Genomic DNA, 54,742 nt, shown 5'->3' on the forward strand with positions numbered 1-54,742 from the left:
ATAATAAAAACACCCCAAAAGTTAGATTTTTTTCTGTCTAACTTTTGGGGTGCAGTTCAGGGCCTACCAATCTTTTTTTGCAAAAGAAAACCAGCTTTTGGCTGGCTTTCTTATTTTGTAGGAATAGAAATTTCAATCAATTTATCTGAATAAAGCGTCTTGATATTAGCTTCATCGATATTATCTTTATCGATTTTGCGTTTCATGAAGAAATCTTGGATGGTTTCGATTTCTGGTTCACGAATAGCGCGGTGTTTGTTGGAAATGAGGATTTCATAGTGAAGCGGAGCTTGAGTGAAAATCACATCTGTGTTCCCAGCTGAATAGACCTCAACAAGCGTTGCGTCAGTGCTTTCTAATTGGCTTTTAACAAGTTGCGAGTGTGAATTAGTCGTGTTGATAAGCTTCATAATAGTTCCTCCGATTTTCTAACTCTATTATAGCACTTTTTGGATAAAATCGTGTATTTTAGCCAATTCCATGCTGGATTTTCCAAGCTTCAATTCCCCATTTGTGGCTACCACGTTTGAGTTTTTCTATTGCCTGGTCAATAGGAAACCAAGCAATATGATTAAAGTCTTCTAAAGGTTTTTGTACTTCTTGGAAAGAAGTGGCTTCGTAGAGATAAGCTGGATTGTAGTAGTAGGTGTCACGGTGGCGAGAGTAGAAATACTCATCAGCTTGTCCGTAATAGGTCCCGATTTCAGCAGTAAAACCGAGTTCTTCGATGAGTTCTCTCTTCAGTGCTTCTTGATGGTCTTCGCCCTCTTCAATCTCTCCACCTGGCAAGAACCAAGCCCCATTGGGAGCTTGAACTAAAACGATTTGTTTTTTATCAGGATCAGGAATAACTGCGTACACACCATAGCGGTGCTGGTAGGTCACATTTTCTTTTTTTTCACCAAAAGTTGGGTTGGCCATTGAACTATCCTCATTCTTTAGTATCTTTATTATTATCATAATGGACGAGGGGCAAGCTGTCAAGAATTTACAGTTATTTTAGTAAAAAAAGGTGCAGAAATTGCTAGACTTTCTGCACCTGTTAGATCGTTTTATTCTTCTTTTTCAGAAGCAATCTCTTCTATTTTTTCAGTCTTTTTAGCAGATTTGATTTGTATCTTACCATTGCTTGTCATTATGGCCTTGAGATCTTTCTCACTTGGATTTCCAAGGTAGTAGTCAGTGATTGCGTCCTCGATATAGTCTTGAATGGTACGGCGGAGTGGGCGTGCTCCCATTTTTGGATCATATCCCAAGTCAACCAATTTTTCCTTGACCTTGTCTGTCACATATAGGTGGATGTTATTGCTTGCTAGACGGTCATTGACATCTGCTAACATAAGGTCGACGATTTGGAGAAGGTTGTCCTTGCTGAGAGCTTTGAACTCGATGATGCCGTCAAAACGGTTCATAAATTCTGGGCTAAAGAAGTTGCCGAGTTCTCCGAGGACAGAGTTGGTCCGACCTTCGCGAGCGGCTCCAAAACCAACGCTAGCTTCAGCCTTGCCAGTCCCAGCATTTGAAGTCATGATAATGATAGCATCCTTGAAGCTAACAGTGCGTCCTTGTCCGTCTGTCAAACGACCATCGTCCAAGACTTGAAGGAACATGTGCATGACATCAGGATGAGCTTTTTCGACTTCATCGAGAAGGATGAGAGAGTAGGGATTGCGACGCACTTTTTCTGTTAGTTGCCCAGCTTCATCATAGCCAACATAACCTGGAGGGGCTCCGACCAATTTAGCCACACTGTGTTTTTCCATGTATTCACTCATATCAAAGCGAATCATGCTGTCAGCAGAACCAAAGAGTTCAATGGCTAGTTGTTTGGACAGTTCTGTCTTACCGACACCAGTTGGTCCGACAAAGAGGAAGCTTCCGATTGGACGGTTGAGAGTTCCAAGTCCAACACGATTACGACGGATGGCTTTGGCAATCTTATCGACAGCCTCGTCTTGTCCGATAACATGGGACTTGAGGTCTTCTGCTAGATGGATGAGTTGAGACTGTTCTTTTTCTTTTAGTTCACCAACAGGGATATTGGTTTTCTGCTCGATGATGTGTTCAATGGTTTTCTCGCTGATGATTGGAGTATCCTGATCGGTCACCTTTTTCTTCTGCATTTCCTTGTACTTGGCAATCTGATCACGGAAGTAGGCAGCTTTTTCAAAGTCTTCCTCTCGTGTAGCTTGAGCCTTGAGCTTCTCAGCCTCAATTAAACGCTGGTCGATCACTTTGGGATCCACAAAGTTTAGGGTCAGATTCATCTTTGAACCGGCTTCGTCCAAAAGGTCAATAGCCTTGTCAGGTAGGAAGCGGTCCTGAATGTAGCGATTGGATAGATTTGCAGCAGCTTCTATAGCCGCATCAGTATACTTGACGTGATGGTAGTCTTCGTATTTCTTTTGAACCCCTTTGAGGATGATAATGGTTTCTTCGACAGTTGGTTCATCTACCTTGACAGGCTGCATACGGCGCTCGAGAGCAGCATCTTTTTCAATGATGCGGTATTCATTGAGAGTGGTAGCACCAACCAATTGCAATTCACCACGGGCAAGGGCAGGTTTGAGGATATTTCCTGCATCCATATTGCCATCACCAGCAGATCCTGCGCCGACAATTTCATGGATTTCATCGATAAAGAGAATGATATCCTCACGATTGCGTATCTCTTCCATGAGCTTTTGCATACGCTCTTCAAATTGACCTCGGATACCTGTTCCTTGAACTAGGCTGACCACATCCAAACGGATGACTTGCTTGCCTTGGAGTTTATGGGGAACATCACCATCAACGATTTTTTGAGCCAGACCTTCAACAACGGCTGTTTTACCAACACCTGGTTCACCGATAAGGACAGGATTGTTCTTGGTTCGACGGTTGAGGATTTCGATAACACGGATTATTTCTTCGTCTCGACCGATAACAGGGTCAATATCTCCTCGACGGGCAATCTCAGTAACATTGATCCCATACTCTTCTAGGAGACCTTTCTCTTGACTTGGAGGTGGTGTTTGAGCTGGTCCGCGATTTTGGGAACCAAAACCACCATTGCCACCATATCCACCACCTGACTGGGTTGGAGGAACATTATTATTTGAAGAGGGTCTAAAGTTATTCAGATCATTAAAGAAGTCTCCAAATGGATCAAAATCACGATTGTTTAAATCTGTAATGCCTTTGAATAAGCTATTGTTAGGATCTGTTTTGATAATTTTATAGCAATTTTGACAGAGATCAATTTGTTTTTGCTGTCCATTGAGATTGGTATAAAGATGAATTGTTGAGTCGTTAATTTTACAGTTTTGACAGAGCATACATCTACCTCATTTCATTCTTACCCTTGGCCTGATAAAAGGTCAAAAATAGTCAAAGTTTTTATATTCTCATTATAGCATGATTAAGGTGTAAAGCAAGTAAAAAGATTGGGCTAGGGAGATTTCGAGAGAAAGTTCTCTACGAAAATCTCGGTTGCTGATGGTAAGAAAAAATCCTATTTGCAGGGACAAAAAGGATTCTCGTTCATCAGTCAGGTTTCCCCGCTGTTATTCTATTAGTAAAGGAGTTCGTAGATCTCCATTGCAATCAAGTCAATGCTATCAAAGGTATAGGTTTCACGTGCTTCAACATCGCGAAGGGTGAAGAGTGATCCATTTTCTTCGTCATAGCTGTAAGCAACTTCTGCAACAACAACTCCTTCACGTTCAAAATTACGTTTTAGATTTCCGCCATCTTTTGTCATAGCTTCTAGGCGGTTGATGATTCTAACCAAATGTGATTCCATTATGATTCTCCTCCATTTCTTATCGTTACTATTTTACCATAAACCACGGGGACTTGACTAGAAAAAACTAAGATTTCTCGCTATTTCTCTTTTGCATAAAATTATTGGTGAAAACCAGTGAAAAAAGATTGAATTTTAATTCAATTCATGTTATAATCATACAATCTGATATTTAGAAAGCTGAGTTTATATGAATTTTTCTTTTTTACCAAAGTATTTACCGTATTTTAACTATGGTGCTCTGATTACCGTATTGATTTCCATCCTTGTTGTCTGCTTAGGTACCATTATAGGTGTGTTGCTGGCCTTTGCTCAGCGATCACGCTTTAAACCGCTCGTTTGGTTTGCAAATGTGTATGTTTGGATCTTCCGTGGAACTCCGATGATGGTTCAGATTATGATTGCCTTTGCTCTTATGCATATCAATGCTCCGACTATCCAAGTGGGAATTTTAGGAGTTGATCTTTCTCGTTTGATTCCTGGTATTCTGATTATTTCTATGAACAGTGGAGCTTACGTTTCAGAAACTGTTCGTGCGGGGATCAATGCGGTTCCTAAAGGGCAGTTAGAGGCCGCATATTCTCTCGGTATTCGTCCGAAAAATGCCATGCGTTATGTCATTTTGCCACAAGCTATCAAAAATATTCTTCCAGCTCTGGGAAATGAATTTATCACCATTATCAAGGATAGTTCCCTCTTGTCTGCGATTGGGGTGATGGAGTTGTGGAATGGTGCAACGACAGTAGCAACAACAACTTATTTACCATTGACTCCACTTTTATTTGCAGCCTTTTACTATTTGATTATGACCTCTGTTTTGACAGTGGCGTTGAAAGCATTTGAAAAACATATTGGACAAGGAGATAAGAAATAATGACAGAAACCTTGATTAAAATTGAAGAACTACATAAATCTTTTGGGAAAAATGAAGTTTTAAAAGGCATCAATCTTGAGATTAAACGTGGAGAAGTTGTGGTCATTATCGGTCCGTCAGGCAGCGGGAAATCAACTCTCCTTCGTTCGATGAATCTCCTTGAAGAAGCAAGTAAAGGTAAGGTTATCTTTGAAGGAGTTGATATCACTGATAAGAAAAATGACCTTTTTGCCATGCGTGAAAAGATGGGTATGGTATTCCAACAATTCAACCTCTTTCCTAATATGACAGTGATGGAAAATATCACTTTATCACCAATTAAAACCAAAGGTGAAAGCAAGGAAGTTGCGGAGAAAAGAGCACAGGAACTGTTAGAAAAAGTTGGCTTGCCAGATAAGGCGACGGCTTATCCTCAGAGTTTATCAGGTGGTCAGCAACAACGGATTGCCATTGCACGTGGACTGGCTATGGAACCAGATGTTTTGCTTTTTGATGAGCCGACTTCAGCCCTAGATCCTGAGATGGTTGGAGAAGTTCTAGCTGTTATGCAAGACCTTGCCAAGTCAGGGATGACTATGGTGATTGTGACTCATGAAATGGGCTTTGTGCGTGAGGTAGCAGACCGTGTCATCTTTATGGCGGATGGAGTTGTTGTCGAAGATGGGACACCAGAGGAGATTTTCGATCAAACAAAAGAACAACGAACCAAGGAATTTTTGAGTAAGGTTTTGTAATACCTCATTTTTAGAAGAAATGGAGTAGGCATCATGGCTTCCAGTAAAGAATATTTAGATTTTATTCTCGAACAGCTATCAGAGCTAGAGGAGATGAGTTATCGTCCAATGATGGGAGAGTATATCCTTTATTATCGTGGGAAGATTATTGGGGGAATCTATGATAATCGTTTGTTACTGAAGCCTGTGAAGCTGGTCATGGATCAACTGGGACAGACTAGGCTTGAACGTCCTTATGAAGGAGCTAAGGAGATGATTTTACTAGAAGAACTTGAAGATAAGTCATTTCTAGCGAGACTAATCAAGGAGATGTATGAAGTCTTACCGGCTCCAAAAGTTAAAAAGAAAGCATAACAGATTTACCTAATATCAATAGGAACTAAAAGCTCGACAAGAGCTTTTTCTTATAGTTTCAAACTATAAGGTCTATTAGTCAGGAAGTGTTAGAATGGCAAGTTATTTTTTGATATAATAGAGGATATTTGATAGAAAAGAGAAGAGATATGGCACAGATTATCGATGGGAAGGCTCTTGCAGCTAAGTTACAAGGACAGTTGGCTGAAAAGACGGCTAAACTAAAAGAAGAAACAGGTCTAGTTCCAGGATTGGTAGTGATTTTGGTGGGAGACAATCCTGCCAGCCAAGTCTACGTTCGCAACAAGGAACGGTCAGCTCTTGCTGCAGGATTCCGTAGTGAAGTAGTGCGAGTTCCAGAGACCATTACCCAAGCGGAATTGTTAGACTTGATTGCCAAATACAATCAAGATCCAGCTTGGCATGGGATTTTGGTTCAATTACCTTTGCCAAAACATATTGACGAAGAGGCAGTTTTATTAGCCATTGACCCCGAAAAAGACGTGGATGGTTTCCATCCCCTAAACATGGGTCGCCTCTGGTCTGGTCATCCAGTTATGATTCCTTCAACACCTGCAGGAATTATGGAGATGTTTCATGAATATGGGATTGATCTAGAAGGTAAAAATGCGGTTGTTATCGGTCGTTCAAATATCGTTGGGAAACCAATGGCTCAGCTTCTTTTAGCCAAGAATGCGACTGTGACTTTGACTCACTCACGCACCCATCATCTTGCCAAGGTGGCTGCTAAGGCAGATATTCTAGTGGTTGCCATCGGTCGCGCTAAGTTTGTGACTGCTGACTTTGTCAAACCAGGAGCGGTTGTCATTGACGTTGGGATGAACCGAGATGAAAATGGCAAGCTTTGTGGAGATGTTGATTATGATGCTGTTGCACCACTTGCCAGCCACATCACACCTGTACCGGGTGGAGTTGGCCCTATGACGATTACCATGCTAATGGAGCAAACCTATCAGGCAGCGCTTCGAACACTAAACAAGGACTAGGAAGATGAAATTCGTATTTGACCTGGATGGAACGCTATCTTTTGACTATATGACTATAGATGAAGAGATTCAGCAGGTTCTTTTAAAGGCTGAAGATTATGGGCATGAGGTTGTCTTTGCCTCAGCTCGCTCTTATCGGGATTGCTTGGGTTTATTAGGTTCCGAACTCAGTCAGCGCCTGGTCATAGGTTTGAATGGAGGCGTAGCCTATTACTTGGGGAAGACTATCTTCGAAAGGAATCTTGATGCTAAAGTTTATCAGGCGCTAATAGATTATTGCCAGACCTATAATCTCCCTTTCTTTGTGGACGATCGCTTTGACTATAGTGGTCAAATTGTGGAGAAGATTCCATTTATTTCCAGTGTGGATCCCCTAAAGGTAGCTCGTCATCAGAAACTCGAGGACTTAGGGACTCCGATTAAGGTAGTCGTTTATATGGGTGACCACGAGGAATTGCTTGATGATTTGCTTGGTCAGTTAGAAAGACTAGGACAGGCTCATCTCTCCTATCATGCGCATGAAAAGTGCCTCTATGTTAATCCCTTGGATACTCATAAGGCGACAACTGTTGAAAAACTATGTGGGGAGAACTTCATAGCTTTTGGAAATGACCAAAACGATATTGAACTATTTAAAACGTCTCTCTATTCTGTCCAGATAGGAGATTTTGCTGGCCTTACTCCATATGCAGATGACACGTTAGAGCAAAAAGGAGAACCTTCTCCAGCAGTGGCAGCTAAAATCTTACAGACTTTTGCGGAATTTAAGGGAAAATAGTGTAGAAGGAGGTCCGAGCCTCCTTTTGTAGTATAATGGAGTGAGGTGATTAGATGATTTTAAAAATTTATAATGGAGAATATAGTTTACAATGGGATGGAATATACTACTTAGCACTATTTGATTATCCAAATATTCAAGAGTGGGAATTAGAAAAAATTGCTAAATTTATAGCTTACGAAAAACTTCATAAACGTCAAACAAGTATCGAGTGTGCTGATTCTTGTTTAAAAAAAGAGATTTTAGATTACATCTGTCAGCATCCCTTTCTTCCACCATTTACCCCTACAGATAAAAGAGTAGCTTCGACTTATGACCTACATAAGAGGTTAGTGACTTCAGACTACTGTAGTCATACTACGACTATAGATGCAGCGATTTCTATTTTTAAAACAGGTCAGCTCTTATCTGCTGTGAAAGCCTTTAGGCGAGATGCTGAGGAGTTGGTTTTGGATAGTCGAAATGCTGCATCTGATCCGAAAGATTATTTTGACTATGTCATGTTAGGATGGTCAAATACAAGTTCTGGTTATCGATTGGCGATGGAGCGTTTATTAGGTCGAGCTCCCTCAGAGAAAGAATTACAAGATAAGTTTATTCCTGGAGTAAGTTTTCATTTTATCTATACAGATTTGATTAAAGTTCCTGGTTATATTTTTGATGGTTACCATGTTGCAAAAATTAAGGACATGCTTAATTTATTAAGTGAGTTGTATATTTGCATTATTCCAACTCATAATAAGTGCCAATTTGAAAATATTATTCCAACTAAAATACAAGATAGGGTGCATTATCTTGACTATGCTGGAGAAGACTTAGAAGAGTGGACTAAGAAAGTCTATCAAGTTGTTTTAAAACAATCAGATAAAGGATAGTTGAGGAAAAAACGATGAAAGTGATTGATCAAACTTTATTAGAAAAAGTCATTATTGAACGTTGTCGTCACAGTCATAAGGGAGATTACGGTCGTCTGCTCTTGCTGGGAGGGACCTATCCTTATGGGGGAGCTATCATCATGTCAGCCATTGCAGCTGTCAAAAGTGGGGCAGGGTTGGTGACTGTTGGCACGGATAAGGAGAATATTCCGGCTCTGCACAGCCATTTACCTGAGGCCATGGCTTTTTCTCTTCAAGACCAGCAATTGTTAAAAGAACAGTTGGAAAAGGCTGAAGTTGTCTTGTTAGGTCCGGGCTTGCGAGAGGATGCATTTGGAGAAAAACTCGTAAAACGGGTTTTTGATGAGCTCAGAAATGACCAGATTTTGATTGCAGATGGCGGTGCTTTGGGCATCTTAGCAAAAGGCCAGTTACCATTCCCTTTCAGTCAGCTCATCCTAACTCCCCACCAAAAGGAATGGGAAAGACTGTCTGGTATAGTTCTTGACCATCAAAATACAGAGACGACTGCTAGGGCTCTTTCAGCTTTTCCTCAAGAAACGATTCTTATCGAGAAAGGTCCAGCGACTCGTATCTGGCAAGTCGGTCAGTCTGAATATTATCAATTAGAAGTCGGAGGCCCCTATCAAGCAACTGGTGGGATGGGAGATACTCTAGCTGGGATGATTGCTGGTTTTGCAGGTCAGTTTCACCAAGTCAGTCTCTATGAGAGAGTGGTGGTAGCGACTCACCTTCATTCAGCTATCGCGCAAGAACTAGCTCAAGAAAATTACCTTGTCTTGCCTACCGAAATTAGTAAAACTCTTCCGAAAACAATGAAAAAGATATCTCAAAAAGGCAGCTAATACCTTGGTTGTCTTTTTATGTTGATGTAGGTTTGTTGATAAGGTTTTCAAATACCTCAGAACCAGCAATCAACTGCTGAACTTACGAGGAATTCTCACTTTTAAGGTCTTGATTTTTACTCAAACTCAAAAGGAAAGTGAGATTGTTATCAAAGTTGAGGGGTGTCAAATCATGCTTTTTTTGATATAATTTTTAATGATGAATGCAAGAAATGATCGGTATGTGGTCGTTGATTTAGAGGCGACCAGCACCGGAAGCAAGGCAAAAATTATTCAAGTAGGCATTGTGGTGATTGAGAATGGTGAAATCATCGATCAGTATGCGACTGATGTCAATCCCCACGAACCCTTGGATTCTCATATCAAAGAATTAACAGGTCTGACCGATCAGCGTTTGGCTGCAGCGCCAGAGTTTTCTCAGGTGGCTGGAAAAATTTTTGAATTGGTTAAGGACGGTATTTTTGTTGCGCACAATGTACAGTTTGATGCCAACCTTCTTGCAGAATTCCTCTTTTTTGAAGGATATGAATTGCGCACACCGCGGGTGGATACTGTTGAGCTTGCTCAAGTTCTGTATCCTCAGTTTGAAAAGTATAACTTAGGTATCCTTTGTCAAGAGTTGGGCATTGAGCTGGAACATGCCCATACTGCCCTGTCAGATGCTCAGGCAACAGCTGAACTCTTGCTTTACATGCATCAAAAACTATTTGAGTTACCAAAAGGGCTTTTAGAAAGCTTGTTAAACCTTGCAGACAACCTTCTCTATGAAAGTTATCTGGTGATTGAGGAGGTCTATCAGCAACAATCGCTCTTATCTTCGCCAGACCTGATGGAGCTTCATGGGCTTTTCCTCAAAAAGGAAAGCAAAGGCTTAGTCCCACGAAAGTTATCCAAAGATTTTGCTAAAAATATTTCTTTATTGGGGCTGGAGGAGCGTCCGCAACAGTTGGAATTTGCGGAGAAGGTTGAGCACTTATTGGAAGAACACCAGACTTCCTTCATTCAAGCTCAAACAGGACTAGGCAAGACTTATGGTTATCTCCTCCCAGCTTTGAACTTGGAGAGTCAAGCAGGTGTCCTAGTGAGTGTTCCGACCAAAATTCTTCAAAATCAAATCATACAAGAAGAAGGTCAGCGCTTAAAAGAGGTCTTCCATCTGGAAATTCATAGTCTCAAGGGGCCTCAAAATTATTTAAAACTGGATGCCTTTCACCGAGTTCTCCATCGACCGGAGTCCAATCGCCTTTTCACACGCTTTAAAATGCAACTGCTCATCTGGCTAACAGAGACAGAGACTGGCGACTTGGACGAAATCGGGCAACTTTATCGCTATCAGCACTTTCTGCCTGAACTAGTCCACGATGGTAAGCTTTCAAAGAAAAGCCTATTTGCTACAGAGGATTTTTGGAAACGAGGGCAGGAAAAGGCCAAGACCAGTCGTGTTCTCTTGACCAATCATGCCTATCTGATCACTCGTTTGGAAGACAATCCAGAGTTTGTCGACAACCGTTTGCTGATCTTGGATGAAGCTCAAAAAATGCTGCTAGCTCTCGAAAATCTAGCCCAGCAGGTTTATCGTCTTGAGGAACTTGTAACCCAGCTTGATAAGTCCTTGGAGACAGAGGAAGATTTGGTTCAGAAACGCTTGCTTGAGAGTATCGGCTTTGAATGTCGTTACTTGATGGAGCACTATCAGTCAGATCTGAAGAATGGAAAGTGGTTGGATTCTCTCGAACACTTGCGCCAGCATTTTTCGGAGCTAGCTCTCCCAGAGTATAGAGAGCTTGCAAACTTTTTCACCTCGGACCGTGAATTTTGGCTTGCTACAGCAGAGAAATCTAGCAAGGATGTCTTGATTTGTTCAAGCAAAAAAGGTCGCTTTATACTAGCAGACTTATTGCCAGAAGATTGTAGGCTCCTAGGAGTATCAGCTACTCTTGAAATCAGCAATCGAGTTTCCCTAGCAGATTTATTGGGCTTTCCAGATGCTCCGCTTTTTAGGCTTGATGTAGCAAAACAGGAGCAACAAGAAGTCTATCTAATTGATGACTTTCCTCTCGTTACCGAAGTTTCGCCTTTTGACTATGCGAGTGAAGTAGCTTCTGTCATTCGAAGGTTACAAGCCTTTCAAGAACCCTTATTGGTTTTGTTTACCTCAAAAGAGATGTTGCTGATAGTTTCAGATTTGCTAGACCAACCGCATCTAGCTCAGTATAAAAATGGAGAACCAAGCCAACTGAAAAAACGTTTTGAAAAAGGCGAACGTCAGATATTGCTTGGAACAGGTAGTTTCTGGGAAGGAGTTGATTTTTCAACCCATCCATTTGTACTTCAAGTGATTCCGAGATTGCCTTTCCAAAATCCCCAAGAACCGTTAACCAAAAAATTAAACCAAGAACTACGTCGTGAAGGAAAAAATCCCTTCTATGATTATCAATTGCCGATGGCTATTATTCGGCTAAAACAAGCATTAGGTCGAACTGTTAGACGGCCTGACCAAGGTTCGGTTGCTGTAATCTTAGACAGTCGTGTCGTCAGCAAGCGCTATGGCAAACAAATTTCCCAAACCTTGTCAAAAGAAAGAAAGGTTCGGGTCCTTGCTAGAGAACAGCTAGAGTCTGCAGTAGCAGATTTTCTACAATCTCGTCGCAATAGAATGAAAGAAAAATCCAAGAAAGAGAAAAGGTAAAAAATATGAAACGTTCCTTCGACTCTCGAGTCGACTATAGTCTTCTTCTACCAGTATTTTGTCTACTGGTGATTGGAGTAGTGGCTATTTATATAGCAGTTAGCCATGACTATCCAAATAATGTATTACCAATTCTAGGCCAGCAAATCGCTTGGATTGCCTTGGGTCTTGTCATTGGATTTGTGGTCATGTTCTTTAATACCGAGTTTTTATGGAAGGTGACTCCCTATCTTTATGGTCTAGGGCTAGCTTTGATGGTCCTACCTCTTGTTTTTTACAATCCGAGTTTGGTAGCTTCTACGGGTGCTAAAAACTGGGTGTCAATTGGAGGGACAACACTTTTTCAACCATCTGAGTTCATGAAGATTTCCTACATCTTGATTTTAGCTCGAGTCATTGTGCAATTCACTCAAAAGCACAAGGAGTGGCGCCGAACCATCCCTTTGGATTTCCTGCTGATTATTTGGATGATTGGCTTTACTATCCCAGTGCTGGTCCTTTTAGCCCTACAAAGTGACTTGGGGACTGCCTTGGTCTTTGTAGCTATTTTTGCAGGTATGGTTCTCCTTTCAGGGGTTTCGTGGAAGATTATCATTCCAGTTTTTGTTACAGGAGTAACTGCAGTAGCAGGCTTTCTAGTAATTTTTATCAGTAAAGATGGACGTGCTTTCTTGCACCAGATTGGGATGCCGACCTACCAGATTAACCGTATTTTGGCTTGGCTCAATCCCTTTGACTTCGCGCAAACAACAACTTACCAACAGGCTCAGGGCCAGATTGCTATTGGAAGTGGTGGCTTGTTTGGACAAGGTTTCAATGTTTCCAATCTCCTCATTCCAGTACGTGAGAGTGATATGATTTTCACCGTAATTGCGGAAGATTTTGGCTTCATAGGATCAGTCTTTGTCATTGCATTGTACTTACTTCTTATTTATCGGATGTTGAAGATTACGCTCAGATCAAATAACCAGTTCTATACCTATATTTCGACTGGCTTTATCATGATGCTGCTCTTCCATATCTTTGAAAATATTGGCGCAGTGACTGGCTTACTTCCTCTGACCGGGATACCTTTACCTTTCATCTCTCAAGGGGGGTCCGCAATTATTAGTAACCTTATCGGAGTTGGTCTCCTCTTATCTATGAGTTACCAGACCAATCTAGCTGAAGAAAAGAGTGGGAAAATTCCATTCAAACGAAAAAAAGTCATCCTAAAACAAATCAAATAAGAGGAGGTCACTATGGCAAAAGTAGCAGTTATCTTAGCAAATGGCTTTGAAGAAATCGAAGCCTTGACAGTAGTCGATGTCTTGCGTCGAGCAAACATTTCCTGTGATATGGTAGGATTTGAGGAACAGGTGACAGGATCACATGACATTCAGGTAACAGCCAATCGTGTTTTTGATGGTGATTTATCCGACTATGACTTGCTCGTTCTGCCAGGTGGCATGCCTGGATCAGCAAATCTACGGGATAATCAAGCCCTTATTTCAGAGATTCAAGCCTTTAATCAAGAGGGAAAGAAGATTTCGGCTATCTGCGCAGCCCCAATCGCCCTCCATCAAGCGGGTGTTTTAAAAGACAAGCACTTTACCTGTTATGACGGTGTTCAGGAGCAAATTACTGACGGGATTTACCAAAAGCAAACAGTGGTTGTGGATGGCAATCTAACAACTAGCCGAGGACCGTCAACTGCCCTTGCCTTTGCCTATGAGTTGGTAGAGCAGTTGGGAGGAGATGCTGAAAGTTTACGAGTCGGCATGCTCTATCGAGATGTCTTTGGAAATCAACAGTAAAACGAGAGGCGAACTCTCGTTTTTTACTTGGAAAAATCTAGGAAATCATCGCTTTTTTCATAAAAAAATGGTATAATGAAGGGTATGAAATATCACGACTACATATGGGATTTAGGTGGTACCCTATTGGATAATTATGAGACTTCTACAGCAGCCTTTGTAGAAACCTTGGCCCAATATGGAATTGAGCAAGAACACGACCGTGTTTACGAAGCCTTGAAGGTTTCGACAGCTTTTGCCATTGAGAAGTTTGCCCCAGATATCGAGGATTTTTTAGAGAACTACAAAGAAAATGAAGCGCGCGAGCTAGAACATCCAGTTTTGTTTGAGGGAATTCCAGACTTACTTAAAGACATCTCTGACAAGGGTGGTCGTCATTTCTTGGTTTCTCATCGAAATGACCAAGTGCTAGAACTTCTTGCCAAGACCCAGATAGCCAACTACTTCACCGAAGTAGTGACTGCCAGTTCAGGTTTCAAACGAAAACCAGATCCTGAGTCCATGATTTATTTACGTGATAAGTATCATATTACATCTGGTTTGGTCATTGGTGACAGAAATATTGATGTAGAAGCAGGTAAAGCTGCAGGCCTAGATGCCTATCTTTTTGACAAAGTTGCAACATTGAGACCAGCAATAGACATGTAAGAAAAGGAAAAAAATGACAGAAGAAATCAAAAACCAACAGGCACAGGATTATGATGCCAGTCAAATTCAAGTTTTAGAAGGTCTGGAAGCCGTTCGTATGCGTCCAGGTATGTATATCGGATCGACTGCTAAAGAGGGGCTTCACCACCTAGTCTGGGAAATTGTTGATAACTCTATTGACGAGGCCTTGGCTGGATTTGCGAGTCATATCCAAGTCTTTATCGAACCTGATGATTCCATTACCGTTGTGGATGACGGTCGTGGAATTCCTGTTGATATTCAAGAAAAGACGGGACGTCCTGCTGTTGAGACAGTCTTTACGGTTCTTCACGCTGGAGGAAAATTCGGCGGTGGCGGATATAAGGTATCAGGTGGACTCCACGGAGTAGGTTCATCAGTAGTAAACGCTCTTTCAACGCAACTAGATGTTCATGTTCACAAAAACGGCAAAATTCATTACCAAGAATACCGTCGTGGTCATGTTGTTGCTGATCTTGAGGTCGTTGGAGATACAGATAAAACAGGAACAACAGTTCACTTTACACCAGACCCAGAGATTTTTACAGAAACAACGACTTTTGACTTTGAAAAATTAAACAAACGTGTTCAAGAATTAGCCTTTTTGAACCGAGGACTTCGAATTTCAATTACAGACAAGCGTGAAGGTCTCGAACAAACCAAGCATTATCACTATGAAGGTGGAATTGCTAGCTACGTTGAGTATATCAACGAAAATAAGGATGTTATCTTTGACAAACCAATCTATACAGATGGTGAAATGGATGATATCACAGTTGAAGTAGCCATGCAGTACACAACGAGTTACCACGAAAACGTCATGAGTTTCGCCAATAATATTCATACCCATGAAGGTGGAACACATGAGCAAGGTTTCCGTACGGCTCTGACTCGTGTTATCAACGATTATGCCCGCAAGAATAAACTGCTAAAAGACAATGAAGATAACCTAACAGGTGAGGATGTCCGTGAAGGATTGACAGCTGTTATCTCTGTCAAGCATCCAAACCCTCAGTTTGAAGGACAAACTAAGACCAAACTGGGAAATAGCGAAGTGGTTAAGATTACCAATCGCCTCTTCAGCGATGCCTTTTCTGATTTCCTCATGGAGAATCCACAGATCGCCAAGCGCATCGTGGAAAAAGGAATTTTGGCTGCCAAGGCTCGTGTAGCTGCTAAGCGTGCGCGTGAAGTCACTCGCAAGAAATCTGGCTTGGAAATTTCTAATCTTCCAGGGAAATTAGCAGACTGTTCTTCAAATAACCCTGCTGAAACCGAACTCTTCATCGTTGAGGGAGACTCAGCTGGTGGATCAGCTAAATCTGGTCGTAACCGTGAATTCCAAGCTATCTTGCCAATTCGTGGTAAGATCTTGAACGTTGAAAAAGCCAGCATGGATAAAATTCTTGCCAACGAAGAAATTCGAAGCCTTTTCACAGCCATGGGAACAGGATTTGGTGCAGAATTTGATGTCACTAAGGCTCGTTACCAAAAACTCGTTTTGATGACCGATGCCGATGTTGATGGAGCCCACATTCGAACCCTCTTACTGACTCTGATTTACCGCTACATGAAGCCAATTCTAGAAGCTGGATATGTCTACATTGCCCAACCGCCAATTTACGGAGTAAAAGTTGGAAGTGAGATTAAAGAATACATCCAGCCAGGTGCGGATCAAGAAATTAAACTCCAAGAAGCCTTAGCACGTCATAGTGAAGGGCGTTCAAAACCAACCATCCAACGTTATAAAGGTTTAGGAGAAATGGATGACCACCAATTGTGGGAAACAACCATGGATCCAGAACATCGCTTGATGGCGCGTGTTTCGGTAGATGATGCTGCCGAAGCAGATAAGATCTTTGATATGTTGATGGGGGATCGAGTAGAACCTCGTCGCGAATTTATTGAAGAAAACGCTGTTTATAGTACACTTGACGTCTAAAAATTGTGGGAAATAGTTCCCTTGGTTTAAAAAATATGATATAATCATTACGATTGTTTCTAGTATAAAAGGAGTTTGATATGTCTAATGGACAACTAATTTATCTAATGGTTGCGATTGCAGTCATTTTGATCCTAGCTTATGTAGCAGTTATCTTTTTACGTAAGCGTAATGTAAGTAGATTGACGGCCCTCGAAGAAAGAAAAGAAGAACTCTACAACCTTCCTGTAAATGATGAGGTTGAAGCGGTTAAAAACATGCATTTGATTGGTCAAAGTCAGGTAACCTTCCGTGAATGGAATCAAAAATGGGTTGATTTATCTCTGAACTCATTTGCAGACATCGAAAATCACCTCTTTGAAGCTGAAAACTACAATAATTCTTTCCGTTTCTTTAAAGCAGCTCACAAGATTGATCAAATTGAAAGCCAGATTAGTTTGATTGAAGAAGATATTGTAGCTATTCGCAATGCCCTTTCTGAACTCGAAAAGCAAGAGTCTAAGAACAGTGGTCGCGTCCTACATGCTCTGGACTTGTTTGAAACCCTTCAACATACGGTTGCAGAGGACTCAGAGAAGTATGGGAAAGCTCTTCCTGAAATTGAGAAACAATTGGAAAATATCCAGTCAGAGTTTTCTCAATTTGTAACCTTGAACTCTTCAGGTGACCCAGTTGAAGCAGCAGGAATTCTAGACAATACTGAAAATCATATTCTCGCTTTGACACATATCGTTGATCGTGTTCCATCTCTCGTGAAGACTTTGTCAACAGAACTTCCAGAACAATTGGAAGATTTGGAGGAAGGCTACCGTAAACTCTTAGATGCTAATTATCACTTCACTGAAACGGACATCGAGTCACGCTTCCAACTTTTACATGAATCCTTGAAAAATAATCAAGAAAACATCCGCCAGTTGGAGTTGGATAATGCTGAGTATGAAAATAATCGCATTCAGGAAGAAATCAATTCTCTTTATGATATCTTCACTCGCGAAATTGCAGCTCAAAAAATAGTTGAAAGTCTTCTTTCAACATTGCCAACTTACCTCAATCACCTGAAAGAAAACAACCAAGTTCTTGTTCAAGATCTTGAACGTTTGAACAAAGCCTACCTTCTTCCAGAAAGTGATGGAAACCATGTTCGCCGTCTTCAAGCAGAATTGGCAGCACTTGATACAGCTATCTTAGAGGTAACAGAGGACCAAGGCGAGCCAACTCAAGCCTTCTCTGTACTTGAAGAACAGTTGGAAATGCTGCAAAGCAACCTCAAAGATATTGAAGATGAGCAAATCTCTGTGAGCGAACGGCTTGCCCAAATCGAAAAAGTTGACCTCAATGCTCGTCAAAAAGCAAATGTTTATGTGAATCGTTTGCATACCATTAAACGATACATGGAGAAGAGAAACTTGCCAGGTATTCCTCAAAGTTTCTTGAAACTCTTCTTTACTGCAAGCCACAACACAGAGGATTTGATGGCAGAGTTAGAGCAACCACAAGTGAATATTGAATCCGTTAAACGAATTCTTGAAGTCGCAACCAATGATATGGAAGCACTTGAAACAGAAACCTACGATATTGTTCAATATGCAACTTTGACTGAGCAACTCTTACAATACTCAAACCGTTACCGTTCATTTGATGAACGTATCCAAGAGGCTTTCAATGAGGCGCTTGAAATTTTTGAGAAAGACTTTGACTATAAAACATCATTTGAAAAGATTTCGCAAGCCTTGGAAGTTGCAGAACCAGGAGTTACAAACCGTTTTGTGACCTCATATGAAAAAACACGTGAAACGATTCGTTTCTAAATGAAAAGCTTAGATATTTTTAAGCTTTTTTATTTTTCTAAAAAGAAGTCAGAATTCTTGTTTATCATTGAAATAATAGTCTTGATTTGTTATGATGGAAATATGAAAAAAAATAGAGCAAAACGTGTGTCTCACGATAAAAAGAGAAGTATACTTCTTGCTTTTGTAGGGATTTTAGGAATCACTATGATTCTCTTAGGGTGTGCCATTGGTTACAAGCTGCTACAAAAGCAATCTTATGAACAAAAAATTGAAACGCTAAAAAGCGAAAAGGACCAACAATTCAATTCAGGTAGTCAGAGAGGCCATTTCCGAAAAGGCCAAGCTGAGGTGATTGTCTATTATCCACTTCAAGGAGAGGAAGTCATTGCGTCTGTTAGAGAAAAAATCAACCAAGACATTAAGGAAAAGTTAGAAGATAAAGAGGATTTGGTCTTTTATTATACGGAGCAGTTGGATCAGGTTCTAAAGGGAGTTCTTGCTCGTAATATTAGTAAGCAAGTTTACGATTTGTCTGCAGCAAAGGTTGAAGAAAAAGAAAAGACGTCTTTAGGAAAAATTTTCTTGACAGAAGATGGAAAAACTTTTGATCTCAGTAGACTTTTCAAAGATGCTAGTAAGGCTAAGGAACTCCTATTGAGTCAAATCAAATCAACTCTAGAAGATAAGAAACTCGACCAGACAAAAATTGATCAGGTCCTAAAAAACTTTACAGATCAAGATCTGGCATCATGGAGCTTTGATTATAAAGATAGTCAAATCATCCTTTATCCTGCTAATCCAGGGGAGACTCTGGAGGAAATTGCTCTACCGATATCCAGTTTCTTTGATGTCTTGGAGTCCTCTTATCTATTAGAAAAAGATGCTGAACTCTATCAAGCTTACTTTGCACAAAAAGACAAAAAAGTTGTGGCTTTGACCTTTGACGATGGTCCAAATCCGTCTACAACTACACAGGCTTTGGATACATTAGCTAAGTACAAAGTAAAGGCGACCTTCTTTGTACTTGGTAAAAACATCGCTGGCAATGAAGACATCCTTAAACGGATGAAGTCTGAAGGGCATGTAGTAGCCAACCACAGCTGGAGTCACCCTGTCCTTTCACAACTTTCGCTCGAAGATGCTAAAAAGCAAATCACTGATACAGAAGATTTGTTAACTCAAGTTCTAGGTTCGAGTTCTAAACTCATGCGTCCGCCTTATGGAGCTATTACAGATGATATCCGTAACAGTCTGGACTTGAGCTTTATCATGTGGAATGTGGATAGTTTGGACTGGAAGAGTAAAAATGAGACAGCCATTTTGACAGAGATTCAACGGCAGGTTCGCAATGGTTCCATCATTCTTATGCATGATATTCATGGTTCTTCTGTTAATTCCCTACCAAGCATCATTGAATATCTGAAAGAACAAGGTTATACATTTGTGACTGTTCCGGAAATGCTGAACTCTCGCTTGAAGGCTCACGAAATATATTATGACCGTGATCAATAATCTTCAAGATCTAAAGAGACATGCCTCTGTTAATCTGGCTTTGTTTCTTTAGATTTTCTTCACATAGAAAGGAAAAACGATGAAATCTTACACCCTTAATAATGGAGTTTCAATTCCTGTACTAGGATTTGGAACATGGAAAGCTGAAAATGGAGAAGTAGCCTACCAAGCTGTTTTAGAAGCCTTGAAGGCTGGTTATCGTCATATCGATACTGCAGCTATCTACAAAAATGAGGAGAGTGTTGGTCGCGCTATTCGAGATAGCGGTATTCCTCGCCAAGAAATCTTTGTAACGACCAAACTCTGGAATACCAATCACAGCTATGAAGAAGCTCACCAAGCTTTTGAGCAATCAATGGAAAAACTGGGATTGGACTATCTAGATTTGTACCTGATCCATTGGCCAAATCCAAAACCACTAAGAGAAAATGAGGCATGGAAAACTCGCAATGCCGATGTCTGGAGAGCGATGGAGGACCTGTACCAAGAAGGGAAAATTCGTGCTATCGGTGTTAGTAATTTCCTTCCCAAGCATTTGGATGCTTTGCTTGAAACAGCAAGAATTGTTCCAGCAGTTAATCAGGTTCGCTTGGCACCAGGAGTTTATCAAGAGGAAGTGGTTGACTACTGTAGAGAGAAAGGCATTCTTTTAGAGGCTTGGGGACCTTTTGGCCAAGGAGAGTTGTTTGAAAAGAAAGAAGTCCAAGAAATTGCTGCTAAGCATGGGAAATCAGTGGCTCAAATCGCCTTGGCTTGGAGTTTGGTAGAAGGTTTCTTACCTCTACCTAAGTCCGTAACAGCCTCTCGCATCCAGAGCAATCTTGACTGTTTTGGGATTGAACTCAGCATTGAAGAGCGAGAAGTCTTAAAGAGTATTTCTGTGATTTCTGGCGCACCACGTGTGGATGAGATGGATTTTTAGAAAGTAAGAAAAAGAATTGTAAATTTCTTGCCTTTCTGATATAATATTCAACAGGAAAGAAAGTCTTATGGCGTTCTTCAAGCGAGCTTGGGACAGTGGGAGCCAAGTAGAACAAACTAAGAAACTGGCGCTTTCTGTCGTATTTTTTAAAAACAATGAAGTAATAAATTAGGGTGGAACCGCGTTTCTGACGCCCCTAGGTCACAGACTTAGGAGTAAAGACACGGTTCTTTTTGTATCCAAAGTCACAAGAATTTATAAAAAGGAGTAAACAATGTCTAAAAAATTGACTTTCCACTGCGTCAGTGGCAGAGACCTCCTTACAGTCGGACTGCCCCACGCTCAGCACTAGAGTGCCTGAGCTAGACGCAGTACTAACTCGTCTTGCCTCGTATAATCGACAAGGCAGACTCGTGTCGCAAAAAATCATTTTTTATTAAGGAGTATTCAATGTCTAAGAAATTAACATTTCAAGAAATTATTTTGACTTTGCAACAATTTTGGAATGACCAAGGTTGTATGCTTATGCAGGCTTATGACAATGAAAAAGGTGCGGGGACAATGAGTCCTTACACTTTCCTTCGTGCTATCGGGCCTGAGCCATGGAATGCGGCTTATGTAGAGCCATCACGTCGTCCTGCTGACGGTCGTTACGGGGAAAACCCTAACCGTCTCTACCAACACCACCAATTCCAAGTGGTCATGAAACCTTCTCCATCAAATATCCAAGAGCTTTACCTTGAGTCTTTGGAAAAATTGGGCATCAATCCTTTGGAACACGATATTCGTTTTGTTGAGGACAACTGGGAAAATCCATCGACTGGATCTGCAGGTCTCGGTTGGGAAGTTTGGCTTGATGGTATGGAAATCACTCAGTTCACTTATTTCCAACAAGTTGGTGGATTGGCAACTGGCCCTGTGACTGCGGAAGTTACTTATGGTTTGGAACGCTTGGCTTCTTATATTCAGGAAGTGGATTCTGTCTATGATATCGAGTGGGCTGATGGTGTTAAATACGGAGAAATCTTCATCCAGCCTGAGTATGAGCATTCAAAATATTCGTTTGAAATTTCTGATCAAGAAATGTTGCTTGAAAACTTTGATAAGTTTGAAAAGGAAGCTGGTCGTGCACTAGAAGAAGGCTTGGTTCACCCTGCCTATGACTATGTTCTCAAATGTTCACACACATTTAACCTACTTGATGCGCGTGGTGCTGTATCTGTAACTGAGCGCGCAGGCTATATCGCTCGTATTCGTAACCTGGCCCGTGTCGTAGCTAAAACCTTTGTGGCAGAGCGCAAACGCCTAGGCTACCCACTTTTAGATGAAGCAACACGAGCTAAACTCTTAGCAGAAGACGCAGAATAGTGAGTAATACTGTGCTCTAAGATCGTTAGAGGCAAGTCGAAGACTTGCTAGAGGGATATGCACCGCTGTACTGTTATGTGGGGATTTTTGAAACCTTAGGTTCAAAAATCAGTCAGCTAAATCCACTTTGATGAGACTGTTGGAAATCTTGTTCAATTTTGCATTAGATTTCCATACAGACTCACAAAGTTAGTTAGCGACGTCCCCAGTACCTAAGGTGCATATCAAAAAAAGATTGAAGAAAATGTAAAGGAAAAAACATGACAAAAAACTTATTAGTAGAACTCGGTCTTGAAGAGTTACCTGCCTACGTAGTAACTCCAAGCGAAAGACAACTAGGTGAAAAAATGGCAGCCTTCCTCAAGGAAAACCGCCTGTCTTTTGAAGCCATTCAAACCTTCTCCACACCACGCCGTTTGGCTGTTCGTGTGATTGGTCTTGCAGACAAACAGTCTGATTTGACAGAAGATTTCAAGGGACCAGCAAAGAAAATTGCCTTGGATGGTGATGGAAACTTCACCAAAGCAGCTCAAGGATTTGTCCGTGGGAAATGCTTGACGGTTGAAGATATTGAATTCCGTGAAATCAAGGGTGAAGAATATGTCTATGTTACCAAGGAAGAAGTGGGTAAACCAGTTGAAGATATTGTTCCTGGTGTTGTAGATGTCTTAAAATCCCTAACTTTCCCAGTCAGCATGCACTGGGCTAACAACACCTTTGAATACATCCGTCCTGTTCATACTTTGACTGTACTTTTGGATGAGCAAGAGTTTGACTTGGACTTCCTTGATATCAAGGGGGCGCGTGTCAGTCGTGGTCATCGTTTCTTGGGACAAGAAACCAAGATTCAGTCAGCTTTGAGCTACGAAGAAGACCTTCGTGCACAGTTTGTAATCGCGGATCCTCGTGAACGTGAGCAAATGATTATTGACCAAATCAAAGCAATCGAAGCTGAACATAGTGTACGTATCGAAATTGATGCTGACTTACTGAACGAAGTTTTGAACTTGGTTGAATACCCAACTGCCTTTATGGGAAGTTTTGATGCCAAATACCTTGAAGTTCCAGAAGAAGTCTTGGTGACATCGATGAAAGAGCACCAACGCTACTTTGTTGTCCGTGATCAAGATGGTAAACTCTTGCCAAACTTTATTTCTGTTCGTAACGGAAACGCAGAGCATTTGGAAAATGTTATCAAAGGAAATGAAAAAGTCTTGGTAGCCCGCTTGGAAGACGGTGAATTCTTCTGGCGTGAAGACCAAAAATTGGTTATCTCAGACCTTGTTGAAAAATTGAACCATGTGACCTTCCACGAAAAGATTGGTTCTCTTCGTGAACATATGATTCGTACGGGGCAAATTGCCATTCTCTTGGCAGAAAAAGCTGGTTTATCAGTGGATGAAACGGTTGACCTAGCCCGTGCAGCAGCCATTTACAAGTTTGACTTGTTGACAGGTATGGTTGGTGAATTTGACGAACTCCAAGGAATTATGGGTGAGAAATATGCTCTTCTTGCTGGGGAAACTCCAGCAGTTGCAGCTGCTATTCGTGAACACTACATGCCTACATCAGCCGAAGGTGAACTTCCAGAGAGCAAGGTCGGAGCCATTCTAGCCATTGCAGACAAATTGGATACGATTTTGAGTTTCTTCTCAGTAGGCTTGATTCCATCAGGTTCTAATGACCCTTATGCCCTTCGTCGTGCGACTCAAGGTGTAGTTCGTATCTTGGATGCCTTTGGTTGGCATATTGCTATGGATGAGTTGATCGATAGCCTTTACAGTTTGAAATTTGACAGCTTGACTTATGCAAATAAAGCAGAAGTCATGGACTTTATCAAGGCTCGTGTTGATAAGATGATGGGTTCTACTCCAAAAGATATCAAGGAAGCAGTTCTTGCAAGTTCAAACTTTGTCGTGGCGGATATGTTGGAAGTAGCAAGTGCTCTCGTAGAAGCAAGCAAGAAAGAAGATTTCAAATCGTCTGTCGAATCCCTCTCACGTGCCTTCAACTTGGCGGATAAGGCAGAAGGTTTTGACACGGTTGATCCTGCCCTCTTTGAGAATGAAGAAGAAAAAGCTTTGGCGGAGGCAGTAGAATCATTAGTTTTATCAGGAACTGCAAGCCAGCAATTAGAACAACTCTTTGCGCTTAGTCCAGTTATTGATGCTTTCTTTGAAAATACCATGGTAATGGCTGAAGATCAGGCTGTCCGTCAAAATCGTTTGGCAATCTTATCGCAACTAACCAAGAAAGCAGCTAAAATCGCTCGTTTTAACCAAATCAATACCAAATAAAATCTGTTAAACGGATTAAACCTTATCACAAAGGAGAAAAAATGGATCCGAAAAAAATCGCTCGTATCAATGAGCTTGCCAAAAAGAAAAAAACAGAAGGTTTAACTTCTGCTGAAAAAGTGGAACAAGCTAAACTTCGTGAGGAGTATATCGAAGGCTATCGTCGTTCTGTTCGTCACCACATTGAAGGAATCAAAATTGTGGACGAGAAAGGAAATGACGTCACACCAGAAAAACTACGTCAGGTACAACGTGAAAAAGGTTTACACGGCCGTAGTTCAGATGATCCTAACTCATAAAATGAAAAGGGTTTGTAGATGGTTTACAAGCCCCTTTTCTGTTGTAATAAAAAAGGAGCCATTTGGCTCCTTTTTGGTTTCTTAGTTGCTTGCGCCTGAAGTAGCGTCAGCGCCTCCATGACCTCCGCCGTCAGGAGTATCAGAAGCACCAGAAGTGGCATCAGCGTCTCCATGACCTCCAGCAGAAGGAGCGAATGGCCCACTACCACCTACCAAACGTTGACCAGTTTCTTGTAGGTACCAGTCAAGCCATGGTTGGAAGTTAAAGACGATTTCATTGATACCAGCGTATGATCCGTCAGGATAGTACATAGCTTGGTAGTTGTGAGTGTTGATAACACCTGCAGGAGAACCTGGAACGATCGTGCGGACGTATTCTTGGTTTCCGTTGCGAAGTGTTCCGATAACCCACTCTACATTCTTCATGCGTGCTGGTGGAAGAGATCCATGAACAGTCGACATACGGCTACCTGATTGAGGCGGTACACGTTTAGCAAACATGGTGTCTGGATCTTGGTGAGCGTTGTTGTAGTAGAGGAATTGGTTGTTGTCGTCAGCGTATGTCAATTCAAATGGCATAGCTTTCAAGAACATATCGATTTGGTTAACTGTAAGGATACCGTGGTCCAATTTGACATAGGTATCACCAGAAACAGCGCCAGTGATTGCTGCAACTTTTTCTACCCATTCTGGATCGTCAGGGTCAACTTCTGTAATGGTTGTAGCAATTGGTCTTCCACAATCCAAGTCTTCTGGTTCGATTGGTTTTGGTTTTTTCAATTTCGAAACAACTCCTACGTATTTTACAAAGTTATCTAAGCAAGTTTCAAGGAATTTAACAGTGCCTTCGTTGGTGATATTTCCGTTGTTATCAAAAGCTTCCTTAGCTTTACCAAGAAGGAACTCGTTACCTGGAAGCGTGTAGGCATTAACACCTGGGGCATCAAGGATTTTACGAAGGTGAACTTGGGCACGTGATGTTCCTTGGTCATAGTATGATGCACCCACAATCATAACAGGCTTGTTTTCAAATGGATGAACTTCGTATGAAAGCCATTCAAGTACAGATTTGAGAGAAGCTGAGATAGTGTGATTGTGCTCAGGAGTGGCGATAATGACACCATCAGCACGTGTAATCTTGTTATACAAGAATCGCAATTGGAAACTTTCATCCCATTTTTCGTCTTGGTTAAACATTGGAACTTCGTCGATTTCAAGAACTTCTAATTCAAATTTGAATTTGAAATTGCGACGGATAAATTCCAAGAGTTTGCGGTTATATGATTGATCGTAGTTTGATCCAACAAGTCCAACAAATTTCATTCTTTCGGTCTCCTATCTTACAAATTTTCCCAGTCGAATTCTTCAGCATCTTTGCGAAGCAATTCTTTTGCATTGCGCAATTTCTCAGTAATCTTCACAAAGATACGGAAGTCATCAAAGATGGCATCCAATTTCTTGATAACATCAAGGTCAACCAAGTCACCACTTGGGTTAAATGATTGAAGAGAGTGAGAAAGCAAGAATTCATCTGGTAGAACATTTGCCTTAATTTCAGGAGCGTTCAAGATTTGACGAAGTTGCAATTGAGCACGAGATGAACCAAGAGTACCGTAAGAAGCACCAGTGATCATGATTGGTTTGTTCAAAAGTGGGTAGATACCGTAAGATAGCCAAGCAAGAGCGCTCATCAAAACTGCAGGGATAGAGTGATCGTACTCAGGGGTACCGATGATGACGCCATCAGATGCTTCAATTTTAGCTGCAATTTCAAGAATGTCAGCAGGAAGTTGCTTATCTGCTGGTTTGTTGAAAACAGGAATGTCCTTGATTTCAACAAGTTCAATCTCAGCCTTGTCGGCGAAGTGTTTTTGCATGTATTGGAGCAATTGGCGGTTTGTAGAACGTTTAGAGTTCGTTCCAACAATGGCAATAAGTTTTAGCATGAGATTTCCTTTCTCTTTTTACATAATACAAATTTAAAGACCTGAAGAACATGTAAGGTTCCCCTCTTTGTCGATGAGGATGGCTTCGATACCATCTAAACTTTCGACTTGCCAGAGGATAGAAGCGCTACGTTCTCCGAAAAGGCGGGTTGTCCAAATCTCACCATCAACGGATTTATCTGAGATAATCGTTAGGCTAGCGAGGTCTGTTTCGACAGGGAATCCTGTCTCGCTATCAAAAATATGGTGATAGTCTTTTCCGTCTATTGTCAGGTGGCGTTCATAGATACCAGAAGTGACGACGGATTTATTAGAAACAGGAATGGTTAGGAGATGATTGCCACGAGGATTTCGCGGATCTTGAATACCGATTTGCCAGTCTTTCCCTTCTTTGGCTTGATTTTTCCCGATGGTGAGGATATTTCCTCCGAGATTGATCAAGGCAGAAGTGACTCCGTGTACTTTTAAATACTGAGCAACCTTATCTGCACTATAGCCTTTAGCTAAGCAACCTAAATCAAGCTTCATTCCCTTTTTCTCTAAAAATACAGTAGAGCTAGCGGGATCTAACTTGATAAAATGCGGGTCAACTAGAGGCAAGACAGCTTCGATTTCGTTTAGCTCTGGGAGTCGAGCATCTGAAAAACCGATTCGCCAGGTTTGAATCAAGGGGCCAATGCTGATGTTTAGATGGCTAGATGGAGCTAGACTATGTTCTAACCCAAGAGCAATCAGTTCAAATAAGTCAGGATGGACCTTGACCGGAGCAATTCCAGCCTGGTGATTGATCTCCATCAATTCGGATTCTTGACTGTTGGCGTTGAAGCGGTACTCGAGCTCTCTGAGTAAATCAAAGGCTCCTTGAAGCAGGCAATCTGCCTGTTCATCTACTAATGAAATAGTGATAGTTGTTCCCATTAGTCGTTCAGAACGTGAACGAAGAGGCAAGCTACCAACTCCTTTCTTCTTCAGAGGAAATATTCAAGTTAGGTTAAATTTACGATAATTGAACCCCTTACATTTTATTCCCATGTTTCTAGCATAACATAAAGTCAGCGTTTTCACAAATAAATTTTAACAAAAAGTCAAGAAATATGCTCAAAAAATATAAAAAAAGATAGAAACTCAAAAAAAATAATATAATAAAACTTAAAATTGCTTAAAATAAGAGAATTCTGAGCAAATGTCTTGTAAACGCTAACAGTAAATGTTATACTAGAAAAGTAAATAAAAAATTAAAGGTAGGAATTTTTCTATGAGTAAAATCGTTGTAGTTGGTGCTAACCACGCTGGTACAGCTTGTATTAATACGATGTTGGATAACTTTGGTCATGAGAACGAAATCGTAGTATTTGACCAAAACTCAAATATTTCATTCCTTGGTTGTGGAATGGCGCTTTGGATCGGGGAACAAATTGATGGCCCAGAAGGTCTCTTCTACTCTGATAAAGAAAAATTGGAAGCAAAAGGTGCTAAAATTTACATGAACTCACCAGTTCTTTCAATTGACTACGATAACAAAGTTGTGACAGCAGAAGTTGAAGGTAAAGAACACAAAGAGTCTTATGACAAATTGATCTTTGCAACTGGTTCAACTCCAATCTTGCCTCCAATCGAAGGTGTTGAAATCGTTAAGGGCAACCGCGAATTCAAAGCAACACTTGAAAATGTTCAATTTGTTAAGTTGTACCAAAACGCAGAAGAAGTTATCGAAAAACTTGCTGACAAGAGCAAACACCTTGAGCGCATCGCAGTTGTTGGTGGTGGTTATATCGGTGTTGAACTTGCTGAAGCTTTCGAACGTCTTGGAAAAGAAGTTGTTCTTGTTGATATCGTAGACACTGTTTTGAACGGCTACTACGACAAAGACTTTACTCAAATGATGGCGAAGAACTTGGAAGACAACAACATTCGCTTGGCACTTGGTCAAACAGTAAAAGCTATCCAAGGTGATGGTAAAGTTGAACGCTTGGTAACAGACAAAGAAACATTTGATGTGGACATGGTTGTTCTTGCAGTTGGTTTCCGTCCAAATACAGCTCTTGCTGATGGTAAGATTGAACTCTTCCGCAACGGTGCCTTCCTAGTAGACAAGAAACAAGAAACATCAATTCCAGGTGTTTATGCAGTAGGTGACTGTGCGACTGTTTATGACAACGCTCGTAAAGACACTAGCTACATCGCGCTTGCTTCAAACGCTGTTCGTACTGGTATCGTTGGTGCTTACAACGCTTGTGGACACGAACTTGAAGGAATCGGTGTACAAGGATCAAACGGTATCTCAATCTATGGTCTTCACATGGTTTCAACTGGTTTGACTCTTGAAAAAGCCAAAGCTGCTGGTTTCAACGCAACTGAAACAGGCTTTAACGATCTTCAAAAACCAGAATTTATGAAGCATGACAACCATGAAGTTGCCATCAAGATTGTTTTTGACAAAGACAGCCGCGAAATTCTTGGCGCTCAAATGGTATCACGTGATTCTGCTATCAGCATGGGAATTCATATGTTCTCACTTGCTATCCAAGAGCATGTGACAATTGACAAGTTGGCTTTGACAGATCTATTCTTCTTGCCACACTTTAACAAACCTTACAACTACATCACAATGGCTGCTCTTACAGCTGAAAAATAAAAATTGATGAACTATCTGGCCTTAACTGAAGGTCAGATAGTTTTTTATACTTCTGTACCCAGACAGTTTTTGTTTTTCTATCTTGTACTTCATTCTAATCTGACATAAAATAAAATGGTAGCTACCAATACAAATGATGAGGATAAAGAAATGACTGAAAATCGTTATGAACTAAATAAAAACTTGGCACAGATGCTCAAGGGCGGTGTTATCATGGACGTTCAGAACCCTGAACAGGCTCGTATCGCAGAGGCTGCTGGTGCGGCAGCTGTTATGGCCTTGGAGCGGATTCCAGCTGATATTCGTGCAGCTGGTGGGGTTTCCCGTATGAGTGATCCAAAGATGATTAAGGAAATCCAAGAAGCGGTGAGCATTCCAGTTATGGCCAAGGTTAGAATTGGACATTTTGTAGAAGCTCAGATTTTAGAGGCTATTGAGATCGACTATATCGATGAGAGTGAAGTGCTGTCTCCAGCTGACGACCGTTTCCATGTGGATAAGAAGGAATTCCAAGTTCCTTTTGTCTGTGGGGCTAAGGACTTAGGAGAAGCCTTACGTCGTATCGCTGAAGGAGCATCCATGATTCGTACCAAAGGAGAACCGGGTACAGGAGACATTGTTCAAGCCGTTCGTCATATGCGCATGATGAATCAGGAAATTCGCCGTATTCAAAACCTACGTGAGGATGAGCTCTATGTTGCTGCCAAGGACTTGCAAGTCCCTGTTGAATTGGTTCAGTATGTCCATGAACATGGAAAATTGCCAGTTGTAAACTTTGCAGCTGGAGGCGTTGCAACGCCAGCAGATGCGGCCTTGATGATGCAACTGGGGGCAGAAGGTGTATTTGTCGGTTCAGGTATTTTCAAGTCAGGCGACCCTGTTAAACGAGCAAGTGCCATTGTCAAAGCCGTAACCAACTATCAAAATCCTCAAATTCTGGCACAAATTTCAGAAGATCTTGGGGAAGCCATGGTTGGTATCAATGAGAATGAAATCCAAATTCTTATGGCAGAGCGAGGAAAATAGATGAAAATCGGAATATTAGCCTTGCAAGGCGCCTTTGCAGAACATGCAAAAGTGATAGAAAAGTTAGGTGTTGTTAGTGTCGAAATCAGAAATTTAGAGGATTTTCAACAATATCAGAGTGACTTGTCAGGTTTGATTTTGCCAGGAGGCGAGTCTACGACTATGGGCAAACTCTTGCGTGACCAACAGATGTTGATTCCCATCCGAGAAGCTATTTTATCTGGCCTTCCAGTTTTTGGTACTTGCGCGGGCTTGATTTTGCTAGCTAAGGAAATTACTTCTCAGGAAGAAAGTCATCTAGCGACTATGGACATAGTAGTAGAGCGCAATGCCTATGGGCGCCAACTAGGAAGTTTCTATACAGAGGCAGAATGTAAGGGAGTTGGTCAGATTCCCATGACCTTTATCCGTGGACCAATTATCAGCAGTGTTGGAGAGGGTGTAGAAATTCTAGCAACAGTAGACGATCAAATCGTTGCAACTCAAGAAAAAAATATGCTGGTAACCTCTTTTCATCCAGAATTGACAGATGATGTTGGCTTGCACCAGTATTTTATCAATATGTGTAAAGAAAAAAGTTGAGAAAATGATTCTCAACTTTTTTACATGTAATAAACAATGGCAATGTACTGGAGTGCAGACGCAGCTAAGATAAAGAGATGCCAAATCATGTGGAAATAAGGTTTTTTCTTAGCGTAAAATCCAGCTCCAACTGTATAACAGAGTCCGCCAGTTACCATGAGACTCCAAAAGACGGGCGTTGTTTGACTGATAATGGCAGGAATGATAGCTAGAACCAACCAGCCCATAATCAGGTAAAGAGCAAGGCTGAATTTCTCATTGACCTTTTTAGCAAAGATTTTATAGAGGATGCCAAAGATGGTCGTTCCCCACTGAATGGCAATAATCAGATAGCCAAACCAGTTATTCATCAAAGTCAATACGACCGGCGTGTAAGAGCCTGCGATAGCCACATAAATCATAGAATGGTCGATGATTCGCAAGACGTATTTGTGGGTCGAACCATAGGCCATAGAGTGGTAAATGGTTGACGAGAGGAACATGAGAAATAGACTGATAACAAAGATAGAAACGCCAAAAGACGATAAAAATCCATGTACTTCATAACTATAGGTGGATGAAATAGGGAGTAGGATGAGCATGATAACGGCACCTACAGCATGGGTCACGCTATTAGCAATTTCCTCTCCAAAACTGAGTTTTTTACTGAGCTTTAGACTGGTATTCATTGGTTTTCCTCCTCTTCTTTGATAAGGATTAAGTCCAGAGTTTGATGATAGAGTTTAACCGTTTGACAGCTAGTTTGGATAATAGGATTTTCTGGATCAATCCCATGATTCATATAGTCCACAAAAGCATCGTAGAGCTGGTCTGAACTTGCTTGAGTTTGTAGACTATTAAGCGTCTGAGCGATTTCTTGAATCGAAAAGACAGATTTGAGAGTAGTAATGGCAATCAAACGGGCAATCTGTTTGCGTTGGTATTTTTTCTTGTCTGGCTTTGTCAGATAACCGTGTTTGACATAGTTATTGACCATTGATGCGGTCAGGCCCTTTTCTTTATCTGGAGAAATGGGGGCGCAGACTTGATTGACATAAAGCAAAACCTGATCCAGATAGAGGTCAATGTTTGGAATGTCTTCCCATTTTGGGTAGGAAAAGTTAGAATTCATTTCCAACTCCTTTTTATCTAGTTTTGATAACTAGATTATAAAATAATAAAAAACAAAAGTCAAGTTTCAACTGCTTGTAGAAAGCTTTAAATTATGCTATGATGAGAGAAACTAGTTAGAAATGAGGGGAAAAGATGGAGATTCGTTTAGCTTTTCCAAACGAAGTAGATGCCATTATGCAGGTGATGGAGGATGCCAAAAAGTGCTTAGCTGAGTCTGGTAGCGACCAGTGGCAAAATGGCTATCCAAATGTCGACATCATTATTGATGATATCATCTCAGGCCAAGCCTATGTTGCCTTGGAAGAAGGAGAACTGCTAGCTTATGCTGCTGTGACCAAGAGTCCAGAGAAAGCCTATGAAGCCATTTATGAAGGAAGTTGGCAGGGGGAAGAATCAGAATATCTGGTCTTTCACCGTATCGCTGTCGCAACAGATGTCCAAGGACAAGGAGTTGCTCAGACTTTCCTAGAAGGCTTGATTGAAGGTTTTGATTACCTAGATTTTCGTTCAGATACACATGCAGAAAACAAGACCATGCAGCATATCTTTGAAAAACTTGGATTTAGTCAGGTCGGTAAGGTTCCAGTTGATGGAGAACGCTTGGCCTATCAGAAATTAAAAAAATGACGCAGAAAAAGTACGCAAAAATGCTCTACCCGTCGCCAATTGGGACCTTATCCTTAGTTGCTGATGAACAATATTTGTTTGGGATTTGGGTGCAGGACCAAACTCATTTTGAGAGGGGATTAGGGGATGAAACGATAGAAGAAGTTGGTAGCCATCCTGTATTAGAGCAAGTTATTTCCTATTTAGATACCTATTTCGAAGGCAGTATTCAGGATCTATCTGACTTACCTTTGGCTCCCATTGGGACGGATTTTGAAAAGCGGGTATGGACCTACTTGCAGGGCATTCCCTATTGTCAGACAGTGACTTACGGTCAAATAGCTCAAGATTTGCAGGTGAATTCTGCCCAAGCTATTGGCGGAGCAGTGGGGCGTAATCCCTGGTCCATCCTCGTCCCCTGTCATCGTGTGCTGGGTGCAGGCAATCGTCTGACAGGCTATGCTTCTGGAGTCGAAAAGAAAGCCTGGCTCTTGCAGCATGAAGGTGCGGTTTTTCAAAAAAATAAAGAATAGAAAGAAAAAAAGATGTTAGAATTTATCGAATACCCAAAATGTTCAACTTGTAAGAAAGCAAAAAATGAACTAGACCAACTCGGACTTGACTATAAAGACGTTCATATTGTAGAAGAAACACCAAGTGAAGAAGTGATTTTGAACTGGTTAGAAACTTCCGGTTTTGAAGTGAAACAATTTTTCAATACCAGTGGGATCAAATATCGTGAACTTGGCTTGAAAGATAAGGTAGGAAGCCTATCCAACCAAGAAGCAGCCAAGCTTCTGGCTAGTGATGGCATGTTGTTAAAACGCCCAATCTTAGTGGAAAATGGTGCTGTTAAGCAAATCGGCTATAGAAAATCCTACTGGGAACTGGGCTTGAAATAGTTTTTATCTATCTCCTTGATAGGTAAAATATATAGCTTCCCTGTTTTAAAGTGTGATAAACTAGAAGGTAGACAAAGTCTGCTTTACCCGTAGCAAATAATTTGCTTGTGAGCAGAAGTATGGTAGAATGAATCATTATCAGGAGAGGATGTTTTTATGACTGTTACAACACTTTTAGCATCAGATTGGTACCAGAGCTTGATGCAGCTGATTCCAGACGGTAAGCTCTTTAGCTTGCGTTCGGTTTTTGATGGGATTCCAAGAATTGTCCAACAACTTCCCACAACTATCATGTTGACGCTTAGTGGTGCGATTTTTGGTTTGGTGCTAGCCTTGGTTTTTGCCATTGTTAAAATCAACCGTGTTAAGATTTTATATCCCTTACAGGCCTTTTTTGTCAGCTTTTTAAAAGGGACACCGATTTTGGTTCAGCTCATGTTGACCTACTATGGGATTCCACTTGCTCTGAAAGCCCTCAATCAACAATGGGGAACCAGCTTCAATATCAATGCAATTCCAGCAGCAACCTTTGCTATCGTAGCTTTTGCCTTTAATGAGGCAGCTTATGCCAGCGAAACCATTCGTGCAGCCATCCTTTCTGTCAATCCTGGTGAGATTGAAGCGGCACGCAGTCTGGGGATGACCCGTGCGCAAGTTTATCGTCGTGTCATTATTCCTAATGCAGCGGTGGTAGCTACTCCAACCTTGATCAATTCCCTCATTGGTTTGACCAAGGGAACTTCTCTAGCCTTTAGTGCGGGGGTTGTGGAAGTCTTTGCTCAGGCTCAAATTTTGGGTGGAGCCGATTATCGCTATTTTGAGCGATTCATCTCCGTAGCCCTTGTTTACTGGGTAGTCAATATCGGAATTGAAAGCCTCGGTCGTTTTATTGAGAAGAAAATGCAAATTTCAGCGCCGGATACAGTAACTACAGATGTGAAAGGAGACCTTCGTTAATGATTAAGATTTCGAATTTAAGCAAATCCTTTTCAGGTCAGACTGTCTTGGATCATCTGGACTTGGATATCCAAAAGGGAGAAGTAGTAGCCTTGATTGGTTCATCTGGAGCTGGGAAATCAACCTTTCTTCGTAGTTTGAACTACCTTGAAACTCCAGATAGCGGATCCATCCAGATTGACAATTTTAAAGTTGATTTTTCTCAGATTAGCCAAGAGGAGATTCTAACCCTTCGTCGCAAGTTGTCCATGGTTTTCCAACAGTTCAACTTATTTGAACGCCGAACAGCCCTTGACAATGTCAAGGAAGGCTTGGTCGTTGTTAAGAAATTATCAGATGAGGAAGCAACCAAAATCGCCAAGGAAGAGTTGGCTAAGGTCGGTCTTTCTGATAAGGAGCAACATTACCCTCGCCATTTGTCAGGTGGGCAAAAGCAACGGGTTGCCCTAGCGCGTGCTCTCGCAATGAAACCAGACGTTTTGCTCTTGGACGAACCAACATCAGCTCTTGATCCAGAATTGGTCGGAGAAGTGGAAAAGTCTATTGCAGATGCCGCTAAGTCTGGTCAGACCATGATCTTGGTTAGTCACGATATGTCTTTTGTAGCCCAAGTGGCAGATAAGATTTTGTTCCTAGATAAAGGGAAAATCATCGAGTCAGGTACACCGGATGACATCATCAATCATCCGAAAGAAGAACGGACAAAAGAATTCTTCGCTAGTTACAAACGGACTTATATTTGATATAATAGTAAAAGGAAAACTCAGTTAGTTGGACTAGCTGAGTTTACTCTTTAAAAAAGATAGAAACGAGAGAGATCATGCTGCTGCAACTATTTTCTTTATATTTCGAGAGTTTGATCTTAACGACCATTCTCGTCGTGATTTCTTTAGGGATTTGGATTGGATTGCGAGCTATGTCTGGTGTGGACAAGACAGCTAAGGCCCGTCAAGCCCATCTCTATGATATGATTATGATTGGGGTTTTGGTGATTCCAGTATTATCCTTTGCCGTCATGAGTCTCATTTTAGTTTTCAGAGCATAATGCTTGCGTGACTAGCAAGAATGAGTTAGAATAAAGATAGTTACAACAAGAAAGAAGGAATTGAAATGTACGATACGATTATTGTCGGTGCTGGACCTGCGGGAATGACCGCTGCCTTATATGCTGCTCGTAGCAATCTGAAAGTGGCTTTGATTGAAGGTGGTCTGCCAGGTGGGCAAATGAACAACACATCTGATATTGAAAACTATCCTGGATATGCCAATATCAGTGGACCTGAATTAGCAGAGAAGATGTTTGAACCTCTTGAAAACCTTGGAGTAGAACACCTTTATGGGTTTGTTGAAAAGATTGAAGACCATGCTGACTATAAGAAGGTAATCACTGATGACCAAGTTTATGAAACCCGTACTGTCATCGTGGCAACTGGGTCAAAACACCGTCTTTTAGGTGTTCCTGGAGAAGAAGAATTAAATAGCCGAGGCGTTTCTTATTGTGCGGTCTGTGATGGAGCTTTCTTCCGTGACCAAGACTTGCTCGTAGTCGGTGGTGGAGATTCAGCGGTAGAAGAAGCCCTCTTCTTGACACGCTTTGCCAAGTCTGTCACTATTGTTCACCGTCGCGACCAACTTCGTGCACAAAAGGTTTTGCAAGACCGTGCCTTTGCTAATGAAAAAGTCAACTTTATCTGGGACTCTGTAGTTAAGGAAATCAAAGGTGAAAACCGAGTAGAGTCAGTTGTATTTGAAAATGTGAAAACTGGTCAAGTGACAGAGCAAGCCTTTGGAGGTGTCTTTATCTACGTCGGTTTAGATCCTGTTAGTGATTTTGTTAAGGATTTGAATATTCAAGACCAGGCGGGCTGGATTGTAACAGATAACCACATGAAGACTGCCGTCGATGGTATCTTTGCGGTTGGGGATGTTCGCCAGAAAGACCTTCGTCAAGTCACAACAGCAGTTGGAGATGGAGCTATCGCTGGTCAAGAAGCCTACAAGTTTATCACCGAACATAGTTAAGCAAAAAAGTTTCCAATCACTTGATTGGAAACTTTTTTATAGTCGATTTCGGAAAACTTCGTACATGAGAATGGCTGCAGCAACACTGGCATTGAGGCTTTGAACATGTCCATTCATCGGAATGGTAATCATCTCATCGACCTGTTTTTTGATGTTGCTAGAGATACCTTTTCCTTCATTTCCGATGATGAGGGCGATTTTCCCTTTTGTATTCCACTTGTGGCAAGGGGTGCCGTTCATATCTGTTCCAAAGGTCCAGAAGCCTTCATCCTTGAGTTTGTCAAGAGTTTGGCTCAGGTTGGTCACTCGGGCAATTGGAACGTGCTCGATAGCACCTGTGGCCGTTTTGGCAACGACAGGAGTCACTCCGACAGCACGGTGCTTGGGAATGATGACACCTGAAACATTGGTCGCATCAGCAGTCCTTAAGATAGAACCTAAGTTGTGAGGGTCAGTTAACCCGTCCAGAATCAATAGCAAAGGATTTTCTTCTTGGCGTATTTTTGCAAGGATGTGATCCAGCTCGCTATAGGCAAATTCAGAGACTCTTAGGACAAAGCCTTGATGGACAGCGCCTTCGGTCATTTCAGAGAGGGATTTTTTTGAAGTCCAAGAGATGGAGACCTTTTTCTCAGCAGCAAGTTCCTTGACTTTCTCAACATTCTTACCTCGGAGATCATCTTGGAGGTAGAGTTTGTTTCCAGTATTTGCAAGGAGGGCTTCTGTAACGGCGTGGACGCCATAGACAATATCATTTGTTTTCATGCCTCTATTATAACACAAAACCCCGTCTTGCAACGGGATTTTCTTTATTCGAGGATGAGGAGTCCATCTTTGATAGCAAATGGGTCTTTCTCATTGATACGATCGTAGAACATGATTCCGTTGATGTGGTCAATTTCATGTTGGACAACGATAGAGTTGTATCCTTTAAGCTTGATGCGGTGTTTTTCTCCGTCCTTGTCAAAGTAATCAACAGTGACGCGGGCATGACGAACAACATAGCCTGGAACTACACGGTCGACAGATAGGCACCCTTCTCCTTCACCGAGGGCGGCGTCCTGAACAGAGTGAGAGACGATTTTTGGATTGTACATAACAGCTTGCAGGTCGTAGGCTTCCTGAGGAGTTTCACCTTCTTCCACAATATTTGGCACTAAAACAGCGATAATGCGTTTTGAGATATCTAACTGAGGAGCAGCCAATCCAACCCCACCGCGGAGTCCCATCTTTTCAGCCATAACAGGATCCTGAGAATTTTTGAGGAATTGCATCATCTTTTCTCCAAGGATGATTTCCTGGTCAGACAGTGGGAAAGTGACCTCCTCAGCAACCGCGCGTAAAGTTGGGTTCCCCTCACGGATAATATCGTTCATATTAATTAAATGAGCAGCTTTTGTAATACGTTCTATAGCAGACATTTTCTCTCCTTTCATTACCTCTACATGATAACACAAAATAGGCGAGAAAGAAAGTCACAGAAGTTCCTAAAAAATAATATAATAAACGGTATTCCCCTTTTATCTGTGATATAATAAAAGAAAAGGCTTGCAGTAAAAGCAAGGGGGGAATAAAGATGGAAAAGCGACAAGATAGACGGTCTCATGGTCCTATTTTTGGATTGTTGAAGAGTGGTATTGGTTTCTTTCGGAATTATAAATCTTGGACAAATGCCCAATTTATTACGGTGTTACTACTTGCAGTTACCTTGTCTATGGGATTGAACTTGTTGGCCCAAGCAGTACAAGGGAACAAGGGAACAAGTCCGAATGGTCAAACTCTTGATTCTGCTCAGACGTCTGGTCAATCCAAGGAAAATCAGTCTGATGAAACGACAGCCCGTATCATGGCAAATGGTGACCTCCTCTACCATATTCCTATCTACCGAACGGCTCTGAAAGAAGACGGTAGCTACGATTTCCACGAAAATTTTGAATATGTAAAACCATGGCTCAAGCAAGCGGACTTAGTGCTTGGTGACTTTGAAGGAACGGTGAACAAGGATCACTATTTGGCAGGTTATCCTCTCTTTAATGCACCTGGAGAAGTCATGGATGCGATCAAAGATGCAGGCTATCAAGTTCTAGACTTGGCTCACAATCACATCTTGGATTCTCAGATAGAGGGAGTGGTTTCGACAGCAGAAGCTATCGAAAAGGCTGGAATGACACCCATAGGAGTCTACACACATGAATCCCGTGACCAAGCTCCACTAGTTATCAAGGAAGTCAATGGTATCAAGGTAGCTCTTTTGGCCTATTCTTACGGTTTTAATGGCATTGATCAGTATATCTCTCAAGAGGATTATAATCGCTATCTTTCTGACCTGAATGAAGATAAGATGAAGGCGGAAATCGAACGAGCTGAGCAAGAGGCGGATATTACTGTCATCATGCCTCAGATGGGAATTGAGTACCAGCTAGAACCGACGGAAGAACAGAAAACACTGTACCACAAGATGATTGACTGGGGAGCTGATATTATCTTTGGAGGGCATCCTCACGTCGTTGAACCTGCTGAAACAGTTGAAAAAGATGGTGACAAAAAACTGATCATCTATTCCATGGGGAATTTCCTCTCAAATCAGCGCATTGAAACCATGCAAGACGAGGAAAATGCCAAGTGGACAGAGCGCGGTGTTCTCATGGATGTGACCATTAAGAAAAAAGATGGAAAGACAAGGATTGAAACCGCCAAAGCGCATCCTACTTGGGTTAATCGAACACCCAAAGGGACTTACTCCCCAGAAGGCTATCCTCTCTTCTTCTATCAGACCTATATCTTGGAGGACTTCATTGAAGGGGGACGTTACCGTGAGCAGTTGGATGAGGCGACCAAGGAACGAATTGACACAGCCTATAAAGAAATGAATGAACATGTAGGGTTGAAGTGGTAGGTACTCGCCCTAAAGGAGACGAGATGACGATTAAATTAATTGCAACAGATATGGATGGAACCTTGCTGGATCCAAGAGGGCAACTGGACTTGCCACGTTTAGAAAAGATTTTAGACCAATTAGATGAACGAGGTATCCGTTTTGTCATTGCGACGGGGAATGAAGTCCATCGAATGAGGCAATTATTAGAACACTTGGCGAGTCGAGTAGTCCTAGTTGTTGCCAACGGTGCGCGGATATTTGAGTATGATACGCTACTTCAGGCCCAGACCTGGGATGATGCTATGGTTGACAAGGCTCTCCTTCATTTTAAAGGAAGGGAGTGTCGAGATCAGTTCGTCGTCACTAGTATGAACGGGAGTTTTGTCAAGGAAGGAACGGTTTTTACAGACCTGGAAAAATTTATGACTCCAGAGATGATTGAAAAACTTTACCAAAGGACCAATTTTGTGTATGAGCTAAACTCAGACCTCTTTGGAGGAGTTCTAAAGATGAGCATGGTCGTTGGTGAAGAACGTTCTAGTTCAGTTTTGCAGGAAATCAATGACCTCTTTGATGGTCGTGTAAGAGCTGTTTCTAGCGGTTATGGCTGTATTGATATCCTGCAAGCTGGTGTTCACAAGGCTTGGGGATTGGAAGAATTACTCAAGCGCTGGGATTTGACATCAGAACAAATTATGGCTTTTGGTGACAGTGAAAATGATGTCGAGATGTTGGAGATGGCTGGTATTGCTTATGCGATGGAAAATGCAGATGATGAGGCCAAGGCCGTTGCGACTGCCCTAGCACCAGCTAACAGCCAAGCGGGTGTTTATCAGGTCCTAGAAAATTGGTTAGAGAAAGAGGGATAAGGTGGCAGTACAGTTATTAGAAAATTGGCTCCTAAAAGAGCAGGAGAAGATTCAAACCAAGTATCGTGAATTGAATCAAGTTTCTGTTCTAGAGCCAGATGTAATTTTTATCGGCGATTCGATTGTAGAATACTACCCATTGCAAGAGTTGTTTGGGACTGCAAAGACGATTGTCAATCGTGGCATCCGAGGCTACCAGACGAAACTGTTATTAGAGAATCTAGATGCCCATCTTTATGGTGATGCTGTCGATCAAATTGTTCTCTTAATTGGGACAAACGATATCGGAAAAGATATTCCCATGAATGAAGCCTTGGATAATCTTGAAGGTGTGATTCAATCGCTTAACCGAGAATATCCGCTGTCACAAATAAAGCTTGTTTCTATCCTGCCAGTCAATGAAGGAGAAGAATACAAGCAGACAGTATATATTCGTACCAATGAAAAGATCAGAGAATGGAATCAAGCCTATGAGGCTCTAGCCTCCGCCTATATGCAAGTAGATTTTCTACCAATTTATGATAGTTTAACAGATTCAGAAGGGCAACTTCAATCAGCCTATACAACGGATGGCCTCCATCTGAGTGTAGCCGGTTATCAAGCTTTATCAGAAGTCTTAAAAGGGGTTCTTTTCTAAAGAAACGGCTTGATTTTGCATTTTTTTTGAAGATAGGTTATAATAGTTCTAACATCTTGGGGTCGTTACGGATTCGACAGGCATTATGAGGCATATTTTGCAACCCGTGTGGCGACGTAAACGCTCAGTTAAATATAACTGCAAAAAATAACACTTCTTACGCTCTAGCTGCCTAAAAACCAGCAGGCGTGACCTGATTTGGATTGCTCGTGTTCAATGACAGGTCTTATAATTAGCGAGATACGATCAAGCCTTGTCTAGTGGTTTGATAAGAGATTAATAGACTCGCAGTTCCTAGGCTTGAGTTATGTGTCGAGGGACTGTTAAAACAATACATAACCTATGGTTGTAGACAAATATGTTGGCAGGTGTTTGGACGTGGGTTCGACTCCCACCGGCTCCATTATTCCTTTGCATTCTTTTGCATTCCTTTGTAAAACGTTGTTAAATCAACGTTTTTTATTTTTGTCTTTGGTATTCCTTGGTATTCTTTCGCGAAAAATGGAGTCACAAAAGGAGTCACAAAAAGGAGGCGAACCTCCTTAAAAATCAATATAATTCGCAAAGCGTTCTCCGATGTCGTCCTTTGCTTGTTTGGTTATGTGGGTGTAAACGTTCATGGTCGTTTTCAAATCAGAATGGCCTAGACGATGTTGGACTTGCTTCAAAGTCATACCCGCGTCGAAACAAAGGCTGGCATGTGTATGTCTGAATCCATGGATTTTGATTGGACGCAGGTCGCTACCCTCCACAATTTTGATAAGCCACTTTCTGGGCAGGGTGCTTGGAATTGGCTTCTTAAATTCATTTTCAAAAATGTATTTGGTATTTGGATTCTGCTTTCTCCATTTTTTCAAAATGCTTTTTGTCTTTTTATCTAGACTGATTAGTCGATTGCTGCTGACCGTTTTGGTGTTGCCTATCTCTTCGCCTGCAAAACCTCTTGTAATGGCCTTGTTTATGTCCAGAGTATTATCTGTCCAGTCGTTCCATTCAAGGGCTAAAATCTCCCCTTTTCGAGCCCCTGTGAAGGCTAGGAGCCGGAATAGAGTTATCTTCTCTAGATCCTTTGTTTTGGAGACGAGTTTCAAGAATTTTTGAAGCTCGTCTTTGCTATAGAAATCGCTCTTGTTATCTGATTTCTTTCTTGTCGAAGTAATCACGCTATCAACTGGATTCGTATCAATATATCCATGCCTGATTGCGTATTTGAAAACATTATTCATCAAGCCCTTTAGCTTACGACCATAAACTAATTTTCTAGACCATTCATTGGCTTGCTCTTGCATTTGAAGGGGAGTAATACTAGCTATTTTTCTATTGCCGAAAACTGGATAGATGTGATTCTTGAAATTTCTAGATGTCTTGATATAGGTGCTGTCTTGTACGGTTTCAGAATAATCTTTAAGCCATTTTTTAGCAATCTCCTCAACCGTGATTTCTTTCTTACTTTGCTCGCCGCTCTCAATGTCTTCCTGAAGTTGAAGTAGTGCTGCCCTCGCTTTAGCTTTCGTGGCAAATCCACGGCGAGTAGCGTATTGACTATATCCATTAATTTTCCCGATATACGCACGGAACATATAAGCCGTTTCCCCGTTTTTCTTTTTATAAGACTTTATTTCCATTGATTTTTACCTCATTTCTTGATAAAATGGGTATAGTAAAGAGGGCTTTTTAATGCCTTTTACTATACAGAATATCCTCACACTCAAAATTTGGCGATGGCGAGTGTGGGGATTTTTTTATTTACGAATTATGAACGATGACGTCCAAGGCTCCCATGATTCGTTGAGCGTTTTCAACTGCTTCCTTGTACTCTTTCGAAGTATTCTTTACTGGCTTTCTAATCAAGTCAATGAATACTACCGGCTTATTGAAGTCATTTGAAGTTACACGAAGAGTCATGTCCAAAATTTTAGAGGTTGATTTTCGTTTAGATACGATACCACCAGCAACAGCACCAATCGCACCAAACATAGCACCGGCAACCAAAGCTTGTCCAACACCACCCGAAACAACAGTCTGATTATTGACAATCAATTCATAGGATACCAAATCCTCGAACGAATACCATCCAGTATCGTTCTTATCTTTTTTTACCATGGATGGTATTAAAGATAATCCCATCGTTCCCATAGCAAGACCAACTTTTACCGAGCCTTTGATGGCTCCTCCGACCAAACCAGATGAGCCTTTTGCTTTGCGAGCTCCATTTATGCGATAAGTGCGGTGGTATCTATCAATCTCAAGCGGTCCGACTTTGTCCGTTTTTCTGCTTACGGCAGCAGGGGATGGAGAAGCAGGCTTATTGACTGGCTGAGGTTGTTCAGTTTGTTCTTGGTTAGCGATGGAAAAACCGCAATTTGGGCAAAATTTATAGCCCTCTACGGGATTGCCACATTCAGGACAAAATTTCATATTGACCTCCAATAAAATTATATGATTTTTTATTTCTCTCTATACAAATCCACGACTTCACCGATAATTCGGAAATCCGTTTCTGGTGTAATTGGCATATCCTTGTATGCAGGGTTCAAGCTATGTAGGTAAGCTTGGTCTTTATCAATAACAAGTTGCTTGATATAGGCATCACCGTTGTAGTTGAATACTCCGATAACTCCGTCATTTAACTCTACACTTGTCTGAATGAATATCAGGTCGCCATCGTGGTAGTCTGGTTCCATGGAGTCCCCTTTGATCGGGATAACAAAGTCAGCATCAATATCTACTGGCAACTCAATCCGTTCAACTCGTACATCGTTCAAATACTGCCCTGTCCCTGCAGAAGCTGGATGGTCGTAGTAGTCGTAACTATAGAGTTGAACAACCTCCGATACTTCGTTTATCTTTGTTTCTTCTTCGTTCCTCTGCTCGTCCAGTTGTTTTTCAGCATAGGCCAGGACCTTGTCTTGTCTCGGTGGTTTTAGTTCATCGTAGATGGTTTGGATTGAGGAAGCGGGAGAGATAGGGTTATTCCATGATTCTCCAACGACAGAGTAAATTACAGGATTAGCAGTAACAAATCTCGGATCTAGAGTGGATTTTGGAACTCCAAAAAAATCCGCAATTTTTTGAACATTCCCTGGAATCGGCAAAGAAGTTCCTTTTACATATCCTGTCAATGTGCTAGGCGGTATCCCTGTCGCTCGAGACAACTCAGCTTGTTTGCAATTTCTATCAGATAAAATTGAGTTAAGATTTGCAGAAAAGACTTTCATATCCTTTTTATCTTGAGGAGTTAATTTTCCTCGTCCTCTTGCCATATTTCCCCCTCCTATCTATCTTCTTTACTATATGATACCGTTTATTTTCGATTTTGTAAATAAAAAATTCGAAAAAATTACGAAAAAAATCGAAAAAACCATTGACTTACGATTTAAATCGTAGTATAATTAAATTAAGTTTAAGGAAATAACAAAAAACAAGAGCAAAAAAGAAAGGAGTAGAAAGATGTCAGGACAAAAAGAAAAATACCACGATAGACGTGGTAGACCTGATGAATTGAAGGTTGAAAAAGTTATTCACCTTTCAATTTTGAGAGGCGAAGGAACTGAAGCAGATAGCATTCGAGTTGTGGAGCAATATTATAACATGGACGGCAATCTAATATTTGAATTAGATCCTTGCTCTCCGCATTATCAAGAATTTTTAGGTTTGCGTTGATTTTGTTTATCTTTGTCCAAATCTAAAATATCTTGTAGTAATTGCTCGTTATCATGGCGTTCAATATACCATTTTTGCATAAGTAGTTCTATAAACTTCAGCAACTTGTGAGCCTCATTCGGTTCAATATCCACTATAAGATTTATATCTTTTTCTGGATGGGCACCAATGTTTCCAAGTTTTCGTAGAGCATCGAGTACATTTTTAGTGCTTAGGTCAACAGACTCTTTTAAAGCATCTATCTCATCTACTAACCTTGCTTTAGAAATTCCCCAAAAATCCCTAATCATTCCTTGTAGACAACGTCTAGAGAGGGTAGCAGAAGCTTTGGGGCTGAGATTTAAGATAGCGTGAGCTTCTTCATAGTCACTTCTGATAGCCTGAGGGATGTAGTCTGGATAGACTTTTGCGAGTGAAATAGGATTGAAGTGCATAATGCGATTTGGAAATTGACTTCCTACGCCCACGATGTCGATTGAAACTTTATGACAGTTTGGACAATTCATTGTTTGTATTGTTATTTTGTCGTTCAAATTTTCCTCAACCTTAACATATGGGCGACGAATCCAAAAGTAGTGTTCTTCTTCTCGGAATGTATCGTAGTGGTTTGGAACAGAGCAACCGCAAAATAAGCAGTATAGTTTATTAGAATCCATAAGATTTCTCCAGTCATTTTATTTTGATTATACCACATTTGAAAGGGGGTGAGGGGGAGATTTTGAATAGTAAAAAGCCTTGACCTACTTTACACTAGATCAAGACCTGCACACTTTGATAAGGTTTCACAGTCGGTGTAAAGCGACTGGTTGAAACTTCGCTGGTCATGCGTCCAGCACTGCAATCAACGTGGTTTGGCTAGTCTTTGAGTGCCGCACGGTAGTTATCTGTCAGTCCCGCTATAAGCAGAGCTGCAGTCCCTCTTATAGTCAGCGACAGGCTCCGTGCAGTCACACTCGCAGTAAAAACTCGTTGGTACCTAGCCAAACTGAATCACTGAACCACAGTCCCCTTCAAAAATTTTGCCAATTTGCATCAGCTCCTTTCTTGTTAAGGATAATATAAATATATACTGTTTTTGAAGGGGTTACATCGGTCTTAAGACTGATTTTTGGAGACAATCATGGAAGATAAAATCATCGAACTTGCTGATTACTTCATCAGCGAATCTACAACGTACAGAGAAGCTAAAATAGCGTGTGAGAAGCTATTGAAACAAGTCAGCCATGAGATTGAACTCAGGGCTCTGGAAAGTGAGACAAGGGTATAAGAATGAGACCAAAGAAATATCCGTACAAAACAATAAGACCCCTTCCGTCAACGAAAAGGGTCAAGGATGTCATCAAACTTTTGCAATTTATCAAGCAGGATCATCCGAATCCTAGTGAATACATGAAGCCAAGAGTGAAAGCATTGGCTGAGCTCACTAGCGAGGATGTTAGAGATTACGATTTGAAATTTGCTCCATCAGAGCTTGTATCTCAACTTCGTGATTTGCAATCATCTTTCTAAGATAAGGAAGGTAAAGTATGAAAGAAACAATAAAGGAATTTCTAAAATTTAGAAGCCAATTTACAGTACGTGAATGGTTTGAAATTAACCAAGCTGTCGAAGCTCGTTTAAATCAAAAAGTCGCCCAGCTGAAAATGGACGACTCAGATATAGAAATCATTTCTAAAAGACTAGAAAAAAGTTATCTAGAAACGATTTGAATGAACATTGGATGGATACGATAGTCAGCGCCACGATAGTGAATGTAGATATAATCCTGATGGTACATAGTGTTTGCTTCAGGTTTAGAAATTGGTGAGTAGAGTTCTGCATTTTCTTCCCACCAAATATAAGGACTAGCCATATTTGGTCCCATTACACAATCGTCGTCGGCTGATAGGTTCACCCAATTTCCGCAAAGACATGCGTGAATTTCAGTCATAACATCACCTCCTTTCTAGCTTTTATTATAGCAGAATTGGGAGGAACAAATAGAAAAATAAGGAGGTAGGAACGTGCCGAAAATGACATTGAGAGCAATAAGAACAAATTATAACTTATCTGCCAAAGAAGTTGCTGATAAACTTAACATTCATCAACAAACATTGTTGAAGTATGAGCATGATAGTTCAAAAATTCCAATGGATCTTTTAGACAAACTTGCTCGACTATACAATGTCGATAAGGATTTTATTTTTTTAGGCAAAAAATACGAATTAAATCATAGTTTAGGAGAAGTATGAATGAACAATATTTCACAGAGATAGACATGGATAATCACGAAAGATACTTTAAGATTCCGTATCGGCTGATAGAAGATGATTATTTTTCAGATTTAGACCCACTGGCTGTTATGGTTTATGGTATTTTGACCGATCGTATTTCATTATCTCGAAAAAACAAGCAACATTTTACTGACAAAGATGGATATTTGTATGTTGTAGCTACTAACGAAGAAATTGGTAAGTGGATAAAAAAAAGCGAGCCAGTTGTAATCAAATTAAAAAGACAACTGATAGAACACGGCCTGTTGAAAGAAAAAAGGCAGGGCGTTAGATTAGCGAATTTACTATATCCTCAGAAAATCAGAACTAAAGAAACTTTAGTTCAAGAACTTAAAAATATTAAGGGGAGAACTAAAGAAACTTTAGTTCAAGAACTTAAAAATATTAAGTCTAACCAACCTGATAATAACCATCCTTATATAACCAACCTGAGTGAATCAGATGGGGCTGGTGCTAATAATCTATATAGTATAGAGGACGCCCCCGCAGAAAATGACTTGGGAATTGTTCATGATTGGATATTTTCAGAGTTTGGACGATACCCGACACCATTTGAAATCGAGGACTTGAAGGCTTTCTTACAAGACCATAAGAAAGAGGTTATCAAGTTAGCAATCAAGGAATGTGTTGGGAATGGTAAGCCTTATTTCAAGTATCTTGAGAGCATCTTGAGAGATTGGAAACAGAAAGGTTTAACGACTGTTGAATTGGTAGAGAATAGGCAGAAGCCTACTCGGTCAAATAGTAAGTCAAATGGTCGCTTGAAATTGTCCGATGATGGATTTGATCCACGGCTTGGATTTTAGGAGGTGCGCATGCAAGTAGTATCAAGCAAAGAATTGCAAGAAAGAGCCTTGCAGATTGAGACGTTAAAACAACAATGCCCAAAGCATGAAGGAGTTTATATGTGGCGGTCTGTCAATCCTTGCACTCACAACACGCTGACCTATTGTCCTGAATGTGTTCAAGAAACCATCAACCAGAACGCAAGCGAGCAGTTAGCTATTGCTGAAGCTCAAATCAGAGATACGAGGTCTTACTCTCTCTTTATGAAAGAGAGCATCATCCCAAACGATTTGAAAAATGCGACTGTTGGAAATTTTGAAATCCACACAGAGCAGGATGCTGCAGCAGTCAATTTCGCTAAGCGGGTCACGGCTGACTATGTGAAAGAACGTTACGAAGGGAATACGATCATCAGCGGACCGCCTGGAGTTGGTAAGAGCCATCTTGCTATTGGGATAGCGAAAACCTTAAACGAGAGCTTTCAAATGCTCCAAGTCCGCAAATCGGTAGTCTATATGCCGTCCATGGAACTGTTCTCTCGGATGCAAGAGGCTTTTCAATACAAGGATTCAAAGTGGGAGAAACGCTCAGTTGTGAAGTTCCTGCAAGGTGTCGACTTCTTGATTTTGGACGACCTCGGCAAAGAGTCGAGTGTTGGTAATGAAATCCGACAAGGGAATAACTGGATGCAAAAAATCCTGTATCAAATTCTTGAAAACAGGACGAATACAATTATCACAACTAATTTTGAGGGTAAGCACCTCAAAGAACTTTACGAGCAGAGTCTCGTTGACAGAATTACGAAAGGAAACATGAAAACAAATGCCTTTAAGTTCAGCAAAGACACAGCTTCAAGACGCTCTTTGTCAGCAACTGGCTACTAAAGAGCGGCAGCAGATTATTGATCAGTTTGAAAGCCAATTTTACAAACTATCAACTCTGCTTAAGGAGAGGTTGCTGATTACGACAGACGAGCGGTTCACAAATAAGATGAACGAGCTGACGTATTATGCGACAAATGGAAGCGTCTATACGACATGAAAATAAAAGCACCTGACGGCAATCAGGCGCATACTTAAATATTCAATTACAGTATATCACAGAAAGAGAGGAATTGCCAATGGCTTTGGAATTGTTTGGAGAAGATTTCAAAAATGAACTACTGGAGGAGCTTGTCCAGTTGAATGTGAAAGCTATGACTGAAGCTAAACTACGAGTCGCAAGAGGTACAAACTGGGCTTCAATCAAAGATGTTCAAGAAAAGACAGGTTGGGGGCGCAAGAAAATTGAAGATTTCAGAGACGCAGGGAAATTCCGCTATCAGCAAAATGCAAAAGGTGGTAAGTATTTATATGACTTAAACGACGTACTTCGGTTTCAAAGTCAGTTAGCAAAGTGAGGGGAAAATGAATCTATTAGCAAGATTAAAAAACTGGTTATCTAAAGAACTCAACACCGATTGGAGAATCGTTGCATTAGACTTAAACCAGGCGTTAATTGAGACGCAAGAAAAATTACAAGAAGCAAATCAGCGTATAGCTGATCTAGAAAAAATCGTAGCAATCTACAAAGAAAAGGAGAAAACAAGATGATGGAATACTTATATTTCGTGACAATCGTAGGAATCGCGCTATGGTCGCTGGTAAATAAACTGGATGAACACGCTGAAATGAAAAAACAAGATAGTCAGCGAATAGCGAGTAATATCACACGGATGAATCTGAGAAATTCAGATAAGCAATTTACTTATGATGTAGAACCACCTGTGGGACTCGCAAAAGGTGTAGAAGAAGGAGTTTAAAATAGTGACGATTAATAAACTAGAAATCGAAAATGTCAAGCGTTTTAAACCGGTAGAATTTGCAAGCGCCGCCCAACAAAGACACGCTGAAACAGTCGCACCGACTTTGCAAGGTGGATTTTAAAAAAACTAAAGGAGAACAATCATGAAAAAAACAGAAACTTTTATCGTATTGCGTAACAAAAAAACAGGTAACTTTTTATCGAAATATAAAAGCAAAGAACAAACTCTTGCTTATTCTGTAGAATATACAGAAAATTTGGCTCGTGCTGCTAAAAATGAAGTTGAAGCAACAAAAGTACAAATTGAAGATTTTGCAAAACTAGCGAATGCATTAAATTGTGAATTGCTCGAAGTGACTGCAACGTATGAGCTCAAAACACTTGACGGTGAAGAACCAGAATTGATTGAAGGAACTGAAACATCGGATGAAGAAGAATTTAAAAGATTCTTAAAAATGTTAAAAGCTGGGATGGAGGATGCTCATGTTTAACTACGACAGGGATATGATGCAGCCGCCAGAAGAACGAGAAGAACTTGACCCTAGCGAGTATGTGAATATCGGATGCGGTCAGTATCGATATGTAGGTGATGAAGTATGATTCAGGAGCTACACGAAGAAATCGACAATTGGAGAGCCGAGTATATTCATCTTGGAATTGAACTCGGAAAAATCATCAACGAGCAACAAGATATTATTTTGAAATTGCAAAACGAAAATCGACGCTTGAAGCGTCAAAATTGGAACTTTAAGAAAACGAAAGGTAGAAGAAAATGACAAACGAACTAACACAGAAGCAAGTTACATCAAATGTTGCGACACGAATCGAAGCGATGAAGGGGGAAGGGCTCCTAATCGCACCGAATTATAGCGTTAGCAATGCCTTGAGCTCGGCATACTATGCTCTAAAAAATTCTAGTAGCGGGAATTTGCTCCAGCAATGCACTCAAGACAGCGTTTATAATACATTGTTAGAAATGGTAACCCAAGGACTAAGTCCGGCTAAAAAGCAATGTTACTTTATCAAATATGGTTCGGATGTTCAGCTTAGAATGTCGTATTTTGGGACCATTAAAGTTACTAAAGATTTGCAAGAGGTGAAAGATGTTACTGCAAATGTTGTCTACGAAGGAGATACGCTAGAGGTATCAGTTGAAAATGGGCGTAAGAAGTTAGTCAAACATGAGACGGATTGGCAGAACGCAGATAATCCAATAATTGCTGCTTATTGCATCATCACTCGAACTGATGGAGAAGAGTTCTTTGAAGTCATGACTAAAAAACAAATTGACAAGTCATGGTCTAAGGCGAAAACGAAAAATGTCCAAATCGATTTCCCCGACCAGATGGCCATGCGTACGGTTATCAACCGAGCTGCCAAAATGTTTATCAACACAAGTAATGACAGTGACTTGTTCGCTGGAGCAATCAATAACACAATTGCTGACGAGTACGACAATGATCGTCAAATGAAAGAAGCTGAACCAGTGAGAGAAGAGGCTGAAACATTAGATAGTATCCTTGGAGCTTCTGAAGAAGTGGCTGAAAAACCAAAAAAAGAGGTTATCAACCAGGAGTTGACGACCACAGATACAAGCTACCCAGCAGATGAAGTTCCAGATTTTGATCAAGAAACGGGCGAAGTAATTGATAAGGAGCCAGAAAATGGTCAAATGGACATGCTAGAAGGGGAGGATTTCTAAAATGACTGAAGAATTAAAAGATGTAACGGATAGTCTCGAGCTCGTTCCAGTAACAGAGTTAGAAGTCGGCTTCGTCCTGAAAGCGGCCGAAATCGAAATCCAAGGCAAGGAGGTTTTGGAACAAGCTTTAGCGGCATATCAAAAGAAATACGCTGGCTATATCGTGACAGAAGAAACCTTGTCAGATGACACCAAAATTAAAGACGAATTGGGACGAGTGCAACGTCAGATTGAACAAGAGCTCAAAAACCAACTGAAAGACTACTCTAATCCGTTGGACGAAGTGAAAGCATGGGTTAATACTGTATTAGACCCTATCAAAACTTTGCAGACGGACATCAAAAACCAGATTAAAGAATTTGAAGAAAGAGCGACGGAAGCCCGCAAAGAGACGATCAGAGAAGCCTTTGAAGCAGCAATTGCAGACAGCGGAGTCGACCTTGACATCAAGTTGTTTGCCATCTACTTTGACGATCTCAGCAAGAAAAAGTGCTTCATGGCAGACAATGTGCGAATCAATCAAGCGACCTCTAAAATGATTGCTGATTTGGTCGCAGAAGAAGCAGAAAAGAAGCAGCAACGTGAAGCTGGTCTTATCCAAATAACAGAAGCAGCTGCTAAGGCCGGATTTGGTCCAGCTGTCTATATCCGACTATATGAAGGAGGGGCCAAGCTAGAGGACATCCTGCAAGCTATTTTAGACGATAAAGACCTAGCAGACAAAGCCAAGGAAGAGGAAGAGCTTAAAAAACGTATCAAGGAAATGACAGCTATTGCAGAGGATAATGATCTAACTCCTCAAAAATACGTTGACATGCTCAAGGAAGGCAAGTCCGTTTTGGATGTTATCAATATCCTACACGCAGACGCAACTGAAATGAGACAAGCTCAAGCGGAAACAGAACGAAACACTCAGAATCAGCCAGAATTTGAGCCTGAAACGAGTTCGGAGGGTAATAGTGCCCACGAACAAGGAGTAGGCCAAAAATCGCAAAATATGGCTTCTGATGATGTGGCTAAAAAATATGGTTATCGATACCAAAATATGGAAATTATTTTCCCTGAAAAAAATATGCGTCAAGTCAAAGAGCAATTCAAGGCTATTTCTCAAGAGTTAGGGATTATTGTCCGAGTAATGCCTGAAATGGCAAGCAAGGCTGAAAGGGTGGAAATGGAATGACAATGGATTTACTTGGCAAAGATTACTATTCAGCAGCTTCTGCACGTCGCTACTGGTCTATCTCGCAATATAAGCGATTTAGAGAGTGCGAAGCACGGGCGTTGGCAGAGCTGGAAGGAGAATGGGAAGACCAGAGAGACAACACGGCTCTCTTGGTCGGGAACATGGTCCACAGCTATTTTGAAAGTCCAGAAGTACATAAGAAATTTATGGATGAAAACGCAGATGTCATGATTTCAAAAGCTGGAAAGACCAAAGGTCAGTTGAAATCCGACTTCTTGGTCGGCCAGCGTATGATTGAGCGACTGGAAGCTGATAAGCAGTTCATGGACTACTATGTCGGCCAGAAAGAGGTTGCTGTTACAGGCAAAATCGAAGGTGTGGAATTTAAAGGCAAGATTGACTGTCTCAATGTCGAAAAAGGGTATTTCGTGGATATTAAGACCACAAAATCAGACATTGATAGCATGGTCTGGGTTCAGGATGAAGCAAGTGGACGAAATATCCAAGTCCGCTGGTTCGAGGCTTGGGGGTATGTCCTTCAGATGGCGACTTACAAGAAGATGCTAGAAGAGAAGTACGGCAAAGAGTTCACCCCTATTATCTACGCAGTGACAAAAGAGCCGACTCCCGATACAAGAGCCATCGTTTTTCAAACTCAGGAAAAGCTTGGCTATGAGCTGACTGAACTGTCTATGCTGATTAAGCATCTTGATAAGATCAAGCGAGGCGAAGAGAAAGCGAAGCCATGCGGCCATTGCGAATACTGCAAAACGAAAGCGTTGACTCAACGTGTGGAGGTGATCTGATGACTGATCCCAAAATTATGAGAGTCGATAGAGAAACATACAAGCTAGGCAAGCGGTCATCCCACTTTTGGTCTAGCAATAAAGAGTTGAAATTCTATGAGATTAGGTGTAACTGGGGTGTCAATAGACAGACACAGGCTTTCTATCATGTTTTGGCATATAGTCGCACCCAAGCCGAAGAAATGGCTGTGAAAGAATATGCAAGAACCCATCATATTACCGAAAAATGGGTAGTAATCTTTTAGAAAAAGCGAGGAAAGAATGAAAATCTATATTGAACAAGATGATGTAAAATTGAGTTTTGAACGAGCGCAGGAACTTGATTATCAAACCTTATTCAAAGCCTATCAGATGATCACAGGGTCTGACGAAATTCTTGAGGATTTAAGTCAGAAAGATCCCGAGAATGCAGGGGCCGTTTTAAAAATTGATGCTGAGAAGTTAGCTGAAATTGATCCTGTCAATATCAAAGCAGCGAAGGACAAGTTATCTGCAAAATTTAGCGGAAGCACAGCGATTTCGCAGAAACCAAGCGAGAAGGTAGATGTTGATTTGCAATGCCCGTTTTGTGGATGTGCGAAGCGGTGGAAAGTCCCATCTTACTTTACATTCATGAATTGCCCTGACTGCCAAGGCTCAATTTTCTTGTCTTGGGCGACGGGAGTCAAAGGCGAATTGGATGATAATGGATTTTATTTCAGAGGGGACAACCCGATGAAGTTCAAAGAGCAGACAGATGAATTCGAGGATATGTTTGCTGTTGAAAAATCAAAATAACCCAAAACCAACTATTTCCAAAATGGAAACAACTCAAAATTAAACAAGCCGTGCATTCTTGTAAAACTGCGAACTAGAAAGCGTCAGTAAAGGTCATGTGACCTTGGACGAGCGACTGCCCGTATTTAGCCAATTATCACAAAGGCAGTCGCGTTTTTTTGAAAATAAAAGAATGAAATTTTTAGATTTATTTGCTGGTATCGGTGGATTTCGTTTAGGAATGGAGTCCGCTGGTCATGAATGTATAGGATTTTGTGAAATAGACAAATTCGCAAGAGCCAGTTATAAAGCGATACATAACACTGAAGGAGAAATAGAACTACATGACATCACAGCAGTATCAGACGAGTCTATTCGAGGATTCGGAAGTGTGGACGTTATCTGTGGAGGATTTCCGTGCCAGGCTTTCTCAATTGCAGGAAACAGACGAGGTTTTGAGGATACACGAGGAACTTTGTTCTTTGAAATTGCTAGGTTCGCATCTATTCTCAGACCTCGATATTTATTCCTTGAGAATGTCAAAGGACTTCTCAACCATGACGGAGGAGCTACATTTGAGACCATCCTCAGAGCCTTGGATGAATTGGGGTACAACATGGAATGGCAAATGCTTAACAGCAAAAATTTTGGAGTTCCCCAAAATCGAGAGCGTGTGTTCATTGTCGGACATCTTAGAGGAGAACGTACCAGAAGAATTTTTCCTCTCGGCGGAGAAAGTCAGTCAACTAGTAGCCAATCAGTCGTGAAAATCGGTAATGTCAACCCGTCTGGAAATGGCATGAATGGAGAAGTATATCAAGCTAGTGGATTAGCTCCTACTCTTACAACGAACAAGGGAGAGGGGCAGAAAATAGCCATAAAAAGTAATACTATAAAACAATTTGGGGTATTGCAACCCAATTTTAATCAATGTGGAGTTGTTTACGAAACAGACGGCATCGCACCAACTATCAGAGCCTATCAAGGGGGAGGACTTGAGCCTAAGATCAGAGTCAAAGAAGCAACCTCTCAAGGATACGCTGA

At 41.1% G+C, this 54,742-nt stretch carries 65 protein-coding genes and 1 other RNA gene (1 of these 66 cut by a window edge); 50 read left to right on the forward strand and 16 right to left on the reverse strand.

Annotated elements, in window-relative coordinates; all coding sequences use genetic code 11:
* Positions 1-110: 110 nt before the first annotated feature.
* From ADI74_RS04120 to ADI74_RS04135, 4 genes are all read right to left on the reverse strand, one after another.
* Entirely contained in the window at positions 111-410 is a 300-nt protein-coding gene (locus ADI74_RS04120) for a DUF1827 family protein (protein ID WP_000767191.1), read from the reverse strand.
* A 58-nt stretch (positions 411-468) separates the two neighbouring features.
* The gene (locus ADI74_RS04125) at positions 469-921 is read right to left on the reverse strand and encodes an NUDIX hydrolase (protein WP_049537197.1); all 453 of its coding nucleotides are present in this window, start codon (positions 919-921) and stop codon (positions 469-471) included.
* A gap of 131 nt (positions 922-1,052) precedes the next feature.
* Positions 1,053-3,317: an ATP-dependent Clp protease ATP-binding subunit gene (locus ADI74_RS04130; protein WP_049537199.1), complete on the reverse strand. Its 2,265-nt coding sequence runs from the start codon at positions 3,315-3,317 to the stop codon at positions 1,053-1,055.
* 236 nt (positions 3,318-3,553) lie between these two features.
* Positions 3,554-3,784, reverse strand: coding sequence for a DUF1797 family protein (locus ADI74_RS04135; RefSeq protein ID WP_000443579.1), 231 nt, complete (start codon positions 3,782-3,784; stop codon positions 3,554-3,556).
* Between the two features lie 190 nt (positions 3,785-3,974).
* Between ADI74_RS04135 and ADI74_RS04140 the strand changes: the two genes are divergently transcribed.
* The 18 genes from ADI74_RS04140 (at position 3,975) to ADI74_RS04225 (ending at position 24,553) form a co-directional block, all read left to right on the forward strand.
* Positions 3,975-4,658 carry an amino acid ABC transporter permease gene (locus tag ADI74_RS04140; protein ID WP_001011622.1) on the forward strand — a complete coding sequence of 228 codons (684 nt, stop codon included), beginning with the start codon at positions 3,975-3,977 and terminating at the stop codon, positions 4,656-4,658.
* The gene (locus tag ADI74_RS04145; RefSeq protein WP_049537200.1) at positions 4,658-5,392 is read left to right on the forward strand and encodes an amino acid ABC transporter ATP-binding protein; all 735 of its coding nucleotides are present in this window, start codon (positions 4,658-4,660) and stop codon (positions 5,390-5,392) included. The genes ADI74_RS04140 and ADI74_RS04145 overlap by 1 nt, the downstream gene beginning before the upstream one ends.
* A 33-nt stretch (positions 5,393-5,425) precedes the next feature.
* Positions 5,426-5,746, forward strand: coding sequence for a TfoX/Sxy family protein (locus ADI74_RS04150; protein ID WP_049537201.1), 321 nt, complete (start codon positions 5,426-5,428; stop codon positions 5,744-5,746).
* 149 nt (positions 5,747-5,895) lie between these two features.
* Complete coding sequence (locus ADI74_RS04155; protein ID WP_000057225.1) at positions 5,896-6,753, forward strand: bifunctional methylenetetrahydrofolate dehydrogenase/methenyltetrahydrofolate cyclohydrolase; 858 nt, start codon at positions 5,896-5,898, stop codon at positions 6,751-6,753.
* A gap of 4 nt (positions 6,754-6,757) precedes the next feature.
* A complete protein-coding gene (locus ADI74_RS04160; protein ID WP_049537202.1) occupies positions 6,758-7,531 on the forward strand; it encodes an HAD hydrolase family protein in 774 nt (257 codons plus the stop codon).
* 53 nt (positions 7,532-7,584) lie between these two features.
* Entirely contained in the window at positions 7,585-8,406 is an 822-nt protein-coding gene (locus ADI74_RS04165; RefSeq protein WP_049537203.1) for a hypothetical protein, read from the forward strand.
* 14 nt (positions 8,407-8,420) lie between these two features.
* Positions 8,421-9,272 (forward strand): NAD(P)H-hydrate dehydratase, encoded by an 852-nt coding sequence (locus ADI74_RS04170; RefSeq protein WP_049537206.1) that lies wholly within the window; start codon positions 8,421-8,423, stop codon positions 9,270-9,272.
* A gap of 199 nt (positions 9,273-9,471) precedes the next feature.
* A complete protein-coding gene (locus tag ADI74_RS04175; RefSeq protein ID WP_049537397.1) occupies positions 9,472-11,961 on the forward strand; it encodes a bifunctional DnaQ family exonuclease/ATP-dependent helicase in 2,490 nt (829 codons plus the stop codon).
* A gap of 5 nt (positions 11,962-11,966) precedes the next feature.
* Positions 11,967-13,190, forward strand: a complete 1,224-nt coding sequence (locus ADI74_RS04180; RefSeq protein WP_049537208.1) for an FtsW/RodA/SpoVE family cell cycle protein — start codon at positions 11,967-11,969, stop codon at positions 13,188-13,190.
* Between the two features lie 12 nt (positions 13,191-13,202).
* Positions 13,203-13,757 carry a DJ-1 family glyoxalase III gene (locus ADI74_RS04185; protein ID WP_049537209.1) on the forward strand — a complete coding sequence of 185 codons (555 nt, stop codon included), beginning with the start codon at positions 13,203-13,205 and terminating at the stop codon, positions 13,755-13,757.
* 84 nt (positions 13,758-13,841) lie between these two features.
* Entirely contained in the window at positions 13,842-14,405 is a 564-nt protein-coding gene (locus ADI74_RS04190; protein WP_049537399.1) for an HAD-IA family hydrolase, read from the forward strand.
* A gap of 13 nt (positions 14,406-14,418) precedes the next feature.
* Complete coding sequence (gene gyrB / locus ADI74_RS04195) at positions 14,419-16,365, forward strand: DNA topoisomerase (ATP-hydrolyzing) subunit B (protein WP_049537211.1); 1,947 nt, start codon at positions 14,419-14,421, stop codon at positions 16,363-16,365.
* 80 nt (positions 16,366-16,445) lie between these two features.
* On the forward strand, positions 16,446-18,173 hold the full coding sequence (gene ezrA, locus ADI74_RS04200; protein WP_049537212.1) for a septation ring formation regulator EzrA: 1,728 nt from the start codon (positions 16,446-16,448) through the stop codon (positions 18,171-18,173).
* A gap of 102 nt (positions 18,174-18,275) precedes the next feature.
* On the forward strand, positions 18,276-19,667 hold the full coding sequence (gene pgdA / locus ADI74_RS04205; RefSeq protein WP_049537401.1) for a peptidoglycan-N-acetylglucosamine deacetylase PgdA: 1,392 nt from the start codon (positions 18,276-18,278) through the stop codon (positions 19,665-19,667).
* A gap of 79 nt (positions 19,668-19,746) precedes the next feature.
* On the forward strand, positions 19,747-20,589 hold the full coding sequence (locus ADI74_RS04210) for an aldo/keto reductase (RefSeq protein WP_049537214.1): 843 nt from the start codon (positions 19,747-19,749) through the stop codon (positions 20,587-20,589).
* Between the two features lie 450 nt (positions 20,590-21,039).
* Positions 21,040-21,957, forward strand: a complete 918-nt coding sequence (gene glyQ, locus ADI74_RS04215; protein WP_000038733.1) for a glycine--tRNA ligase subunit alpha — start codon at positions 21,040-21,042, stop codon at positions 21,955-21,957.
* A gap of 260 nt (positions 21,958-22,217) precedes the next feature.
* On the forward strand, positions 22,218-24,254 hold the full coding sequence (gene glyS / locus ADI74_RS04220; protein WP_049537217.1) for a glycine--tRNA ligase subunit beta: 2,037 nt from the start codon (positions 22,218-22,220) through the stop codon (positions 24,252-24,254).
* Positions 24,255-24,295: 41 nt separating this feature from the next.
* Complete coding sequence (locus ADI74_RS04225) at positions 24,296-24,553, forward strand: DUF896 family protein (RefSeq protein WP_049537219.1); 258 nt, start codon at positions 24,296-24,298, stop codon at positions 24,551-24,553.
* An 81-nt stretch (positions 24,554-24,634) separates the two neighbouring features.
* Here the strand turns inward: ADI74_RS04225 and ADI74_RS04230 are convergent, their stop codons facing one another.
* The 3 genes from ADI74_RS04230 to ADI74_RS04240 are packed head-to-tail and all read right to left on the reverse strand — an operon-like array spanning position 24,635 to position 27,447.
* A complete protein-coding gene (locus tag ADI74_RS04230; RefSeq protein ID WP_049537221.1) occupies positions 24,635-25,876 on the reverse strand; it encodes an NAD(P)H-dependent oxidoreductase in 1,242 nt (413 codons plus the stop codon).
* A 17-nt stretch (positions 25,877-25,893) separates the two neighbouring features.
* The gene (locus tag ADI74_RS04235; protein WP_049537224.1) at positions 25,894-26,499 is read right to left on the reverse strand and encodes an NADPH-dependent FMN reductase; all 606 of its coding nucleotides are present in this window, start codon (positions 26,497-26,499) and stop codon (positions 25,894-25,896) included.
* Positions 26,500-26,532: 33 nt separating this feature from the next.
* On the reverse strand, positions 26,533-27,447 hold the full coding sequence (locus tag ADI74_RS04240; RefSeq protein ID WP_049537226.1) for an FAD:protein FMN transferase: 915 nt from the start codon (positions 27,445-27,447) through the stop codon (positions 26,533-26,535).
* 307 nt (positions 27,448-27,754) lie between these two features.
* On the opposite strand from ADI74_RS04240, the gene nox reads away from it, so the two are divergent.
* From nox to pdxT, 3 genes are all read left to right on the forward strand, one after another.
* The gene (gene nox, locus ADI74_RS04245; protein ID WP_049537228.1) at positions 27,755-29,134 is read left to right on the forward strand and encodes a H2O-forming NADH oxidase; all 1,380 of its coding nucleotides are present in this window, start codon (positions 27,755-27,757) and stop codon (positions 29,132-29,134) included.
* A 150-nt stretch (positions 29,135-29,284) separates the two neighbouring features.
* Positions 29,285-30,160: a pyridoxal 5'-phosphate synthase lyase subunit PdxS gene (gene pdxS / locus ADI74_RS04250; RefSeq protein ID WP_000138520.1), complete on the forward strand. Its 876-nt coding sequence runs from the start codon at positions 29,285-29,287 to the stop codon at positions 30,158-30,160.
* The gene (gene pdxT / locus ADI74_RS04255) at positions 30,161-30,742 is read left to right on the forward strand and encodes a pyridoxal 5'-phosphate synthase glutaminase subunit PdxT (RefSeq protein WP_049537230.1); all 582 of its coding nucleotides are present in this window, start codon (positions 30,161-30,163) and stop codon (positions 30,740-30,742) included. It begins immediately after the preceding gene.
* A gap of 20 nt (positions 30,743-30,762) precedes the next feature.
* Here the strand turns inward: pdxT and trhA are convergent, their stop codons facing one another.
* Both trhA and ADI74_RS04265 read right to left on the reverse strand, forming a co-directional pair.
* Positions 30,763-31,410: a PAQR family membrane homeostasis protein TrhA gene (trhA, locus tag ADI74_RS04260; protein ID WP_049537232.1), complete on the reverse strand. Its 648-nt coding sequence runs from the start codon at positions 31,408-31,410 to the stop codon at positions 30,763-30,765.
* Positions 31,407-31,853, reverse strand: coding sequence for a DUF1836 domain-containing protein (locus ADI74_RS04265; RefSeq protein ID WP_049537234.1), 447 nt, complete (start codon positions 31,851-31,853; stop codon positions 31,407-31,409). Before ADI74_RS04265 ends, trhA begins: the two co-directional genes overlap by 4 nt.
* 134 nt (positions 31,854-31,987) lie before the next feature.
* On the opposite strand from ADI74_RS04265, the gene ADI74_RS04270 reads away from it, so the two are divergent.
* From ADI74_RS04270 to trxB, 7 genes are all read left to right on the forward strand, one after another.
* Positions 31,988-32,482, forward strand: a complete 495-nt coding sequence (locus tag ADI74_RS04270) for a GNAT family N-acetyltransferase (RefSeq protein WP_049537236.1) — start codon at positions 31,988-31,990, stop codon at positions 32,480-32,482.
* The gene (locus tag ADI74_RS04275; protein ID WP_049537238.1) at positions 32,479-32,994 is read left to right on the forward strand and encodes a methylated-DNA--[protein]-cysteine S-methyltransferase; all 516 of its coding nucleotides are present in this window, start codon (positions 32,479-32,481) and stop codon (positions 32,992-32,994) included. Before ADI74_RS04270 ends, ADI74_RS04275 begins: the two co-directional genes overlap by 4 nt.
* Positions 32,995-33,006: 12 nt before the next feature.
* Positions 33,007-33,363 (forward strand): arsenate reductase family protein, encoded by a 357-nt coding sequence (locus ADI74_RS04280; RefSeq protein WP_049537240.1) that lies wholly within the window; start codon positions 33,007-33,009, stop codon positions 33,361-33,363.
* A 156-nt stretch (positions 33,364-33,519) separates the two neighbouring features.
* Positions 33,520-34,320 (forward strand): amino acid ABC transporter permease, encoded by an 801-nt coding sequence (locus ADI74_RS04285; RefSeq protein ID WP_049537241.1) that lies wholly within the window; start codon positions 33,520-33,522, stop codon positions 34,318-34,320.
* Positions 34,320-35,063 (forward strand): amino acid ABC transporter ATP-binding protein, encoded by a 744-nt coding sequence (locus ADI74_RS04290; RefSeq protein ID WP_049537243.1) that lies wholly within the window; start codon positions 34,320-34,322, stop codon positions 35,061-35,063. The genes ADI74_RS04285 and ADI74_RS04290 overlap by 1 nt, the downstream gene beginning before the upstream one ends.
* Positions 35,064-35,140: 77 nt before the next feature.
* Positions 35,141-35,365, forward strand: coding sequence for a DUF4059 family protein (locus ADI74_RS04295; RefSeq protein ID WP_000926604.1), 225 nt, complete (start codon positions 35,141-35,143; stop codon positions 35,363-35,365).
* Between the two features lie 65 nt (positions 35,366-35,430).
* Entirely contained in the window at positions 35,431-36,342 is a 912-nt protein-coding gene (gene trxB, locus ADI74_RS04300; RefSeq protein ID WP_049537245.1) for a thioredoxin-disulfide reductase, read from the forward strand.
* 36 nt (positions 36,343-36,378) lie between these two features.
* On the opposite strand, the gene rlmB is transcribed toward trxB, so the two are convergent.
* Both rlmB and def read right to left on the reverse strand, forming a co-directional pair.
* Positions 36,379-37,107, reverse strand: coding sequence for a 23S rRNA (guanosine(2251)-2'-O)-methyltransferase RlmB (gene rlmB, locus ADI74_RS04305; protein ID WP_007521462.1), 729 nt, complete (start codon positions 37,105-37,107; stop codon positions 36,379-36,381).
* A gap of 44 nt (positions 37,108-37,151) precedes the next feature.
* Positions 37,152-37,763 carry a peptide deformylase gene (def, locus tag ADI74_RS04310; RefSeq protein ID WP_001272963.1) on the reverse strand — a complete coding sequence of 204 codons (612 nt, stop codon included), beginning with the start codon at positions 37,761-37,763 and terminating at the stop codon, positions 37,152-37,154.
* 155 nt (positions 37,764-37,918) lie between these two features.
* Here def and ADI74_RS10765 point away from each other — a divergent pair, with 155 nt between their 5' ends.
* From ADI74_RS10765 to ssrA, 4 genes are all read left to right on the forward strand, one after another.
* Positions 37,919-39,238, forward strand: a complete 1,320-nt coding sequence (locus ADI74_RS10765) for a CapA family protein (protein ID WP_080980352.1) — start codon at positions 37,919-37,921, stop codon at positions 39,236-39,238.
* Positions 39,239-39,261: 23 nt separating this feature from the next.
* Positions 39,262-40,089, forward strand: coding sequence for a Cof-type HAD-IIB family hydrolase (locus tag ADI74_RS04325; protein ID WP_049537246.1), 828 nt, complete (start codon positions 39,262-39,264; stop codon positions 40,087-40,089).
* Between the two features lies 1 nt (position 40,090).
* Positions 40,091-40,726 (forward strand): SGNH/GDSL hydrolase family protein, encoded by a 636-nt coding sequence (locus tag ADI74_RS04330; RefSeq protein WP_049537248.1) that lies wholly within the window; start codon positions 40,091-40,093, stop codon positions 40,724-40,726.
* 58 nt (positions 40,727-40,784) lie between these two features.
* Positions 40,785-41,132, forward strand: a transfer-messenger RNA (tmRNA) gene (gene ssrA / locus ADI74_RS10595).
* Positions 41,133-41,268: 136 nt separating this feature from the next.
* Here ssrA and ADI74_RS04335 read toward each other — a convergent pair.
* The 3 genes from ADI74_RS04335 to ADI74_RS04345 form a co-directional block, all read right to left on the reverse strand.
* Positions 41,269-42,351 (reverse strand): tyrosine-type recombinase/integrase, encoded by a 1,083-nt coding sequence (locus tag ADI74_RS04335; RefSeq protein ID WP_049537251.1) that lies wholly within the window; start codon positions 42,349-42,351, stop codon positions 41,269-41,271.
* Between the two features lie 121 nt (positions 42,352-42,472).
* Entirely contained in the window at positions 42,473-43,144 is a 672-nt protein-coding gene (locus tag ADI74_RS04340; protein WP_049537253.1) for a zinc ribbon domain-containing protein, read from the reverse strand.
* A gap of 29 nt (positions 43,145-43,173) precedes the next feature.
* Positions 43,174-43,989, reverse strand: coding sequence for an XRE family transcriptional regulator (locus ADI74_RS04345; RefSeq protein WP_049537255.1), 816 nt, complete (start codon positions 43,987-43,989; stop codon positions 43,174-43,176).
* 187 nt (positions 43,990-44,176) lie between these two features.
* Between ADI74_RS04345 and ADI74_RS04350 the strand changes: the two genes are divergently transcribed.
* Positions 44,177-44,389 (forward strand): hypothetical protein, encoded by a 213-nt coding sequence (locus ADI74_RS04350; protein WP_049537257.1) that lies wholly within the window; start codon positions 44,177-44,179, stop codon positions 44,387-44,389.
* On the opposite strand, the gene ADI74_RS04355 is transcribed toward ADI74_RS04350, so the two are convergent.
* Positions 44,365-45,045 carry a DUF4145 domain-containing protein gene (locus tag ADI74_RS04355; protein WP_049537259.1) on the reverse strand — a complete coding sequence of 227 codons (681 nt, stop codon included), beginning with the start codon at positions 45,043-45,045 and terminating at the stop codon, positions 44,365-44,367. The genes ADI74_RS04350 and ADI74_RS04355 overlap by 25 nt on opposite strands.
* Positions 45,046-45,509: 464 nt before the next feature.
* On the opposite strand from ADI74_RS04355, the gene ADI74_RS11210 reads away from it, so the two are divergent.
* From ADI74_RS11210 to ADI74_RS04365, 3 genes are read left to right on the forward strand one after another with little or no spacing between them, the layout of a single operon-like run.
* The gene (locus ADI74_RS11210; protein ID WP_192833029.1) at positions 45,510-45,656 is read left to right on the forward strand and encodes a hypothetical protein; all 147 of its coding nucleotides are present in this window, start codon (positions 45,510-45,512) and stop codon (positions 45,654-45,656) included.
* 2 nt (positions 45,657-45,658) lie between these two features.
* Entirely contained in the window at positions 45,659-45,898 is a 240-nt protein-coding gene (locus ADI74_RS04360; RefSeq protein ID WP_049537261.1) for a hypothetical protein, read from the forward strand.
* A 17-nt stretch (positions 45,899-45,915) separates the two neighbouring features.
* A complete protein-coding gene (locus ADI74_RS04365) occupies positions 45,916-46,098 on the forward strand; it encodes a hypothetical protein (RefSeq protein WP_049537263.1) in 183 nt (60 codons plus the stop codon).
* Here ADI74_RS04365 and ADI74_RS04370 read toward each other — a convergent pair.
* Positions 46,080-46,319 carry a hypothetical protein gene (locus tag ADI74_RS04370; RefSeq protein ID WP_049537265.1) on the reverse strand — a complete coding sequence of 80 codons (240 nt, stop codon included), beginning with the start codon at positions 46,317-46,319 and terminating at the stop codon, positions 46,080-46,082. The two genes, ADI74_RS04365 and ADI74_RS04370, sit on opposite strands and share 19 nt — an antisense overlap.
* Before the next feature lie 73 nt (positions 46,320-46,392).
* Here ADI74_RS04370 and ADI74_RS04375 point away from each other — a divergent pair, with 73 nt between their 5' ends.
* The 14 genes from ADI74_RS04375 to ADI74_RS04440 all read left to right on the forward strand — a co-directional run.
* The gene (locus tag ADI74_RS04375) at positions 46,393-46,620 is read left to right on the forward strand and encodes a helix-turn-helix domain-containing protein (protein WP_049537267.1); all 228 of its coding nucleotides are present in this window, start codon (positions 46,393-46,395) and stop codon (positions 46,618-46,620) included.
* Positions 46,617-47,468, forward strand: a complete 852-nt coding sequence (locus tag ADI74_RS04380; RefSeq protein WP_049537269.1) for a DnaD domain protein — start codon at positions 46,617-46,619, stop codon at positions 47,466-47,468. The genes ADI74_RS04375 and ADI74_RS04380 overlap by 4 nt, the downstream gene beginning before the upstream one ends.
* 9 nt (positions 47,469-47,477) lie before the next feature.
* Complete coding sequence (locus ADI74_RS04385) at positions 47,478-48,332, forward strand: ATP-binding protein (protein WP_049537271.1); 855 nt, start codon at positions 47,478-47,480, stop codon at positions 48,330-48,332.
* Positions 48,333-48,568: 236 nt separating this feature from the next.
* A complete protein-coding gene (locus ADI74_RS04390; RefSeq protein ID WP_049537272.1) occupies positions 48,569-48,847 on the forward strand; it encodes a helix-turn-helix domain-containing protein in 279 nt (92 codons plus the stop codon).
* A 7-nt stretch (positions 48,848-48,854) separates the two neighbouring features.
* Positions 48,855-49,040: a hypothetical protein gene (locus tag ADI74_RS04395; RefSeq protein ID WP_049537273.1), complete on the forward strand. Its 186-nt coding sequence runs from the start codon at positions 48,855-48,857 to the stop codon at positions 49,038-49,040.
* Positions 49,037-49,249, forward strand: a complete 213-nt coding sequence (locus ADI74_RS04400; RefSeq protein WP_049537274.1) for a hypothetical protein — start codon at positions 49,037-49,039, stop codon at positions 49,247-49,249. Before ADI74_RS04395 ends, ADI74_RS04400 begins: the two co-directional genes overlap by 4 nt.
* Before the next feature lie 145 nt (positions 49,250-49,394).
* Entirely contained in the window at positions 49,395-49,742 is a 348-nt protein-coding gene (locus tag ADI74_RS04405) for a hypothetical protein (RefSeq protein ID WP_049537275.1), read from the forward strand.
* 105 nt (positions 49,743-49,847) lie between these two features.
* A complete protein-coding gene (locus ADI74_RS04410) occupies positions 49,848-50,027 on the forward strand; it encodes a hypothetical protein (RefSeq protein WP_049537277.1) in 180 nt (59 codons plus the stop codon).
* Positions 50,024-50,953: a recombinase RecT gene (locus ADI74_RS04415; RefSeq protein WP_049537279.1), complete on the forward strand. Its 930-nt coding sequence runs from the start codon at positions 50,024-50,026 to the stop codon at positions 50,951-50,953. The genes ADI74_RS04410 and ADI74_RS04415 overlap by 4 nt, the downstream gene beginning before the upstream one ends.
* Position 50,954: 1 nt before the next feature.
* Positions 50,955-52,133, forward strand: a complete 1,179-nt coding sequence (locus tag ADI74_RS04420; protein ID WP_049537281.1) for a DUF1351 domain-containing protein — start codon at positions 50,955-50,957, stop codon at positions 52,131-52,133.
* Positions 52,130-52,942, forward strand: coding sequence for a PD-(D/E)XK nuclease-like domain-containing protein (locus ADI74_RS04425; protein ID WP_049537283.1), 813 nt, complete (start codon positions 52,130-52,132; stop codon positions 52,940-52,942). Before ADI74_RS04420 ends, ADI74_RS04425 begins: the two co-directional genes overlap by 4 nt.
* Positions 52,942-53,187, forward strand: coding sequence for a hypothetical protein (locus ADI74_RS04430; protein WP_049537285.1), 246 nt, complete (start codon positions 52,942-52,944; stop codon positions 53,185-53,187). Before ADI74_RS04425 ends, ADI74_RS04430 begins: the two co-directional genes overlap by 1 nt.
* A 16-nt stretch (positions 53,188-53,203) precedes the next feature.
* On the forward strand, positions 53,204-53,719 hold the full coding sequence (locus ADI74_RS10775) for a hypothetical protein (RefSeq protein ID WP_049537287.1): 516 nt from the start codon (positions 53,204-53,206) through the stop codon (positions 53,717-53,719).
* Between the two features lie 172 nt (positions 53,720-53,891).
* Positions 53,892-54,742, forward strand: the 5' portion of a protein-coding gene (locus tag ADI74_RS04440) for a DNA cytosine methyltransferase (protein ID WP_049537288.1). It continues 292 nt past the right edge of the window; the window shows 851 of its 1,143 coding nt (coding positions 1-851); it begins with the start codon at positions 53,892-53,894; the stop codon falls past the right edge of the window.

Source organism: Streptococcus pseudopneumoniae, assembly GCF_001074565.1.
In the GTDB taxonomy this organism is placed as follows: Bacteria; Bacillota; Bacilli; order Lactobacillales; family Streptococcaceae; genus Streptococcus; species Streptococcus pseudopneumoniae_J.

Coding starts and splice junctions, on each gene's coding strand:
- ADI74_RS04230 (WP_049537221.1), bottom strand. CDS start 25,876: ATGAAATTTGTTGGACTTGTTGGATCAAACTACGATCAATCATATAAC.
- ADI74_RS04325 (WP_049537246.1), top strand. CDS start 39,262: ATGACGATTAAATTAATTGCAACAGATATGGATGGAACCTTGCTGGAT.
- pdxS (WP_000138520.1), top strand. CDS start 29,285: ATGACTGAAAATCGTTATGAACTAAATAAAAACTTGGCACAGATGCTC.
- ADI74_RS04185 (WP_049537209.1), top strand. CDS start 13,203: ATGGCAAAAGTAGCAGTTATCTTAGCAAATGGCTTTGAAGAAATCGAA.
- glyS (WP_049537217.1), top strand. CDS start 22,218: ATGACAAAAAACTTATTAGTAGAACTCGGTCTTGAAGAGTTACCTGCC.
- ADI74_RS04370 (WP_049537265.1), bottom strand. CDS start 46,319: ATGACTGAAATTCACGCATGTCTTTGCGGAAATTGGGTGAACCTATCA.
- def (WP_001272963.1), bottom strand. CDS start 37,763: ATGTCTGCTATAGAACGTATTACAAAAGCTGCTCATTTAATTAATATG.
- ADI74_RS04360 (WP_049537261.1), top strand. CDS start 45,659: ATGAGACCAAAGAAATATCCGTACAAAACAATAAGACCCCTTCCGTCA.
- ADI74_RS04350 (WP_049537257.1), top strand. CDS start 44,177: ATGTCAGGACAAAAAGAAAAATACCACGATAGACGTGGTAGACCTGAT.
- ADI74_RS04275 (WP_049537238.1), top strand. CDS start 32,479: ATGACGCAGAAAAAGTACGCAAAAATGCTCTACCCGTCGCCAATTGGG.
- ezrA (WP_049537212.1), top strand. CDS start 16,446: ATGTCTAATGGACAACTAATTTATCTAATGGTTGCGATTGCAGTCATT.
- ADI74_RS04210 (WP_049537214.1), top strand. CDS start 19,747: ATGAAATCTTACACCCTTAATAATGGAGTTTCAATTCCTGTACTAGGA.
- ADI74_RS04410 (WP_049537277.1), top strand. CDS start 49,848: ATGATTCAGGAGCTACACGAAGAAATCGACAATTGGAGAGCCGAGTAT.
- ADI74_RS10765 (WP_080980352.1), top strand. CDS start 37,919: ATGGAAAAGCGACAAGATAGACGGTCTCATGGTCCTATTTTTGGATTG.
- ADI74_RS04415 (WP_049537279.1), top strand. CDS start 50,024: ATGACAAACGAACTAACACAGAAGCAAGTTACATCAAATGTTGCGACA.
- ADI74_RS04345 (WP_049537255.1), bottom strand. CDS start 43,989: ATGGCAAGAGGACGAGGAAAATTAACTCCTCAAGATAAAAAGGATATG.
- ADI74_RS04120 (WP_000767191.1), bottom strand. CDS start 410: ATGAAGCTTATCAACACGACTAATTCACACTCGCAACTTGTTAAAAGC.
- ADI74_RS04290 (WP_049537243.1), top strand. CDS start 34,320: ATGATTAAGATTTCGAATTTAAGCAAATCCTTTTCAGGTCAGACTGTC.
- pgdA (WP_049537401.1), top strand. CDS start 18,276: ATGAAAAAAAATAGAGCAAAACGTGTGTCTCACGATAAAAAGAGAAGT.
- glyQ (WP_000038733.1), top strand. CDS start 21,040: ATGTCTAAGAAATTAACATTTCAAGAAATTATTTTGACTTTGCAACAA.
- gyrB (WP_049537211.1), top strand. CDS start 14,419: ATGACAGAAGAAATCAAAAACCAACAGGCACAGGATTATGATGCCAGT.
- ADI74_RS04355 (WP_049537259.1), bottom strand. CDS start 45,045: ATGGATTCTAATAAACTATACTGCTTATTTTGCGGTTGCTCTGTTCCA.
- ADI74_RS04430 (WP_049537285.1), top strand. CDS start 52,942: ATGACTGATCCCAAAATTATGAGAGTCGATAGAGAAACATACAAGCTA.
- ADI74_RS04225 (WP_049537219.1), top strand. CDS start 24,296: ATGGATCCGAAAAAAATCGCTCGTATCAATGAGCTTGCCAAAAAGAAA.
- ADI74_RS04340 (WP_049537253.1), bottom strand. CDS start 43,144: ATGAAATTTTGTCCTGAATGTGGCAATCCCGTAGAGGGCTATAAATTT.
- trhA (WP_049537232.1), bottom strand. CDS start 31,410: ATGAATACCAGTCTAAAGCTCAGTAAAAAACTCAGTTTTGGAGAGGAA.
- ADI74_RS04335 (WP_049537251.1), bottom strand. CDS start 42,351: ATGGAAATAAAGTCTTATAAAAAGAAAAACGGGGAAACGGCTTATATG.
- ADI74_RS04420 (WP_049537281.1), top strand. CDS start 50,955: ATGACTGAAGAATTAAAAGATGTAACGGATAGTCTCGAGCTCGTTCCA.
- ADI74_RS04270 (WP_049537236.1), top strand. CDS start 31,988: ATGGAGATTCGTTTAGCTTTTCCAAACGAAGTAGATGCCATTATGCAG.
- ADI74_RS04280 (WP_049537240.1), top strand. CDS start 33,007: ATGTTAGAATTTATCGAATACCCAAAATGTTCAACTTGTAAGAAAGCA.
- ADI74_RS04380 (WP_049537269.1), top strand. CDS start 46,617: ATGAATGAACAATATTTCACAGAGATAGACATGGATAATCACGAAAGA.
- ADI74_RS04160 (WP_049537202.1), top strand. CDS start 6,758: ATGAAATTCGTATTTGACCTGGATGGAACGCTATCTTTTGACTATATG.
- ADI74_RS04265 (WP_049537234.1), bottom strand. CDS start 31,853: ATGAATTCTAACTTTTCCTACCCAAAATGGGAAGACATTCCAAACATT.
- ADI74_RS04385 (WP_049537271.1), top strand. CDS start 47,478: ATGCAAGTAGTATCAAGCAAAGAATTGCAAGAAAGAGCCTTGCAGATT.
- ADI74_RS04150 (WP_049537201.1), top strand. CDS start 5,426: ATGGCTTCCAGTAAAGAATATTTAGATTTTATTCTCGAACAGCTATCA.
- ADI74_RS04190 (WP_049537399.1), top strand. CDS start 13,842: ATGAAATATCACGACTACATATGGGATTTAGGTGGTACCCTATTGGAT.
- ADI74_RS04365 (WP_049537263.1), top strand. CDS start 45,916: ATGAAAGAAACAATAAAGGAATTTCTAAAATTTAGAAGCCAATTTACA.
- ADI74_RS04165 (WP_049537203.1), top strand. CDS start 7,585: ATGATTTTAAAAATTTATAATGGAGAATATAGTTTACAATGGGATGGA.
- ADI74_RS04135 (WP_000443579.1), bottom strand. CDS start 3,784: ATGGAATCACATTTGGTTAGAATCATCAACCGCCTAGAAGCTATGACA.
- ADI74_RS04235 (WP_049537224.1), bottom strand. CDS start 26,499: ATGCTAAAACTTATTGCCATTGTTGGAACGAACTCTAAACGTTCTACA.
- ADI74_RS10775 (WP_049537287.1), top strand. CDS start 53,204: ATGAAAATCTATATTGAACAAGATGATGTAAAATTGAGTTTTGAACGA.
- ADI74_RS04175 (WP_049537397.1), top strand. CDS start 9,472: ATGAATGCAAGAAATGATCGGTATGTGGTCGTTGATTTAGAGGCGACC.
- ADI74_RS04425 (WP_049537283.1), top strand. CDS start 52,130: ATGACAATGGATTTACTTGGCAAAGATTACTATTCAGCAGCTTCTGCA.
- nox (WP_049537228.1), top strand. CDS start 27,755: ATGAGTAAAATCGTTGTAGTTGGTGCTAACCACGCTGGTACAGCTTGT.
- pdxT (WP_049537230.1), top strand. CDS start 30,161: ATGAAAATCGGAATATTAGCCTTGCAAGGCGCCTTTGCAGAACATGCA.
- ADI74_RS04400 (WP_049537274.1), top strand. CDS start 49,037: ATGATGGAATACTTATATTTCGTGACAATCGTAGGAATCGCGCTATGG.
- ADI74_RS04130 (WP_049537199.1), bottom strand. CDS start 3,317: ATGCTCTGTCAAAACTGTAAAATTAACGACTCAACAATTCATCTTTAT.
- ADI74_RS04395 (WP_049537273.1), top strand. CDS start 48,855: ATGAATCTATTAGCAAGATTAAAAAACTGGTTATCTAAAGAACTCAAC.
- rlmB (WP_007521462.1), bottom strand. CDS start 37,107: ATGAAAACAAATGATATTGTCTATGGCGTCCACGCCGTTACAGAAGCC.
- ADI74_RS04125 (WP_049537197.1), bottom strand. CDS start 921: ATGGCCAACCCAACTTTTGGTGAAAAAAAAGAAAATGTGACCTACCAG.
- ADI74_RS04155 (WP_000057225.1), top strand. CDS start 5,896: ATGGCACAGATTATCGATGGGAAGGCTCTTGCAGCTAAGTTACAAGGA.
- ADI74_RS04390 (WP_049537272.1), top strand. CDS start 48,569: ATGGCTTTGGAATTGTTTGGAGAAGATTTCAAAAATGAACTACTGGAG.
- trxB (WP_049537245.1), top strand. CDS start 35,431: ATGTACGATACGATTATTGTCGGTGCTGGACCTGCGGGAATGACCGCT.
- ADI74_RS04285 (WP_049537241.1), top strand. CDS start 33,520: ATGACTGTTACAACACTTTTAGCATCAGATTGGTACCAGAGCTTGATG.
- ADI74_RS04180 (WP_049537208.1), top strand. CDS start 11,967: ATGAAACGTTCCTTCGACTCTCGAGTCGACTATAGTCTTCTTCTACCA.
- ADI74_RS04170 (WP_049537206.1), top strand. CDS start 8,421: ATGAAAGTGATTGATCAAACTTTATTAGAAAAAGTCATTATTGAACGT.
- ADI74_RS11210 (WP_192833029.1), top strand. CDS start 45,510: ATGGAAGATAAAATCATCGAACTTGCTGATTACTTCATCAGCGAATCT.
- ADI74_RS04145 (WP_049537200.1), top strand. CDS start 4,658: ATGACAGAAACCTTGATTAAAATTGAAGAACTACATAAATCTTTTGGG.
- ADI74_RS04405 (WP_049537275.1), top strand. CDS start 49,395: ATGAAAAAAACAGAAACTTTTATCGTATTGCGTAACAAAAAAACAGGT.
- ADI74_RS04140 (WP_001011622.1), top strand. CDS start 3,975: ATGAATTTTTCTTTTTTACCAAAGTATTTACCGTATTTTAACTATGGT.
- ADI74_RS04295 (WP_000926604.1), top strand. CDS start 35,141: ATGCTGCTGCAACTATTTTCTTTATATTTCGAGAGTTTGATCTTAACG.